Genomic DNA, 55,691 nt, shown 5'->3' on the forward strand with positions numbered 1-55,691 from the left:
GTAGCGCGAGAAGCACGAGTCTCAATGGCTACCGTTTCACGGGTAGTAAATGGGAACCCAAATGTTAAGCCGGAAACTCGGCAAAAGGTTCTGGATGTTATTAAAAAGTTAAACTACCGGCCTAATGCGGTTGCTCGTGGCTTAGCTTCAAAGAAGACAACAACGGTTGGGGTAATCATTCCTAGTGTTACTAACCCATACTTTGCCGAACTGGCCTTAGGAATTGATGATATTGCAACCATGTACAAGTACAATATTATCTTGACTAATTCAGACTTTAATGATGATAAGATTTTGAAGGTTGCTCATGGTTTGCTTGCAAAGCAGGTTGATGGGATTATCTTCATGGGCCACGATATGTCAGCTGAGTTGCAGCAAGAATTTGCGGCCTCCAACACTCCGGTAGTCGTTGCCGGTTCTATTGTTAACGATGATAAGCTTGCCACTGTTCGGATTGATTACCAAAGTGCTGCTAAGGAAGCAACAAACTACCTGTTAGATCATAATGATGATCGGGTTGCCTTTGTTGTTAGTTCTCTTGACTATTCAATTAACTCTAAGTACCGGTTAGCCGGATATAAAGAGGCATTGGCAGAACATGGAATTCCATTTGAATCTAAATACGTAATCGAAACAAACGGTGATTATAATCGTGCTTATCAACAAGTTGACCACTTAATTGAACAGGGAATTAAGGCCGCTTACGTTAGTGATGATGATTTAGCTGCTGGACTTTTAAACGGCTTGACTGATAATGGTGTTAAAGTTCCTGATGACTTTGAAATTGTTACTTCGAACGATACAACATATGCCAAGATCACTCGGCCAACTTTAACTTCGATTACCCAACCGCTTTATGATATTGGTGCAATTTCAATGCGACTATTAACGAAGATGATGGATGGCGAGGTTAGTGATACTGACGATGTAATTCTTGACCACGGAATTATTGAACGGCAATCCACACGACGGGGTTAATAAGATCGTGGAAACGCGAAGTGCAATTCGTCGTAAACAGCAAGAAAAGCTAAGTAGTAGTTCGGAAAAGCCACATCGTCATCCGCTAACGATTGTTTGGGGGACAATTTTAGTTGTCTTGTTAATGCTTTCGTTAATGCTAAACCAAACACTCTTAAATGCGCGGTTTGTTAACCACGAAATCTCTCGTTCAAACTTATCGTCAACGTTAATGGAAACCGTAAATAGTAACCTATCGCAGTATGGAATTTCAACGACAGCCTTATCCGATAAAGAGGCAAATAAACTGGTTACCCAAGCTGTTTATCAGGTTTATTCAGGAAAAGAGATTAACCTTAACTTGCAACCGGTAATAAATAATGTTGGCAACTCAGCCTCACAAACGGCAGCAAGGTATGGAATATCTGCAGAGGTTACTAATTCAATGACCTCTGATGTTAGCGATGAAGTTGCGAGTGCAATTAATAGTCAGTTAAATACTTCACAGGTTAAACAATTTACTAGTATGATCTCAATTGCCAAAACAGTTGATCATGCAGTTGCCTTAATTTCCGCAATTGGCTTAGGAATTATGATCCTGGTTGCGGTTTTGAGGAAGTATTTTATTCGCTCGTTTTCGTGGGTTGGCTTGTGGAGTTCGTTAATTACTTATGTTTTAATCCTTGGTCTGGGAGCACTTATCAACCAGATCGGTAGTAATTATCCAGATTTTAGCTCCTTTACAGCTCAGCTAGGGACGGATTTTCATTCCCAAGCAATCGGTTCTTGGTTAGTTCTCCTAATATTCACGGTTATTTTATTTGGTTGGCGAATAGTTAGGGGAGTCTTAAAAAGACGGTGACCTTGAATTTCAGAAGGAGATCTGCTAAAATCTACCTGTTTATCACATTAATTAAGAAAAGAGGAGTCAGTAATGTCAGGACATTCAAAATGGCATAACATTCAGGGACGGAAAAACGCCCAAGATGCTAAGCGTGGTAAGATTTTCCAAAAGATTTCACGTGATTTATACCAAGCAGCTAAAGCAGGTGACCCTGATCCAGCGAACAACGCTCAATTACGTTTGGTAATTGATAAGGCACACGCTGCTAACATGCCAAAGAAGAACATTGATCGGGCAATTGCTAAGGCTTCTGGTATCGGTGGCGCAAAGTTTGAAGAAGTTACCTATGAAGGATACGCCCCAGGTGGTGTTGCAGTAATGGTATCTGCTTTGACTGATAACAAGAACCGGACTGCTGCAGCGGTTCGTTCAGCATTTACTCATGCGGGTGGCTCACTAGGCGCTAGTGGTTCAGTTTCATATATGTTTGACCGGAAGGGATTAATTGAAGTCCTTCGTGATGGCCTTGATAAGAGTGAAGATGATATGTTAATGGATGCACTTGATGCAGGTGCAGATGACATGAAGGCAACTGACGAAAAGTTCCAAATCTTCACTGATCCAAGTAATATGACTAGTGTTCGTGATGCCTTACAAGAAAAGGGTTACGAATTGGATACCGCTGAAGTAACCATGATTCCACAAAACCGGACTGTAGTTCCAGAAGATAAGGTTAAGCAATATAACCACCTTATTGACGAATTAACTGCTAACGATGATGTTGCGGATATCTATGAAGCTGGTCAGCTACCAGAAGATGCTGAATAGCAGTAATAGAAGCTGAAAATAATAAAGAGATTTGGAGAGCTTTTCCAAATCTCTTTATTATTTTAAATTAATATATGCTGCAGAAAAGAAATTGACGATCAAGATCGAGAATTAAGGGGAGGATGGGAAAAAACTAGGCGTTTTTTCTCATCCCCTTTCCATATTTAGCGCTCTCCGAACCTATAGAGTCTAATCGCGGGAATTAACTGAGGGACTCGAGCCTAACTACGAACGATTCTGATGATTTCATCATCATTCATCGTTCTAGGTTAGTCAACCGTCCCTCCGAGAAAGTTAATTCCCAGCTTCTTTTTATTTTTAAAAAATAGAATTTGAATTAAATTCCGTTCTTTTATATTGGAGGTGACAAAATGGAAAAGTTTCGAAAACTGGTGAATAAGGCGATTGGAAACCGGAGTTCTGACCTATTTATTCTTCCTTACCAGAACCATTACCGGATTCTAGCTTGTGTCCAAGGCAAAAAAAGTGTTGTTGAAGAGTTGAGTGCGGATGAGGGGCAGCAGATGATCGCCTATTTTAAATATCGCGGCAATATGATTATGAGTGAACACCGTCGTCCCCAAATTGGTGCACTTAAATGGCAGATTAACCGTGATGAAGCAATTGATGTGCGTTTATCGACCGTCGGAAATTATCGAGCGCAAGAATCAATGGTTATTCGCTTTATTTATCCATTAAAAGATATTGATTACCGGGTAAATCGACCGGAACAGTGGGAAATGATTACTAAACTAACTCGATCACGCGGTTTAATCCTCTTTGCAGGACCGATGGGATCGGGAAAAACAACGACAATGTATCGGTTAGCCAAAGAACTTGCAAGGGAAGAGCTGGTAATGACAATTGAAGATCCCGTTGAAATTGAAGAAGCAGCATTTCTGCAGTTACAGGTCAATGATAAGGCAGCAATGGGGTACCAAGAGTTATTAAAAGTTGGTTTACGACACCGACCAGATGACTTTATTATTGGTGAAATTCGTGATCCGCAAACGGCAAAACTAGCAATTCAAGCGGCTCTTAGTGGACACCTTGTCTTAGCGACGGTTCATGCAACAAATGCTTACGGAGTAGTTGCTAGAATGCAACAGTTGGGAGTTGAAAAATATTACCTTCACCACGGATTAACGGGGATTTGTTACCAGAGATTGCTTCCTCTTCGTGAAGGAAGTGCCGTTTTATTTGATGTATTAAGTGGAAAAGAATTATCAACGGTAATTGAAGGACAAGGAATGCGGGGGATGAGTAATGCTTGGCAGCAACGGCTTAAAAAATTACGGGAAGAAGAGAAAATTTCAGTGGCAAATTATGAAAAACTTAAAAACGGCTAAATTTAATTATTGTGCTCAAGCAGAATGGTTGTTACTAATTGCTGACTTATTAAGGAGCGGTTTTTCCCTTCGCCATGCGATTGAATTTTCAGGAGCAATTTTAAAAAGACACCAAATTCTTTTTCAGGAAATTAATTTAGCAATGCAAGATGGCAAATCATTTGCCGAGTGTTTAAAACCGCATATAAAGCCAAATTTATATTACCAGTTGCTTTTTGCAGAACAGCACGGGAGCTTAGAAGAATGTTTGCAAGAAATTGGCAAGTTGATGCTTCATCAAGAAAAACAACGCCAAAAATTAATGACATTATTACAGTATCCGTTAATCTTACTGGGGTTATTGGTGAGTTTAATGGTAACGTTAAAAATATTTGTTTTTCCCGAGCTATCTCAATGGGGAACGGGAAATTCACAAAACTGGGCTGATTATTATTTATTAGAAATAATTGCCTATCTTAGTGGAGGAATATTAGTGACAAGCTTACTAGTAGGACTGCGGTGGCTGAAATTAGATCAGTTACAAAGGATCAATGCATTATGTTCCTTACCAGTAATTGGCAAGTGTTACCAACTGTTTTACGGCTACTATGTGGTCACTAATCTTGCAATGATGATTCGCCATGGATTAACGATTAAAGAAATTTGCGCAATTGTTAGTGAAAACTCTGAGCAAAGCTTCTTATCAATGCTAGGGGAAATTACAAGAACTGCGGTTAACCAGGGATACGGATTAACGGAACCGTTTAGGCGTGCACAATTTTTACCGGGAGAACTAAAAATAATTGTGGCGAAAGGGTCGACCTTATCAGATCTAGGTAGTGATTTAACAGCTTTAGCTAATATTTTGTTTACTCGATTAACTAGACGAATTGAGCGATTATTAGCACTTATTCAGCCAATTATTTTTAGCATGATTGCGTTAATCATTATTGGACTTTATTTACGACTGTTGTTGCCAATTTACTATTCAATGCAGGGGGTGGTTTAATGTTACGAAAACGAGAAGCATTTACATTATTAGAAATGTCAATTGTCCTTTTTATTATTAGCTTGTTAATTTTGATTGTTTTACCTAATCTAACGGCTCAGCGGAAAAGTGCTAAAAGAATTCACCGTGATGCAATGGTTTCGGTTGTGCAGACCCAAGTTGATGAATACGCAAATGACGGTGGTAACGAGAATGTCAGCCTAGAAGAGTTGAGAGATGCCAGATACTTGACGGCTGCCCAAGTAAAGAAAGCTCATGAACAACATATTGTAATTGTGGATGGAAAGGTCATTAAGCGGTGAAAAAAGAAGCTTTTACCATGCTTGAAACAATTATTGTCTTGATATTATCTGTTGTAATTATCACCTTTTCCTTTCCTAACCTGATTCGGAGTCGACAGGTGGTAGCAGAACACGAATTTTGGAATGATTTTCGTCAATCATGGCAAGCAGCTCAGGTTCGTTCAAAAACAAAACATATTGAAACAATGGTGACTTTTGATCCTGTAAGTTATCAAATAGAATTTGATTGGCGTGATCAACAAAAGCTGGTTAAGGGTAAATTAGATATACCGGAAACCATCCTTGTTAGAAAATTTGATAACTTTAAAATGCACGAAAATGGCTATACTAAGCCACGAACACAGGAGTTTCAATCGTCAATCAATGGGCGGAGATATTTGATGCGAATTCAGTTGGCCTGGGGAGGGTATCGGATTGAGGAAAAATAAACACCATGCATTTATTTTAGCGGACAGCTTAATTGCATTAACAATCATTTCCTTAGGGATTACGTTTACCTTAATTTGTCATCAGTGTTTAGTACGCCAAACTAAACAACAATATATTAATCTGGCAGCACATCGGATTGCCAAAGAAGCCACTGATGAGTTAGTAGCAACTCAGCGGCCAGTTTATCTAAGACGTGATGAGTTAAATGCAATTGCTTCTGAAAAGAAGGTAGTAGTATCTCTTGATGATCAAATAATTTTAGAGGTCAGAAAATGAGAAGGAAAAAAGGCTTTACCCTATTAGAGTGCTTAATTGCATTAATTATTATGGCACTGATTACTACCCTGGTTTCACTTCAGATTAGGGTTATTAAATCGGCGACTGTTCGGTCGAGCGCCCAGCCACTTGATTGGTATGTTTGCTTAACAGAGTTAGAATCAGCAGATCATCAATTTATACTTGAGCGAGTCGAACAACAAAAATTATGGTTAACAAGCCAGCGTTCCGGATTAACTTATGAATTACACGCAACAGATCGTTTATACCTAAGTCGTGAAAATCATGGAGGCTATATGCTCCTTTTTGATGATATTAAACCAGGATCAGTATTGTTTAGTGAGTTGACTGGTTCGCGAGTTGCGGTAAAGGCAGAACGCAAAAATGGACAACCGATATTAGGAGTAGTGAAGTTCTATGAAAAAACAAACTGTCAGAATGAGGGCGGGCTATGCAATATTAATTAGTCTAATTTTATTGATGCTTTCAACTGGAGTGGTAGTTTTTGAATTTCAGTATCAAAAACAGCAATTAACAGTTAATCGTGAATTAATGTTAAAACTGCAGGATCAGATTAGAGAAAACTTGAATAGAGCAGATAATTGTACAAAGGAAAAAGTTCACAATTTTAGGAACAAATAGGCCTATTTTAACTTAATTCGTTAAATAATGTTCGTTAGTAAAGCGTTACCTTGAATTTAATAGACAGAATCGTTAAACTTAAAGATGATTGTAATGTAATGGAGGTGACCTGCACTGTCACAGCAATCAGTTCAAAAACTATTTGAGTTGTTTGATCAGGGAACGATGCTTTTACAGTCTGCGTTAAATTGTTCTTATTTAGACGCAATGCTAGAGAATGCAGAGAACATTATTGATGACAATACTGTTCGGGTAGAGGATGGTGTTCCTGATAAAGAGACTCAAGAAAAACTGAAGAAGATCTACCAGCAACTTGATCTTAAAAATGTTAAAGCAGAAGCAATTCGTCAATTAATTCAGTTAAGCTTTTTGAAAGTTATTCGAAAAGATGCAATTCAGGCAAATCATCAAATGACGCCAGATACAATTGGTCTTTTGATGGCATTCTTGATTGAAAAGGTAACTCAAAACACAAAGCTTGAAACAATTTTCGATCCCGCGGTGGGGACAGCTAACTTATTAACGACTGTCATTAACCAGCTTGACAAAGATGAACATGATAACATCAAAGGCTTTGGGATTGACAATGATGATTCAATGCTTAGTGTAGCCAGTGTTAATGTTGCATTGCAGTATGCTAATGTGGATTTATTCCATCAAGATGCTGTTGGTGCTTTGGATATTCCACAGTGTGATTTAGCAGTTAGTGATTTACCAATAGGTTATTATCCGCTTGATGATAATACTAAGGATTATCAAACACGGGCAAAAAAAGGACATTCGTATATCCATCACCTGTTAATTGAACAATCGATGAATTATTTAAAGCCAGGTAGTTTTGGCGTTTTTCTTGTTCCAAGTAGTTTATTTCAAACGAAAGAAACAGAGGGATTTGTTAAGTGGATTCATTCAGTTGCCTACCTTCAAGGATTCGTCAATTTGCCAAGTGAATTATTTGCTAACCCAGCTGCGCAAAAGTCAATTTTACTTTTGCAGCGTCATGGAGGAAACGGCAAACAAGCCGCTAAGGTTCTCCTTGGTGAATTTCCGTCATTTAAGGATCAAAAAAACTTTGCTCGTTTTATGCAGGAAATTAATGATTGGGTTGCAACAAATATTAAAAAATAAAGGGGACGTTATCATATGTCAAAGACAATTGCAGTTAATGCCGGAAGTTCAACACTAAAGTTTAAGTTATTTGATATGCCAAGTGAAGAAGTTGTTGCTGAAGGAACAATTGAACGAATTGGCGAAAAGATGGGCCATGCTAAAATTAAGTATGGTGATGGTCAAAAACATGAAGAAGAACGGGCATTTGCCGATCACGGTACCGCCGTTAAGTACCTGCTGGATCAATTAATCAGTCTCAAGATTGTTAAGAGCTATGATGAGATTACTGCTGTTGGTCACCGGGTTGTTGCTGGTGGTGAATACTTCAAGGATTCTGCAGTAATTACTGATGATGTAATTGAGAAAATTGATAGTTTAGCTGAGTATGCTCCATTACATGATCCTGCTGAATTAGTAGGGATTAAAGAATTCCGCAAGGTACTGCCAAATGCATTTGCGGTTGCCGTATTTGATACTTCATTCCACGTAAACATGCCAAAGAAGAATGCTCTTTACAGTGTTCCTTATGAATGGTATGAAAAGTATGGTGCCCGGAAATATGGTGCTCACGGTACTAGTCACCGTTATGTTGCCGGACGGGCTGCTGAAATGCTCGGCAAGCCGCTTGAAGATCTGAAGTTGATCACAATGCATATTGGTGCAGGTGCTTCAATTACTGCCGTTAAGGATGGTAAGTCTTACGATACTTCAATGGGCTTTTCACCATTGGCTGGGATTACAATGGCAACTCGTTCAGGGGATGTAGATCCTTCCTTGGTTGAATTTATGCAAGAAAAGTTAGGCAAGACTGCACCAGAAATGATTGATATTTTGAATCATGAATCTGGAATTAAGGGAATTTCTGGTATTTCCCCAGATATGCGTGATATTCTTGCTGCAGCTGACAAGGGTGATAAGCGTGCCCAATTGACCATTGATATTTATGTAAACCGAATTGTTCGTTATGTTGGTGCCTACATTGCAGAAATGGGCGGAGCAGATGCAATTGTCTTCACTGCCGGTGTTGGTGAAAATAGTGTTCCAATTCGGAAGATGGTTACCGATAAGCTTGCATACTTCGGAATTAAGATTGATCAGGAAAAGAATAATTGCCATGGTGTTGAACGGGATCTTTCAACACCGGATGCTAAGATTAAGACGTTATTAATTCCAACTAACGAAGAATTAATGATTGTTCGTGATATTGAACGCTTGAAGAAGCAAAGCAAGTAATTTATTATAAAAACCGATAGTTGGGAGAGTGTTTTTGTCCCAGCTATCGGTTTATTTTTATTTAAATAAGGGGTGAAGAGAATGCAATTTGTTACGGCTGATACTCACTTCTTAGATGAGCATTTATTAGGAATTGATAATTTCGCGCCACGGCCCTTTCTGACGGTTGATCAAATGGATCAAACGATTATTAAGAATTGGAACGAACGGGTTAGTGAGAATGATACCGTTTATCATCTTGGCGATATTGCAGTTTATTTTGCTAAGCCTCAGGCAAAAGCGTATGAAAAGATTTTTCAAATTCTTGACTCGTTAAATGGTCATTTAGTTTTAATCAAAGGAAATCACGATAGTAGGGGATTGTTTAAATACCTAGCTAAAAATAATTATTCTTTTAGTGGAAAACCAAAGTTTACTTTTCATGATGTTGGCGTATTGCTGAAATACGATCATCGTCAATACTATTTAACCCATTACCCACTAATGTTGGGAATAGCACCGCAAATTATTAACCTTCATGGTCATATTCATCATTATGCAGTTCCGGCGAAGGAAAACATTAATGTCGGAATTGACTCACCTGAATTTGATTATTTATTGCCGGAAAAGGTACCATTTGGTGCACCCCTTAGCTTTGATCAAATTGAAAAAATGATTAATGGTAAGACGGATGACTTTGCAAAGCGACGTTAAGAACGTGGTATTATGGTAATTAGTAATTTTAAATTTAGAATAAAGCGAGGTGAAAAGTTTGAATCGCGCAAAAATTCAAGAGTATATCGATCAACGTGAAGAACAACGGATTGATTTATATCATTATGAGGAGCAATCAGGGAATGATTTTCTCCTTAATGGTCATCAATATAAATTATTAAAGAATTATCGTGAAGGATTCGATGGTAAACAATTAGCCAACCGATTTAGTAATATCCTAAATAAGTATGACTACATTGTTGGCGATTGGGGTTACGATCAGTTACGCTTGAAGGGATTTTATGATCCGGATAATCCACTGTTTCGGCCTGATCAGGGGGTTGAGACGATTGAAGATTACCTATACGAAGATTGTAATTTTGGTTGCCCATATTTTATCGTTCGAAACTGTGATGTTCGTCTGCCTAAACGACGTAATCGCCGACGCCGAAGAGAACATTCTCCAGCAATTAGGGAGCGACGGCGGAAACTCAGCCAGCCAGAGCCACGAAAGCGACGTCACCAATCAGCAAAACGGGTTAAAGTCGGTAATCACCAACAAAAATTTGTTATCCATCAACGGGTAAAGAGGAATCAAAATGAAAAATAATTATCAGGGGTATTTTATCGATCTTGATGGGACAATGTATAAGGGAACTAAGAGGATCCCAGCTGCGGCAAGGTTCATTCGTCGCCTTCAAGATGCAGGTAAGCAGATACTGTTTGTAACAAATAATAGTACAAGGTCACCAGAGTTTGTTGCTGATAACTTAACTACTAATCACGATATTCACGTGAACAGCGATAATGTTTATACGACAGCGCTCGCAACAGCTGATTATTTAGATCAAATCGCCGGGGATAAGCGCCGGGTTTACGTAGTTGGTGAAAGTGGTCTACGAAATGCGCTTATTAGTCGTCATTTTACTATTACAGATATGTCACCAGACTATGTGGTTGTAGGCTTAGACTCAAAAGTAACTTATGACAAGTTGGCAACTGCCGTTTTATTAATTCGGGCAGGAGCAACATTTATCGGAACTAACTCAGATAGTAATTTGCCAAATCAGCGAGGGATGGTTCCTGGGGCAGGTTCTTTAGTGAAATTAGTAGAATATGCTACTCAGAAGCGACCAATCATGATTGGCAAGCCAGAAAAAATTATAATGGCGATGGCACTAAAGAAAAGCGGCCTTAACAAAGAACAAGTTGTGATGGTCGGAGATAACTACAATACGGATATTAAAGCGGCAATTAATTTTGGTATTGATAGTTTATTAGTATATTCAGGCCTATCTACAAAATTAGAAGTCAGTAAGGAAGCCATTCAACCAACTCATCAAGTTGATAGTTTAGATGATTGGCAGGTTGAGTAATGAAAATAGAAATCAAGAGCATCCTGGAAGTATTAGTATACTTTGTAGCAGCGGCTTCTATTGCAGTGATTATTACGACAAACGTCTCGATTATTTTCTTGCATCCATTTGCCGTTGATGGGATAAGCTGGGGAGAAATTATGAGTGATTATCGGCGCTTACTAATTTATCTCCAGTCCCCAATAGCTAATCAGTTAACTTTTCGCTATTTACCAATTAGTAGCAATGCAAGCGAACATTTTTCAATGGTACGGTGCTTCTTGATAATTAATGAAGGGGTATGTCTTACCAGTTGGGGAATAGTTATTAGCAAAATCAAACATGAAAAAAAGCGAAGCCAGCTAATAATGTTGGTTTCGCTTATTGATTATCTATGTCTTGGATTGTTAATAATTAGTGGGTTAACAGCAATTGACTTTGAAAGAACGTTTATTTTGTTCCATTACTTGTTATTTAGTGATAACAAGTGGATTTTTAATTCGCAGACTGACCCAATTATTATGGGGATGCCACCGACGTTCTTTTTGAAACTATTTGGCATTTGGTTAATAATTACAATTGCGATTCTTGGATATTTGCGGTTTTATAATCGGCAAAAATTATTTAGCGGTAAATTTAGATCTTAGGTAGCTGACCACTGCAGGTATTAGTGTAACAACAATGATGGCAATGATAATTACCGAGAAGTGTTCCTGGACGAATGGTAGATTACCAAAGAAATAACCGGCTGCACAGCAAATAGTTACCCATGAAAGACAGCCAATAATGCTGTAACGAATAAATTTCCGGTAAGGGAATCCAGAACCAGCCGCTGCAAATGGAGCAAATGTTCTAATTATTGGCATGTAGCGAGCAAGAATGATTGCTGGAGCTCCGTGCTTTTCAAAGAATTGTTCAGCCTTTGTAAGACTATCTTTATCAATCAACTTTCCGAATAATGAATGATTAGATAGTCCCTTACCGATTCGGTGACCAATATAGAAGTTTATTGAATCACCGAGAAGACAAGCAGCAAGGAAGACAAGGACAAATATCCAAATATTAAGATGATATTGTGCGTTAGCAGCTAAAGCGCTTGCCGCAAATAGTAGTGAGTCACCAGGTAGAAATGGCAGAATCACTGCACCAGTTTCGATAAAGATGATCGCAAAGAGAATAAGGTAAGTAGAATCACCAAAGTTATTTACAATCTGAATAAGGTGAGTATCAATATGTAAAACAAAATCAATTAATGTTGAAATCATTGACTAGCTCCTTTTAAAAATTCACAATACTTAGTAAGTTTATCAACCGTTGTTAACTTTGTGAAGTGCAATTTAAAGGCTTTGTTAAAGCTTAATAATGATTGAGGAAAGATTGCTAAATGTTTTTTAGAATTTCTATTGACATAGTATCAAGAACAAGGTATAGTAATTAACGTTGTCTGCGAGACAATGATTTCTATCAAATGTTGATTGAAATTAGTTGTTGACTTAAGCAAGATGACATGATATATTATAAAAGCTGCTTGTTAAAAAAAGTTGTTAACATCTAGTTAAAATTAGTTGTTGACATCTTACACAGCATTTGATATAATGAATTTGCTAGTCAGCGCTTATTACTGACTAAGGTAGACCTTTGAAAACTGAACAAAGTTTCGACGAATCAAATGTGTAGGGTCTTCAATCATTACGATTTGAAGCAAAACATTTGCGAAGTCAATTCGCTTAATTAATTTGAATTAGAGCTATTCAAGTTCTTATATTTTATATGAGAGTTTGATCCTGGCTCAGGATGAACGCCGGCGGTGTGCCTAATACATGCAAGTCGAGCGCATTGGCCCAACTGATATGACGTGCTTGCACTGAATTGACGTTGGATTACCAGTGAGCGGCGGACGGGTGAGTAACACGTGGGCAACCTGCCCTGAAGCGGGGGATAACATCTGGAAACAGGTGCTAATACCGCATAACAACGAAAACCACATGGTTTTCGTTTCAAAGATGGTTTCGGCTATCACTTCAGGATGGGCCCGCGGTGCATTAGCTAGTTGGTAAGGTAACGGCTTACCAAGGCAATGATGCATAGCCGAGTTGAGAGACTGATCGGCCACAATGGAACTGAGACACGGTCCATACTCCTACGGGAGGCAGCAGTAGGGAATCTTCCACAATGGGCGCAAGCCTGATGGAGCAACACCGCGTGAGTGAAGAAGGGTTTCGGCTCGTAAAGCTCTGTTGTTGGAGAAGAACGTGCGTGAGAGTAACTGTTCACGCAGTGACGGTATCCAACCAGAAAGTCACGGCTAACTACGTGCCAGCAGCCGCGGTAATACGTAGGTGGCAAGCGTTATCCGGATTTATTGGGCGTAAAGCGAGCGCAGGCGGTTGCTTAGGTCTGATGTGAAAGCCTTCGGCTTAACCGAAGAAGGGCATCGGAAACCGTGCGACTTGAGTGCAGAAGAGGACAGTGGAACTCCATGTGTAGCGGTGGAATGCGTAGATATATGGAAGAACACCAGTGGCGAAGGCGGCTGTCTGGTCTGCAACTGACGCTGAGGCTCGAAAGCATGGGTAGCGAACAGGATTAGATACCCTGGTAGTCCATGCCGTAAACGATGAGTGCTAGGTGTTGGAGGGTTTCCGCCCTTCAGTGCCGGAGCTAACGCATTAAGCACTCCGCCTGGGGAGTACGACCGCAAGGTTGAAACTCAAAGGAATTGACGGGGGCCCGCACAAGCGGTGGAGCATGTGGTTTAATTCGAAGCTACGCGAAGAACCTTACCAGGTCTTGACATCTTGCGCTAACCTAAGAGATTAGGCGTTCCCTTCGGGGACGCAATGACAGGTGGTGCATGGTCGTCGTCAGCTCGTGTCGTGAGATGTTGGGTTAAGTCCCGCAACGAGCGCAACCCTTGTTACTAGTTGCCAGCATTCAGTTGGGCACTCTAGTGAGACTGCCGGTGACAAACCGGAGGAAGGTGGGGACGACGTCAGATCATCATGCCCCTTATGACCTGGGCTACACACGTGCTACAATGGACGGTACAACGAGTTGCGAACTCGCGAGAGTAAGCTAATCTCTTAAAGCCGTTCTCAGTTCGGACTGTAGGCTGCAACTCGCCTACACGAAGTCGGAATCGCTAGTAATCGCGGATCAGCATGCCGCGGTGAATACGTTCCCGGGCCTTGTACACACCGCCCGTCACACCATGGAAGTTTGCAATGCCCAAAGTCGGTGGCCTAACCATTTGGAGGGAACCGCCTAAGGCAGGGCAGATGACTGGGGTGAAGTCGTAACAAGGTAGCCGTAGGAGAACCTGCGGCTGGATCACCTCCTTTCTAAGGAATAAAACGGAAACCTACACATCGAAGAAACTTTGTTTAGTTTTGAGAGGTTTACTCTCAGGCTTGCACTTTGAAAACTAAATAATATCAATTTTCTTTATTAATTAACAAAACAAACCGAGAACACCGCGTTATTTTGAGTTATTTAGAAATAATCGCTAACTCAATTAATCGGATAATCACGAAGTGATTATCAAGGTTAAGTTATGAAGGGCGCATGGTGAATGCCTTGGTACTAGGAGCCGATGAAGGACGGGACTAACACCGATATGCTTCGGGGAGCGGTAAGTACGCTTTGATCCGGAGATTTCCGAATGGGGAAACCCAACCAACTTAGTCGTTGGTTGCTTGACTAGTGAATCTATAGCTAGCAAGCGGTAGACGCAGTGAACTGAAACATCTCAGTAGCTGCAGGAAGAGAAAGAAAAATCGATTCCCTCAGTAGCGGCGAGCGAACGGGGAAGAGCCCAAACCAACGAGCTTGCTCGTTGGGGTTGTAGGACTGAACATTTGAGTTACCAAAGAGCGACGTAGTCGAAACAGTTGGGAAGCTGTGCCAGAGATGGTGAAAGCCCAGTAGACGAAACGGCACTCTCTCAGTTCAGGATCCTGAGTACGGCGGGACACGTGAAACCCCGTCGGAAGCAGCGAGGACCATCTCGCAAGGCTAAATACTCCCTAGTGACCGATAGTGAACCAGTACCTTGAGGGAAAGGTGAAAAGCACCCCGGAAGGGGAGTGAAATAGTTCCTGAAACCATGTGCCTACAAGCTGTCGGAGCCCATTAATGGGTGACGGCGTGCCTCTTGCAGAATGAACCGGCGAGTTACGATTGCATGCAAGGTTAAGGTGGAAAAACCGGAGCCGCAGCGAAAGCGAGTCTGAAATGGGCGTATGAAGTATGTAGTTGTAGACCCGAAACCAGGTGACCTACCCATGTCCAGGTTGAAGGTGCGGTAAAGCGCACTGGAGGACCGAACCCGTGTCAGTTGAAAATGGCTGGGATGAGGTGTGGGTAGCGGTGAAATTCCAAACGAACTTGGAGATAGCTGGTTCTCTCCGAAATCTCTTTAGGGGGAGCCTTGGGAATTAGAATCGTGGAGGTAGAGCTACTGTTTGAACAAGGGGCCCGTCATGGGTTACCAACTTCAGATAAACTCCGAATGCCATTGATTTATGCCCAGGAGTCACACGATGAGTGATAAGATCCACCGTGTAAAGGGGAACAGCCCAGATCACCAGTTAAGGTCCCTAAATATATGCTAAGTGGAAAAGGATGTGGAGTTGCATAGACAACTAGGATGTTGGCTCAGAAGCAGCCACCATTTAAAGAGTGCGTAATAGCTCACTAGTCGAGTGATTCTGCGCCGAAAATGTACCGGGGCTAAGCATATTACCGAAACTGTGGATGTGCACTACGTGCACGTGATAGGAGAGCGTTCTAAGGGCGGTGAAGCTAGACCGTGAGGACTGGTGGAGCGCTTAGAAGTGAGAATGCCGGTATGAGTAGCGAAAGACAGGTGAGAATCCTGTCCACCGAATGACTAAGGTTTCCTGGGGAAGGCTCGTCCTCCCAGGGTAAGTCGGGACCTAAGCCGAGGCCGAGAGGCGTAGGCGATGGATAACAGGTTGAGATTCCTGTACCAGTTAACTGCGTTTGACGATGGAGGGACGCAGGAGGCTAAGCAAACCTCACGATTGGAAGAGTGGGGCCAAGCAGTAAGTCAGGATGTGAGTCAAATGCTTACATCCGGGTTGACAAGCTGTGATGGGGAGCGAAATTACAGTAGCGAAGTTGCCGATGTCACACTGCCGAGAAAAGCTTCTAAGGAGCACGTTAACTGCCCGTACCGCAAACCGACACAGGTAGTCGAGGAGAGAATCCTAAGGTGAGCGAGTGAACTCTCGTTAAGGAACTCGGCAAAATGACCCCGTAACTTCGGGAGAAGGGGTGCTGGTCGCAAGACCAGCCGCAGTGAATAGGCCCAGGCGACTGTTTATCAAAAACACAGGTTTCTGCAAAATCGTAAGATGAAGTATAGGGGCTGACGCCTGCCCGGTGCTGGAAGGTTAAAAGGAAGGGTTAGCTTCGGCGAAGCTCTGAATTGAAGCCCCAGTAAACGGCGGCCGTAACTATAACGGTCCTAAGGTAGCGAAATTCCTTGTCGGGTAAGTTCCGACCCGCACGAAAGGCGTAACGATCTGGGCGCTGTCTCAACGAGAGACTCGGTGAAATTGAAATCCCTGTGAAGATGCAGGGTACCCGCGACAGGACGGAAAGACCCCATGGAGCTTTACTGTAGCTTGATATTGAGTGTTTGTACTGCTTGTACAGGATAGGTAGGAGCCATAGAAGTCGGAACGCTAGTTTCGACGGAGGCGTTGGTGGGATACTACCCTTGCATTATGACCACTCTAACCCGCAGCACTGAACGTGCTGGGAGACAGTGTCAGGTGGGCAGTTTGACTGGGGCGGTCGCCTCCCAAAAGGTAACGGAGGCGCCCAAAGGTTCGCTCAGAATGGTTGGAAATCATTCGCAGAGTGTAAAGGCACAAGCGAGCTTGACTGCGAGACAGACAGGTCGAGCAGGGACGAAAGTCGGGCTTAGTGATCCGGTGGTTCCGCATGGAAGGGCCATCGCTCAACGGATAAAAGCTACCCTGGGGATAACAGGCTTATCTCCCCCAAGAGTCCACATCGACGGGGAGGTTTGGCACCTCGATGTCGGCTCATCGCATCCTGGGGCTGTAGTCGGTCCCAAGGGTTGGGCTGTTCGCCCATTAAAGCGGTACGCGAGCTGGGTTCAGAACGTCGTGAGACAGTTCGGTCCCTATCCGTCGCGGGCGGAGGAAATTTGAGAGGACCTGTCCTTAGTACGAGAGGACCGGGATGGACATACCGCTGGTGTACCAGTTGTTCCGCCAGGAGCACCGCTGGGTAGCTATGTATGGACGAGATAAACGCTGAAAGCATCTAAGTGTGAAACTCGCCTCGAGATGAGATTTCCCATTCCTTCGGGAAGTAAGACCCCACAAAGATGATGTGGTAGATAGGATGGAAGTGGAAGTGCCGTGAGGCATGGAGCGGACCATTACTAATCGGTCGAGGACTTAACCAAGTTAAGCGGTAAGGTTTGGAAGAAGAGCGATATTGTTTAGTTTTGAGAGCGCAAGCTCGAACCCGCAAAGGGTAAGTGTGGTGATGATGGCTTGAAGGATACACCTGTTCCCATGCCGAACACAGAAGTTAAGCTTCAACACGCCAAAAGTAGTTGGGGGATCGCTCCCTGCGAGGATAGGACGTTGCCACGCTATTATGGAGGATTAGCTCAGTTGGGAGAGCATCTGCCTTACAAGCAGGAGGTCACAGGTTCGAGCCCTGTATCCTCCATTGAGCATTAAGCTCATGAGCCGTTAGCTCAGTTGGTAGAGCATCTGACTTTTAATCAGAGGGTCGGCGGTTCGAGACCGCCACGGCTCATTGCCAAATAGGTAACGGTTTGGTATAATAAAAAAAGTGTACGCCGACTTAGCTCAGTTGGCAGAGCATCTGTCTTGTAAACAGAGGGTCGGAGGTTCGAATCCTCTAGTCGGCACTTATATATGCGGAAGTAGTTCAGTGGTAGAACATCACCTTGCCATGGTGGGGGTCGCGGGTTCGAATCCCGTCTTCCGCTTTGTCAATTCTATAATGCCGGGGTGGCGGAATTGGCAGACGCACGGGACTTAAAATCCCGCGGTTAGTGATAACCGTACCGGTTCGATCCCGGTCCTCGGCACTTTTTATGCACCCATAGCGCAATTGGATAGAGTGTCTGACTACGAATCAGAAGGTTGAAGGTTCGACTCCTTCTGGGTGCATTTTTCGGGAAATAGCTCAGCTTGGTAGAGCACCTGGTTTGGGACCAGGGGGTCGCAGGTTCGAATCCTGTTTTCCCGATTTAATTCTAATATTTAATCTATTAGGTTTTCGCGGTGTAGCTCAGCTGGCTAGAGCGTCCGGTTCATACCCGGGAGGTCGAGGGTTCGATCCCCCCCGCCGCGATTGACTGGCTGTTTTGGACCTTTAGCTCAGTTGGTTAGAGCAAGCGGCTCATAACCGCCCGGTCGTAGGTTCGAGTCCTACAAGGTCCATCAACTATCTGTGATGGATTGTTATTATTTACATTATGGAGGATTACCCAAGTGGCTGAAGGGGGCGGTCTTGAAAACCGCTAGGCCGTGAGAGCGACGCGAGGGTTCGAATCCCTCATCCTCCTTTTATTATCGCGGGGTAGAGCAGTCTGGTAGCTCGTCGGGCTCATAACCCGGAGGTCGTTGGTTCAAATCCAGCCCCCGCAATTGTTGGTCCGTTGGTCTAGTTGGTTTAGGACGCATCCCTGTCACGGATGAGATCACGAGTTCGAGTCTCGTACGGACCGTTTTTGGCTCGGTAGCTCAGTTGGTAGAGCAACGGATTGAAGCTCCGTGTGTCGGCGGTTCGATTCCGTCCCGCGCCATTTAACTTAATATTATGCGGGTATAGTTCAGTGGTAAAACCACAGCCTTCCAAGCTGTTGTCGCGAGTTCGATTCTCGTTACCCGCTTTTATATGGGCCTATAGCTCAGCTGGTTTAGAGCGCACGCCTGATAAGCGTGAGGTCGATGGTTCAAGTCCATTTAGGCCCATTTGGAGAAGTACTCAAGTGGCTGAAGAGGCGCCCCTGCTAAGGGTGTAGATCGCGAGAGCGGTGCGAGGGTTCGAATCCCTCCTTCTCCGTTTAATGCCAATTTGGTTCTAGTTCTCAATTAAGAAACCTAGTTCCACAAACATTGTTAAATCAGTGTTTGTGGAACTTTTTTATTATGATTGGTTGTACTATGTTATACTAAGTTGACGCTTTAATGGTGCACCTGGTGTGCACTTATGGTGTTAAAAAAGTGCACAAAGTGCACCAAAAAAGGATAAAATTGATACCTTTTTAGTTTTTAACCTAGTATTTAATAATAAGTATTCAATGTATAATATAATTAGTTATGATGTTATGAGGTGAAGAATATGGATCAATTAAGGGCTATAAAACCATGGATGCACTTATTCTGGAAAATATTAGCAGTTTTGGAAACAATAATTATTTTGCTTTTATTAGCATTTTTAGGTGATTTTGGTAGTTTAGTTCAAAATATTTTATCAAGTATTTTAATAACACTTTTTCTATTAGTCTTATCAATAATGATTTCGATTATTTTTTATGAAATAAAGCAACACAAAGGTAAACATGAAGAACAATAAAGATAAGTCAATACAAAAAGTTCTAAAACAAAAGCAACATGTTTTGGATAAATATGGTAATTTAACAATTGATGAACTTAATAATCTCTGTACCTATTTAAACATAAAAACAGATAGTGCTAAAGTTTGGATAGGAGCTGGAGTTGCTCTGTTAATTGCAATATTTTTTAATCATGGTGATACTTTATATAAATTTTTATATAATGTGCTTAAATTTGTTTCAATTAACCATCTTAAGGGAAAAATTTTAGTGGAGTATGCTAAACAAGCAACTCTTTATACCAAATGGGCGGTATCGCTAATATTCATTTTACTTACCTATGTTGCTTATTCACATCAAAAAAATTTGAATTGGCTTTTAGAAATAAAGGAAGAACGGATAAAAACAAAACAGAATCAATTAGAAAAGAAACAACAAAAATTGAGAAACAAAAAGATTCACGACAGAAAGGATTATTTAGTTAAGCTACGTCAACGAAGGAGGCTAAAATAATGACTTACACAGTAAAAAAGTATTTATGGTCAGAGGCAGCCTACCTAGTTGCAGCTATTCCTTATCTGGTTTGGCTTTACTTATCAAATAGGTCACTTAATGAGAAATATAAAAATGAAAGCCTTATTCAAAAAGCTATTAATGTTGTTGAACAAAATAATGATTTAGCAATATCATTATTAAAATGGGGAGCTTTTTTTATCCTTATTGGGATTGTTTTGATTACTATTCACGTATATATAAATAAAAATGACTATTCTGATGAACCATTAAATACACTCTGGTTTTATTTATGCTTGGGTTCTAATATCATAATAATTCTCTTGATCCTTATTTGGCTAGCAAACCCAATTCTAATAGGTTTTGCTATAATTACTTTTGGAGTAAGTGGAATAGTAATGAGTGTAAGTTAGACAAAGAGGCTATTGAGAGTAATATTAAAAGATATATTGATTACGTAAGCCATTTATGTTAGTTTATGTTTGAAGATAAACTAATTTTGGTTAGTACTTATCATTGGATAATTTTAGTTCCATAAACATTGTTAAATCAATGCTTGTGGAATTTTTTATTATGGTAACTATTTGTATCAAACTGCTATTTAATATAAATAGGAATCAAAATGATATATCTGATGAAGGAGGAAACATAGCCATGAAATCAAAAAAACATTTATCTGTTACAGAATTAAATAAGGAAATAATTGATACAAATAATATAAGCAAGAAAAGAAAATTAGGTAAGATATTAAATCAAGAACTTACTCAAAGTCAATTAGCTGTTATTAATCGTAAGGTATTTATTAGATGAGGAAATTATTAATTATTGTCGGTATTAATGGTGCGACAAAGAAAGTAACTAAGAATTAATTTTCCCTTAGATTAGTCCATTAAATGATAATCTTTTTATGGTTGTAGCAAAAAAATCAACACACTTCAGAGGGTATAATGAACATATACAGAAAGGAGTTGTTACTATATGGAGAAGATTAATGAAGTAGATATTCCATATGAGTTTGATGTAGATGGTGGCTTTGACTTTGAGATTGATGGAAAAACCGAATCAATTGAATGGCATCATGAAGATGACAACCAATACTCTGATATTAATATTGAATATGACGGGTTTGTGAAGGGTTCAATTTTAAATGCATTCAACCTAAATTCTGTTGCTGGTAAGAAGGCAAAGGAAGAGGTAGTTGATGATGTACGAAAACAATTAGCTACAGCAATCAATAAAAAAGCACTAGCACTCTAATTAGACATATCAATTAAAAATATCCATCTTTTATGACACTGACTTTGTTCAGTGTTTTTTTTATTTGCTGAATATTAGAGTTGGGCGATGACAGTTTTCAGTCAGCGTCTTTTTTATAATTCTCTATATGCAAAATGTATTAAATAATATAAAATACATTGACAAAGCAAAATGAGATGTTAGAATATAATTGTAAATTAAATTAATTAATATAATCTATATACAAAGGAGCGGTTGTGATGATTCAATCAATACTTAATACTTTCATTGACTTCATTTTTTACGTTTTTCTATATACTTTTATCACTGGTATTTCTTTGTCATTGGTGTTACTTGTGCTAAATATTTATTGAAAGTACTAGAAAGAGGGTATTTTAATGTATTCGGATGAGCTTGATTTTAATAAGATTTATCTTAATAAAGAAAGAAAAGAAATCTTTAATGCAGTGATGAATTTTGATGATAATACTAAAACAAAGTTTCTTTTTTTCACCAGATCCTCATTGTATGACTATCTTTCTAACCTTCAGAAGAAATCATATCTTGACCATAATATTGGTTTTCTTATTCCTTGGTCAGATATTGCCAAGAGAATTTATATTAATCAGAAAAATTTAAATCATTATATTAAGGAGCTGTCTGCTGGGGATCATACCGTAATTAGCTTTTTGCTTAAGACCCTTGTAAATGCTTTGAATAGAAAATATTCAAACATGGATTTTCATATGTCTGATGACGGAAAGGGCATTTATTTGGATTTCAAATAGTTAAAGAACATAACTGCTAATATTTAATTTGATAAAGAAGAGGTAATTATAATGACAGAGAATTATAGCACTAATGAAATTTTACATTTTTCAAATGATGCGGGAAATGACAGTATGAAGGCTTATCTTGATGATGAATTCTTCAAGATGCCATCTGTTATTGCTTTTAAGGGGCCACAGGATTCTACTGCTCCAATCTCATTTGAGAATGAAGAAGATAAAGAAAGCTATATGAATGACTTTCTTAACCATATGGATGTTTCAATTTCAAGTAATGCAGTTAGTGAAAATAGTGAAAATCGACGTTTCATTGTAGGAAATAGTGCTGCTGCAAGTGGTCTTCCCCTAACTTCATTTGATTTAAACGACTTATCAGGGAAGTCTGATGTTGATTTGACGGCTTTATTGACTCTAAGTCTAATTGCTGGTAACCGGGTAAAAAAAGCTTATAAGAAAGGTGAAGGATTAAACGATCCATTAAAAGTTAATGTCAATATGACTACTGCTTTACCGATTTTGGAAGGAAAACAACCAGGCAAAATTGATAAGTACCGTGATCGGTATCTGAATGCTACTCACGTGGTTACTTTCCACAACTTCAAAGATCCTATTGTTGTGCAAATTAAATTTAATCACGTATATGTTGGACTAGAAGGTGAGATGGCCCAATTAATGATTAGCAATAATATCAATAAGCAATTAGGTCAATTCATTATTAATCAACTTAAAAAGCGCTATCCAAAGGTAGCTAACTCATTAACCCCAGAGATTCTTGAAAAGTTGATTCAGAACGTACTTGGAATTGATATTGGTGGAGGAACTACTGAATGGACAGCTATTGTTAATGGAACCACTAACCTGAACGTTTCTACCTCACTGATGCAAGGATTTGATAATGTTTTAGAGAAGGCAAGATTATATCTACAAACGAAAAGCCTTAACTTTGAAAATATTTCTCAAATCCAAGAGTATTTAAGCTCTGATACAGATGACTTTTTTAGTAATAATAAAGAGATTGTTAAGCAAGCAATCACGGATAATGCTATTCCATTTAATGAACAGATTGTTAAACAGACCTCTTCAGTTATTCGACAAATTGGTTCGCAATTAAATCTAGTATTTGTCTATGGGGGCGGTTCAATTTCGCTTGCTGACACAGCATTATTAAATGACTTAAGCAACAAACTAAAATTATTTAAGGGTGGTGCTGAAGTACCAGTTATTTGGATTCCAAAGCCCTATGCTCAGGTAATGAATCTTGGCGGACTTTCTATCGTTCAGAAAGCCTTAAACTAGCTTAATATATAAGAACAATAGGTTATCTGCTACAATAATAGAGATAACCTATTGTTGTTAGGAGTAATAAAAATGGCAAAGAAAAGAAAAAACATAAAAACTAGATCAAGATCACTCTACTTACCTAAAAATAAAGTCATAGATGAATGGTTTAACAATCAGGATAATGCTGGAGTATCCATTAATAATGGGATTATCTTAAAAATTGAAGAATACGGAATTAAGGATTATCCATTAGCTATCGCTGAAAGTTATGCCACTACAGATAAAGAATTAAAAGACAAAGCTAATATTGGTACTCAGGAAAGCTATTCAAAGGTTCAGACAACAGAAAAGCAACAACGATCAAGCTCACTCTACAATGAAGGCCCGGTCTTAGAGTGGATTGAAGCCCAGGATAATCTAAGCAGCTCAATTGGTTTATTAATCACTGACTTAATAGCTCAATTTGGCACTAGCGATTTACCTCTAAGATTAGCCTGGTTAAGTGGTAGAAGAAATAAGTATTTAAATGAACTTTCAATCGTTGATAATTCAGAAAAAAAAGATAACGATATTCCTTCTAGTAATGAACACTTAGAAGGGCAATCTAAAGCAATGCAAGAAAATAGCGATTTTGACTCTGAGCCATTAGATATTGATCTTAGTAAGCTCAGCGATCCGGATCTTGATAGTGAAGATAGTAATAAGAAATCATTAGAATCTGAAAAAAGCAACTCAGAAAAATCAGACAACGATGAAGACAAGATCGACTTATCAATTCTTCACGATAAAAGCTTTTTTAATCATAATTAAATTAAATAATATATGTTAGCAATAATTTATTTAATTCAAATTATATTAAATAAATTAAAACAAATGTATATATACGTATACTATATTATATAATTTATTTTAAATGCCAGATAAATGCGTAAATACTTTATATAATATAAGATAAATATAATCACTTCACTTATTACTAACGATTTATGTTATATAAATTAAATAGTAATGCATTGCTAAATTATATTATTTAATATAAATCCACTACTAAGCTAAAAATAATCGGTCACTAAATTATTCAAGGTGTTTTTGTTATGGAAAAAGAAGATTTACTTTTAGAAAATGCAAAAAGTATCATTACCAAAGTTCCACTTGAAGTGATTAAGCAAAAAGTTAATGTTTCTAAAGAAAAATCTGATGCTGAATTTTGGAAAAATATTTATTATCTAGCAAAGAAGTATAGAACAAAGTAAAAAGGAGATTTATATGGATTCTAGTAAGATTAATGTTGCTTATGCGTTACAGTTGGAAAGAGATTCCAAAACCTCATCAGCTCTTTATGATTGGTCACAGGTGCAATTTTCTTATAATAGTAACCATATGGAAGGTTCAACGATCACAGAAGCTCAGACCGATCAAATTTACCATGAAAATGCCTTTTTAGCTGAAAAGGATCAAATTATTCGTAAAGATGATCAAATTGAAACGGAGAATCACTTTAAGCTATTTAACTATATGTTGAATACGGTTGATGAGCCATTGACTTTAGACTATATAGCTAAATTGCAGGGAATCTTAAAAAAGGGCACCTCTGATGAAGATAACCCATTAAAGGTTGTTGGTGGATTCAAGAAGATTAACAACATTATTCGTAATGACCGAGTTGGTGATACAGAGACCTCAACTGCAGATAATGTTAAACAGGATCTTCAAAAACTGATTGATACTTGGGAATCCTCAAAACATTTAAAAATGGAAGATTATGCTAAATTTCATTATCAGTTTGAAACAATTCACCCTTTCAGCGATGGAAACGGTCGTGTAGGGAGAATCTTATTATTCAAAGAGCGATGTCGTAATCGACTCATGCCCTTTATTATCCGTGATGAAAATAGATTGTTTTATATTAGAGGACTTAACGAATATAAGCGGCAACCAGGGTACCTGATTGGTACTTTTGGTCAGTCTATGGATGAATATACAAGTGCTGTGCAACAAGTTTATGGATCTAATTTTGAACGGCTACCTAAACCAAAGAGGCAGGTAAAAGGACAGGAACTTCCTGATAATTTCTTAAACCATGGTTTCGGAAAGTCTCATTAATAAACAGAGCAAGGAGGTAAGCCGATGGACAATACCAAATTAGCCCACTTAGTTTCATCTATTGGGAGTCTTAATGGGTACGGTAGTTCTATCGCTCAAACAAAAAAAGCCTTAGATACAGGTAACGTCCAATATCTAAAACAAGGTACTGAGGATAGTAATATATTTAAGGATGTAGTTGCTGGAATAGTTGCAATTAAAGAAATTGGCTTTAATGAAGATGGAGTTATTGCTGTAAACAAAGTATTTATTAATAGTGAGGAAGTATTTCAAAATAAAGGACGGAAGTATTAAAAAAGCAGCTAACCTAATTATGGTTGCTGCTCTGTTATTACTTATAAAGGAGTTAAAAGAATATGACTTATATTATTTCGCTTTTTGCACAATTAATCTTAATGCTAATTTCATTAATATCGTATATCATTGGGATTAAATATAAAAAATTGGGATTAAAATGTTTGAGCATGATTTCTAACTTACTTGTAATTTCAATTTGCTTAGACCTTATGATTCAGTTTAATCATGTTAATATCTATCAGTTTATAATAATCGTAATGACAACATATTCTGTTGTGGTTCAAATGAAAACTAATTAAAGTTCTTAGTTATCTACTAAAATTAATTATGTTAATTAACATAAAATAGGCGTATTCAATTTACAGAATACATTAATTAACATAAATTTCTTACAATAATATTAATCACTATACTAGTTAAATATGTTAAATAATGTAATATAAAATTATAACAATTATAGAATGGTTTATTTAATATAATTAAATGCTAAACTCATTTCATATAAAGTCAAATTACATTAAATAACATAAATAAAGATTAATAAAATGTGAAATAAGTTATATAACATAATATTAAATCAATTGATACTTCTGAATTACATTATATAAAATAATATGAATGTGTTTTCCAGAATGCCAATTAATTTATCATCTTATAATATGTTATATAATGTATAGCTTATGTCAAAACATATTATGTTGCATAACATAATATGTTTTTTTAGTAATTGCGAATTACATTAAATAATTCTAACCTAGCAATTTAGAACTATGGATAATACAAAAAAACAGGGAACATCAGTGATGATCCCTGTCAATCAATACTTAACACGTAATTATAATATCATACAAATATGTGATTTACAATTGTTGGTTGTTGTGCATTAGTTAGTAGTTCTTATTAATTACAACATCATCTCTAATGATGAAGCTGCCAAACTTGTCTCGCAAGCTATTAATTAGCTTTTTGGGAAAATCATGAAAAAGAATTGGCATATGTGGCCATGACTGGTGAAGTTGGTTAATAACCTTTAAAAACTCTTCGGGATCTAGTTCATTAGTATCTCTGGATAAAATTTCAAAAGAAGTAATTGCACCACCAAAATCATGAACAAGTTCTACACAGATAACATAGTGCGGATCAATTACAGACTTGGTAACCCATAAGTTAATGGAAGAAGAATAGTGTTCATAATAGTGTTTAATTTTAGTGTTAGTTTCATTAATTAGTCGATTTAACTGAATGTTATTCATAGGTTGCTCCTTATTTAGATTCTGAATCAACGTTATTTAGGATTTTTTCAATTTCATCATCGGAACGAACTCGATACTCGTCGATTAAGTATGAGTAGACCTTACTAGTGGTTGTTATATCAGCGTGACCGAGCCGTTTAGCAATAATATATAGATCGATATGATGGGCGAGCAAGAATGCTACATGAGTATGGCGTAAGCTGTGAAAGTGAAATCCCTTTTTCTCAATATTTAATTCTTTTAATACCTTGCGTAAGACTTTATTAACTGCTGATGATGAGGGAATGGTATTAAATTGTTGGAGGAATACTTGATCTTCGGGTTGAGTATTCTCTTTTTTTAGTTGACTTAAAATTCTTAAAAGCTTTTCATTAACCCGGATGATTCGTTTTGAGGATTCATTTTTAGTTGATTTGAAAATATTCTTTGTTTCTAACCAGGCACGATTGATCGTGATGGTATGGTGAGCAAAATCTATATCTTTCCATTTCAAGCCTTGAATTTCTCCAAGACGAGCACCGGTAAATAATGCAGTTATAATCATGTACTTAGACGTATAACGTGGATTCAATGAATTCTCCAAGTAATCAGTTAAGTGTTGCATTTCTTTAATATTTAGATACTCGATGTGCTTTGTACGTGATGCGTCATAAACAATATCAGTATTTCTGATAAAATCTCTTTTGACGTCACCATCATAGATTGCATCTTTAATACAAGCATGATACAGGGTATTGTATTTTCTAACTGTCGATTTAGCATGAGACTTACCAAAATCCGCAATAAATTTACGGTATAAACGACGATCCATCTGGGCTATTGGGACACCATCTAAGTATTTCTTTAGGTTGTGATAAGCATTTAAATATGTATTATAAGTACGATCAGCAACATTGGCTTCTTTATAGGTTTCAAACCATTTCCAAAAGTAATCAGGGAATGGTTCATTTCCCCGGGTTGATAACATATTCTTAGATTTATCAATTTGCATTTGCGCTTCATATTGTAAGGCTTCCGTCTTGAGACGGAATGACTTACGTTTGAAGTGCCTTTTTTTTGAGCTGTCATACCAAGTAACTGTTACTTGCCATTTGCCAGATTTTAATTGTTTAATTGACATTTAATTGCCTCCTTAATAAACATACGTTCGGTTAGAAACTCAAAGAAAAACGGCCGTCATTAAAGAGCTTGGTCGAGTTAGGTAACAGGTTTATTTGTGCTTGATGTTTTACCACCAAGTCTAGGTCATGGAGCATGTAATCAGGAATAGCAAATGCTTCGGCCAGTTGCATTTCCGTTTCAAAACGTAAATCATGAAGATTAATATACTTTAGTATTAACTGAATAGCAATTACATCGGCAGCATCTTCAATCTTAAGATTAAATGCTTCAGCGTTAAGTTGATTATAATCCGGTGATTTAGTAATTACATGGCCCATTTCATGAGCAAGTGATATTGGTAATTCATAACGTGGATTCCAGTTAGGATTGTAATAAATAAGTCTAAGACTAGCAAGGGAACGAGAAGGCCAATTGTTAAGCCATGAAGGGGATAACATAACTTTTATATTAAGATTCTTACATAGTTCAAGTAACCAATCAACTACGTCATTCATTTGAGCGTTATACATAGAATCACCGCCTTATTGATTAATTGTCCATGCCTTTCAAGATACCTTTTATAGATGCTTTTAAGGCAGCTTTTTGGGCTTCTGAAATTTCTTTTCCCCCAAATGATCGCATACCTGCAACAATCTCATCAATTTTTTCTTCATCAACATTACCATTTGCTTTAGTATTATCGCTAGTAGTATTTGAATTTACTTTACTGTCACTAAGCCCCATTAACCAAGCTTCATTAACGTCTAATGCTTTAGCCAAACGGTAAATATTTTCTTGCTTGGCTTCATATTTTCCCTTTAGATAATCAGAGATAATTTGTCTTCTAATCCCAGCTTTCCTAGCGACGGCAGCTTGGGAGAGACCAGACTTATCAATAGCTAATCTAAGTCTGTCCTTGAATTGTGCTACCTTTTCTACCAATTTTATTACTCCTTAAACATGTGATCTTAACAGTATATTACCATATAAATTGTTTTATTTACATAAATAGTAAGGAAAACTTTACAAAAACTGTTGATTTAAATATCAAATGATTTATCATTAGCAGTAAGGAAAACACGACAAATAATTGGAGGTATTTATTTATGACAAGAATTCTGTTTGACTATTCAAAATTATTTAACCGAATGAAAGATTACCGTTATAGTCAAACTCAGTTGGCAAGCGATACTAATATAGAGCGTGTAACGCTTAATGCCAAGCTAATTCATCGCTCTTCTTTTAAGCAAGAAGAAATTTTAGCAATCGCTAATGCATTAGATATTACTACTGGCGAAATAGGCGATTATTTTTTTACTCCAGAAGTAAGGAAAACAGGACAAAAATAAGAACGGTTAATTTTGGAGGTGACCTAAATGCAAGAAATGCAATTACCTAATGGAATTAAAGTTCAATTTCCTGAAGACGTTATTTTGATTTCTAAAGCTACTTTACGTGATTTGGAAGATCAGGCGTTGATGGGGAAAATGTGGTCGATTAAAGATGTTCAAGAAAAGCTTGGTGTTAATCGTCAATGGATTCTGGATAATATCCTTGCTAATCCTCGATATAGCAACGAAATTGAGCGATTAAAGCAAGAAGGTATCGTTCAAAAAGGACCCGCTAAAAACAGTCCTTGGCATTTTAAGGCTAGGGAGTTCTGTGAATGGCTGGATCATCATGAAACAGCATTCGATTTTACGAAGCGACGATAAAAACCAGTAATTCTAAAGAGAAAGGAATGATTTCTATGACTGCAGAGAAATTAACCTTAGAGCAAGCCAGCGGTATTTTGAAAAGCTACCAAGACAATGGTTGGCTGATTGAACTAGACGCTAATCCTAGTCGAATCGACTGCTTATATTGGGCTTATGTCTACCCTGCCGGTAAATGGCATGAAGAATACATTAAAAGCTTATGCAAGTCGTTCTTCTCAACCAACGAACTGATTGTTTGGTTAGCAAGTCATTTAGTTGCTAACTATCCACTGAAAGAAATTAAGTCAAAAATTTAAGGGAGTATTTGTATGGATAACAACATTTCACGAGAAAACGAAAACACTGTGAAACGGGTTCGAAATGAATTAGACTATTCTGATTTTCAAGCCTATTTCTTAGTAGCTCACGCTGAAGGCGGTAAGAATTATGTACTTTCTAAAGGGTATGTTGATGCAGAAATTTTGATGTCTGCAATATTAAAAAATGCTGAAGCCGGGAATGAGGCTAACAGTCTAGTTATTGCTCGTGATCAAAATCAAAATAAGCTTTCATTAGAAGAACTTTTAATCTTGACAGCAATTACTGCTACAAATTTAAGCCCTCGTTACTTGAAAAAGGTTCTACTGGGTATCGCTAATAGTCTTTAGGATGAGGAGTGATAATGTGCCAAGAATTATAAAAATCAAGCATAAATCAGTTAGTACGAATCGTACACGAATTCCCAATCGAGTATTTGAAGAAGGACTAACTCTTGATGCAATTGGTTTATATAACTTTTTACTTTGTCGAAAACAAACGGAATTTAGTGTAGAAGATGTTAATAACAGGTCGAGTGATACCCCTGAGCATAACTTAAAAGTACTTAGTGAATTAGAACAACACCATCTAATTACTAACTCTCAAGCTAATTCTGCTTGGAAATTATGTCCAATAAAGTAGGTGCAACTTATGGCAAGGATTAAGCATCGAAAACATCAAGGTTACTCAACTGTGAGTAATGTTCCATATGATGATCGAAGATTGGAATTGGAAGCCATGGGAACTTTTCAACTTTTATGGCACTTACCTGATGATTGGTCATTTAATGAGATTGATATTGTTGGACGGTCGGCTTCTGGAAGAACCAAGCTGCGAAAAGCATTAAATCAGCTTGAAAAATATGGCTATCTAAAACGAAGCCGAGTACGTAATGAAAAAGGACAGTTAACATCGGGTGACTGGATATTAGATGATACCGGAACCCTTGGTGATAATTCAGTTAAAGCAAAAAGGCAAAGAAAATCAGCTAAGAAAAGTCAAGTTAATAATTACTGGTTATGGGTTCAAAAACCTATGTTTGATTTTGTGACATTGGCTTATTTTGAGCCAAAAACCTATGTCACGTTTTCAAACATAGGTGCAATTTATCAAAAACCTATGTCACGTTTTCCAATGTTGGTAAACGTCCCACTACTAATTACTCATAGCACTAATTACTCAGTAAGTAGTAGTAAGCATGCTAGCAAAGCATTGCCCTCCGATGAAAAAGTTCTTGCAAAGAATCAGTCGGAACATTCTCTTGATGACCCCGAAGGCGTCTCTAAAGCATATAATCTCTGGAACGATATCTGGGGTAAACCTTCTGAGTTCGTTGAAAAGCAAATAAGCCAGTGGGTATTTGAATTTGGTCTTGATGTTGTTCTACATGCTTTTAATTACGCTAAATGGAAAGTGAAGCAAGCAAGCAGTGCTGGCTCCTACCTAGCAAAGGTATTTAGCAATTATCGGCAAAATAACGTGAAGACTGCCACACAAGCGGATACTGCAGACAAAGACAATCTTAATCAGTCCTCGCAAAGAACTGGTAAAAATAAGTCAACAGTGCCAACTGTTGCTGAACCGTCTAGCAAAGATGGTTTAGGAGTGTCTAATGTCGGTACCAAGAACTCATCTAGCAAAGATGAGCTTGATCCGCTAACCCAGGCTTGTTACGCCAAAGCGGTTGAAGTCGGCATAAAACTAACCCCTGCAGACCGGGCGCAATTAGCTTTTTACGTTCACAAATTAGGCAAAGAGGTTGTTTTATACGCAATTAGCGTTGCTAAACGGGAGACCCGATACGATCACCCATCGTGGGGATTCTTAAATTCGATTTTGAATCGTTGCTTAACTCAAGGTGTAACTAAACCAGAAACGAGAAAAAAAGCAACACCTACTTACAAGAAGCGAAAGGTGATTGAACACACTCCAGATTGGCTTTATAAGGACCCGACTCCGGCTGAGCTAAAAAAATCGAGTCCTCAGTCCTTAGCAGCGCTTCACAAACGACTAGCAGAATATAAAGCAAAAAAACTAGCAGGAGGAAGTACCACATGAAAGAGTTTTGTTTAGATCAGGCTAATAGCAGACTTATTGCTGTTGCAAAAAGATTAGCTAAGGAGAATCACTTTGATATTAAACGTGATAATTTCACGCTTATTCAACCGCTAACTGATCATCAAGCAATTATTTTGAGTGTTAATGGGCAAGGCGAGCATCGGGAAATCAAAATTTACGGCAATGACTGCACGTTTATTTTGCCAGCTAAAGATGAATGGCTGGATATTTTTGAGAAGGAGAGTGAATAAAAATGATGTGGCTAGGCTTATATGCAATCATCTCTTTATCATTTTTGGGCGGATATATCTGTTGTGGGCTTTTTTCAGTAAGACACAAGATTGAAAGAAATGAGAAACAACATAATGACAACCAACGAACTAGTTAAAGCGCTCAAGAAAAATGATAAGTTAATTGTTTCAGCTGATGATCAATATATCTACATTGGCCGGTTATCTTTTAACTACGGGAAACCATTTTTGTTTGTTCCGGTTAAAGCAAGCAAATTAGCGCAATGTGAGTTTGATGGTGGGTTACCAGAAGTCGACTTACAGAAATTCATCTGGTCTAAGTTAGATGCTTTCTTTACAACAAATAGAAGCCAAGGAGCGTAATAAAGATGGTACCAGTAGTTAAATTCTATTTTGTTCACGCTAAATATGTAAATCAGAAGCCGTATTACTTGATCATTCCGTCAGCAAGCACCTTTCAGCGAATGGCTCCAGGATCAACTTGGAAGTACGAAGGACAGACGCTATACGGTCCAAGGTGGCAGTCGATCGTGATTGTTGAACGATTTAACTATGACTGGGTACCGCGGTTTAATAAAGCTCCTGATAGTCAGTTACGACCTAAGAAACTTAGTCGACGAGGGAACAAAGCTTGGCAGAAATTTATGCAGAAACACTGTTTGACTTATTTGGACGATACGAGGGGGGATCGAAATGAAGAAGAATCAAGTACCAGTTAATAACGCTGAACATAAAGAGCTTTCAGAACCACTTGATAATTTTTACAACCGCTTATCTGCTCAGGATCGCAATGATTTCCTGAAGATTGAAGCACAATGGGGAGACTATGAACGTGATTTTGTAATTAAGTTTGGGGCGTTATTGCGTCAGGTTCGTGACTTAGTTAAACGACCAGGAGTCCGTGATGGAATCACTTTTGAAAAATGGGTCAATGCTCATAATTTATCTCGTTCAGCGGCTTACCGAGCTATTAATGTGGCCAATGGTTACTTCAGAATTAAAGCGAAGAACGCACCTGATGAAGAAGTTATGCTAGAGAATTTCATGAGTTTGCCGCAAAAGGTCCAAGAAAAAATTGGAACAGGTAATCTTGAACCAGAAAAAGAAGAAATTTTGCTACACACCAGTGAAGAAGTTCGAGAGAGTCCAATCTGGCAAAAAATGCTGAACGATATCTCCAAGAACCGCAAGACACAGCAAGATCAAGACGAAAAAATTAAGTCACTACAAGCCGAAAACCAGCGATTAAGCAATCAATTAGCTAATTCTGAAGGGCAACGAGCCGATTTAGCTACTCAATTAGACGATGCTAATAGTCAACGGCATCACCTGGAATTGAAGCTGGAGGAAGAGCATAAAAGCCAGCCTGAGGCAGTAATTGTTCCACCTGATGACTATGACGAATTAGCTGATGAAGTGCAGCAAAGCCGGAGTAAATTAGTCGCTAAGGAAAAGCAGATTGAGGAGCTAGAGTCTGCAATTAGTCAAGCGCCTAATAAAGATGATATTGCTGAATATGAGCGGCAAATCAAGAAACTAGAAAAGCAGAATGAAGCGTTAGTTAAGCAGATTAACTCAATGAGTCAGCAAATGGCTTCCAAGAAGGATCAACATGAAACTCATCGAAAGTCATACCAGAAGGTAGTTTCTATCACTTCACAGTGGAAACAGGCAATTAACCGCCAATTAGATGTGCAGGAGTTATCTTCTGATGTTCAGCTCTTATCTCACGAAGAACTAAGCCAAGCTGGACTATTAGATGTGGCAGACTTGCTAGAAAACAAATCAAAGCAGCTTCGTGCTGAAGTAGGAAAGAAAGTGAAAGCTGGCTCAGGAAACGTTGTTAAGGGCAACTTTAATGATGAGCTGAGGAAAAGAGGGTAAGAATGTTTGTCAAAGGTAAATTTGTGAATGCAGATGGCTTGGAAGAACATGATTTATTCTTCTTCCTCGAAAAGAGTAAGCAACCAGATTTCTATCAAGCAATGGAGATAACCAAGCGAGCGAAAAGCAAGCAAGATCGACAAAGCTTTTTAGCGGTCTGCAGTGATCCAAAAGGTTTAATTCGCGTGGTTAGTGTAGAACCAAGGATCTACCATCATTTGGCTGGTATTTCAGAAGAAAGTATGGGGACTTATTTTAATTCCCTTCGTCAGGACAATGGTATGCCGTTAAAGATGATTGATTTTGTTAAGCGACTTCCTGGACGAGTGACTGATGCCGAAATTATTAAATTAGCTGAGCTTCACTTAGCAGAAAACAATGGTAGTGTCATTGGTCACCGTAAAGCTTAGGAGGGCAAACCAATGATTATTCATTCACGACCAAGTAGGGAAGTTCAACGACACAGAGACTTAGAAAAGCAAATTAAAGGAAACTGGGGTAGTGAAGAAAACTCGGTTGATGATGAACGCAAGAATATCTTGGGTTACCAAGTAGTTAAGTTCTTGATTATCTTAGTTGGTATTCTTACGTTTGTTGTCATGATAATTGGCTTTTGTCAGCCACTAACTACTCCTTAATAAAAATAAATGAGAGGGATTTAATTTGAAAGTTATTAAATTTAGAAAATTTGATCAGTTACAGACAGATTTTTCTTATTCTCATCGGGTAGATGGTGATACTTCAACGGTCTTTGACTTTGAACCATCTGACGATACTGAAAATTGGGTAGGAGCTCGCAAGAATCATGAACTGATGCAATATACCGGAGTTCATGATTGCGTTGGTAAGCCAATCTATGAAGGCGATATTGTGCAGATTAAAGAGTTAAGCAGTGACGAGAGAACGGTTTACTTTGATCACGGGAAGTTCGTTCCGGTTTATCAGTATCCGGCTAAAGACCTAAAGATAATCGGCAATGTATTTCACTAAATGGAGGAAAAAATGAAAATTAATGAAGCAATTGATGAGATAGACAGAACGAAATATTGGAAGGCACTACTGACAGTTGAAGATCACAGTGGTAGCAATCCTCATTTAACAGTTATTGAGAAAGTAAGTAACTTTATCGTTCTCAACTTTGATTGTAGTTACCACAATGGGCATGCCATAACCTTGTTTACCATGCCGTTTGAAGAGGGCAATCAAATTGGTAAGACAGCATGGCAGGAGTTACAGCAAGTACTTGTAATTATTGGAAAACTAGTTAATACCCCAGCAGAGGAAAGAATTTAAGGAGCTAATGAGGATGAATTATAGAGAATATAAGCAATACGTGGAGCAGTTCGTTATTTGTGATTTTATGTCATTTAAGGTGCGTAAGCATTGGACGTCAAAAATATCGGTTGATTTGTTTGAATCCAGTGGTGGTTATTTTGGAACTCTTGTTGATTTTGATAAGAAAAGTAATATGGACGAAGCTCATTTTGGTGATTTTAATAAACTATTTGGTTCTTGGTATATAAATGCTGAAGATGCTCAAACACTATTCAAGATTTTGACAGCTACCAGTTCATTCTTGAATACGCCTTATGAGATGCGTTTTAAGAAAGAAGCAAACGTCTCAGGCAATCCTGTTAATAATAGTGAAACTACTAAGCTTTTTGTTTCTAATGATGATTCTCAAAAATACTTTTTGAAAGATAGATACGTTAGAGACGGATATCTAAAAGCAGTAGACAATAATGTTGAGGCTTCTATTGCTAGGTATATTAATAGTGATGGGAAAGTTGGTCCTTTTGTTACTACAACCACAAAAGAGAGAGCTAGCGTTTTCACTGTAAAGGATTTACAAGCCATATATACGTTCTTGATTGAGCAGAAAATTGAAGCAATTAAGGATTATGAAATAGTCAAGGCATCACCTGAAAAATATGTAGTTCTGGTTGGTATGCCTGAAAATGCGAGTGATTTCATTGGTCAATATACGTTAGACGAGATTGAAAAAATGCAAAAGGATCCACAGGTTGCTATTGACTGGGATAAAGCTGTTATTGAGACAGTTAAAGATTTCGAGGCTAAACATTGAATTATGTATGCAAAAAGAGAAGCAGTTTTAGAAGCTTATCATTCCATTGGTAATTTAGATAAACCACTATATTTGGCAATTGAAAAGATAAAAGGCTGGAATAAGTAAAGGGGAAGTAAGGTATGTGGATTCTTAGTCTTATATTGATAGCAATTGCTGAAGCAGGGTATGTGGATTCTTTTAGTAAACTACTTAGATTATTAAAACGACACAAGCAACTACTCAATAAGCAAATCATTATAGTCTTAGACTTAATTAATAATATAAACCTCTTAGCTGGTATCAGTGCTGCAATTGTTGTACTCATCATTCCAAGTAAATATATACCTCTAATTATGCTGTCCTCAACGATCCTTATTGCCGTTTCGTGGCAGATAGTTTGGAAAATACTAGCCAAAGTAAAGATAAAAAGTCAATAAACAAATAGTAATGAAGGATAGTAAATAGAGGAAGTAAATATGTGGATTGTTGGTTTTATATTAATGGTCATTGCAGAAACGAGATACATAAATTCTCTCGGTGTAATAGATAAAGAGATACGAGCAGCTAAAGATAATAAGCAATTTATTAGTAAATCCATTCTGAGGTGGAGAAGAGTAATTGGTATTTTCTTTTGGTTAGGAACGATTTCTTTTTGCTTTTTAGTAATGGTAGTACCTGCAGTTTACCAGTCATTATTACTCTTTTGTATAGCTCTATTTATGAGTATATTATGGCAGGCTACTTGGAAATTAGTACAGAGTCAAAAAGACAATTGAATAAGAAGGAGAAAATAGAAAAATGTTTAATAAAAATTCTAAAGCAGAAAAAGAATCCATAGTCCAAAGTCAGGACGAGTTATTAGCTAATCTTGATGACTTAACAAATCATCTTTATAGTTTACAAGCTCAATTAAATAATTTGACTGGAAAGGAAAATGAACCTGGTCTAGTAGAACACATGAATCCTGATAGATTTACTGATTTAGATTTTTATAGAATGAAAAAAATAAACTTTGGTCATGGACCAGTTGATGAGAAAGAAATTAATCAAGTCATTGTTAGATTCTTAAAGACTTATTCAGAATGGATAGGCCAAATGGATATGGAATTACATCGTTATATAAAGGATCTTGAAGATCCATCTTCAACATTGTTACCAATGAAAGTATTTCTTGAAAAAACGGTGATATTGCTAAATGAGTTACCAGAAACTAAAGATTCATTATCGTTAGGAGTTGTTCAAGATGGCTTTAAGTATTTTATCGTGATTAATGCATTTAATAGGTCATTGACGACTATAGATAATTGTGTTCTTGCTATTAAAGAAGATTCAAATGACTTTTGTGATATTCAATTAGGGAAAAGTGCGGTGCTATTAAAGGCGACTACATTGAAACGATTATTGGAATCTATCAAGTTTTATTTAAATGCTAAGGAGGAACAAAATTAATGAATAATTCAAAGTATGATCCAGAGCGTATTCATCAAAGGAAACTAATTATTAATAGCTCAATTGCCATTCTCGTGCTCGTATTAGTTCTTTGGGGTTGGATTCATGTAACACACCTGCATAGGACTTCGACAAGTCAGCAGCAAGCTATGATGGCTTCTAATGAACCGGTGGTGGTAATGTTTTATTCTAAGACCTGTCCTGATTGCCATAAGGTAGCTTTTACAGCTAATAAAAGTTCCAAGCAAGGAGAATTAGACGCAATGTTAAAGAACGTTGCTGGTGACTCCTCAAAGCAACATAAGGTAATGTTTGTGGAATATCAGAACAAAGATGATCAGAAATTATTTGATAAATATAAGGTTACGCAAACACCAACTTTTATGATTCTAAAAAATGGACAACCTCAAGTTATTAAGAATGAAAATGGGGTACCATCTTATCAATATGCTGGAAATAATAAGACGCAAGTTAAAGCAATTTATCGTAATTTACAAGCTATTCCTTTTGTTAAATAGACCAAGGAGATCGTCAAATGAACCTATTAATACAATTCATTAAATGGCTATGGAAATACCTTTCGCTTTTGTTTAATTGGATTCGTTATCACATTGTTAAACCATTTAGTTCTTGGCATCAAGAAAACTTATTAAAGTCAAAGTTGCTCATTGTGGCAGCCTTTCTTTTTGTTATGACATTTATTTTTGTTGATGCTCGAATATCTGCTCCAATGCATTCAAAGTTTGAGAGTACTAGATTAAATGAACCACAAACTTTAGGACAAAATAGTCAAGCAGCAATGGCAATTACTTCTCGTGAATATAACTCTAAAAAGGATTTCATGGTTGTAAAAATGCACGCAAGCAGTACTGACTCAAAGCCATTGGATCCTGATAATGTAAAATTTAAGGCTCAGGCTTATGGAAAAAAGAAAATTCCAGTTCAAAAAATTGCTTTGACTAATAATGATTACGTCCTGCTTCTGAATGATTTAAAGCCTGGTTATCGTGCTATTCAACTTAGAGTAATTAACACTCAGGCTAGTACAAAAGCTTCATCAATTGATACTGGTGACGATACTGATGATGAAGATTCAATGAGTACAGCAAGTAGTAAATCATCTTCAGCTAAGGCTAATGGTGCTGGTCCAAATTATTTCAATTTTATTATCAATGAAGACGAAAAATTTGTTAATAATAAGCTAGCAAAACGGAGCCAAGCTGATTACATGATTGAAGATATTGAGACACAGATTGCTCGATTAAAGAAGAAAATTAAACAAAATAATTCAAGTATTGATTCTGATATTAAGCAGGCCAAGGCCGATCAAGTTGCTATCGATCAGATCAACAAACAAAGTCAATATTCTACTAACAAGGAAACTGATAGTAGCAAGATTCAAGATTATCAAAGTGATTTCCAAGAACAAGAAAATGAGATCACTCGACTGAATAAGGATAACGAAAAGAAGCAAGAACAAATTAAACTTTATCAAAAACAAATTCATGATATTCGGAATGGTCACTATCAATTTGATAATGACTAAAGGAGAAAATTAGTTTTGATAATCAGACAGGAAAATTTTAGAGAATTGGAGAAAAAGAAAGAGAGAAAGAAGCAAATACCTGTAATTCTTTTTGAAGATTTATTTATAGTGATTGGTTCGGGTTTAATTCTTTTCTTTCTTTTTTGTTTATGTTTCATGATAAAAACGATTATTCATTAATGGGTATGAGGTGAGATATAAATGGATGGTAAATCGCAAATTGATATAAGAGAACTTCCCTTTAGAGATCGGGCCTTATATGAATTAAAAGTTGCAAAAGCAACAGGGAAACGTACCTATTATTGGGTACAAGTTAGGTTAGCAAATGGTAAAAAGAAGTGGTTTCAATTACCAAAGGACTTGCAAAAAGCAATGCATACTTCAACATTTGAATTGAATGAAAAACGACTTGTTTGGCGCATTAATAAATGTTCCTGTTTCAAAGTACAAGAAGAACGGAAAAGTAAAAATTGATTGTGGCATTATTTGCAAATTACGTTTAAGAAATTATCATGCTAAGAAGCCAAACAAAATTACCAGAAGCCAATTTAAGCTACCAAATCGTCGATTTGGTTTTGCCAATACTTCCGAATTATTTGGTTACTTGAAACATGATTATGACCAAGAAAATCAACAAAGAATTCGTCAGTCTATTCATGAATTAACGGTCCCTGGTTTTGTTAGTTTTGTTACTGAATTTCTTGTACCTCTTTGTGCAATCTTCTTTGTCTTTTATTTGTTTATTATGTTTCAACAATTGATTACCTTTTTCCATAAATACATTACTAATTTGAATTTGTTACGTAATCAAACTGGAATGTAGGCACTGATACAAACGTAAACATTTGTATACAAACGTAAACATAATATGTAAACAAATGTATACAGCAGTAAACAAATAGGCGACAGCCGATAAAATTTAGGGCCTTTGGGAAACCCCGCCGTTGGCGGGTCGTCGGCTTGCCGATGACAGTTTCCCCTTATGCTCATTCATCAATATTAAGTAGAGAGTAGGTTATTATACCTTGTTCAATTTTTCTTGTTATTAAATCATTAAATATATTGGCAGTGAATGTCGATAAATTATAAGTAAAAATGAGGGAATTATCTTGGTAAATAAAAGTAAAAAAGTTTCAACACACATTGAGTTAGATGAGACTGATAGTCTTGATTTACAACATATGGCGAAGTCAGAAAAAATTTCAAAAAAAGAACTTATCCAAAACATTATTCAATCATATTTACATGAGCAAAGAGTATCAGAGTTATTACCAAATATGATTGATCAAAATCGTCGGCTTGCTGAATTTTTAAACGACGTTAAAGAACTCTTAGTGGCTAATTCTTTGTCGCTTAATCAAATAAAATCTTTGCTTTATGAACAGGCAGGATTGGATGATGATTTTAACAAAGAAGCTGAGGAAATTTTAAAAGCAAAGGAGAATACCAATGACTCAAAACTCAATGATTAGATTAAATGCTACTAATGCTGAAAAAGTGAATCAATTGTTTGCTTTTTTAAAAAGCAATACGTACTTAATGGATGAAAATATCAGGACAAAATCGGGACTAGCTAATCAACTTTTAGGGGACTATCTATCAATTTTGATTCAAAAATGGAGTGATGATCCTAAGCTGATGTACTCTGATTTTAAGAAACAGTTAATTAATAAAAAAGTTGCTGATCGGAATAAAGAAGTAATTAAATTGGAACATGGTAATCGAGACTTACTTAATATGATTTTCTACTTGTTAATGGATACTAACCAAAGTATAGTTCGTCGTGATATGCGAAGCTACGAGAAGTTAGATTCAATGTATCATGCTGGGAATGCTCAAAATGAAATTTATGCTGCACTAGCTAATTTGGTTAAACAAGATAATCAAGAGTTGTTCAAAAAGTTGTCTAAAAAAGGGAAGGGGCTTTTATGAAAAATCTAAAAAAGATCGATGGCTTTTATGAGGCTCTGCATGAACTTTATAAAACTGATCCGTTATGGTATCAACATGTTGGCGATGAAACTTCACCAGGAAATTATGTTGATGATGGTTCTTTAGAAGTATCAGGTCGGTTAATCTTTAAGGAACGAAAACAACTTGCCAAGATAAGAGAAATGCTTGGGATTACTAAAAAAACTTACCGGAGTTTATCACAACGAGATGCGGTTAGACTGGTCGTAACTTATTACAAGAACTTTGGTTTAAATAACAACCAAATATCTGGGCTATTGGATTTCTCTGAGAGTACTCTACGGCACGATTATCCACCGCTAAAACCAGACGATAAATTACATCCTGCATTTGTCTTAAAGCTTCGAGATCGTCACGGAAGAGTAATTCTAAAGTAGGTGAAGAATTTTGATTTTAAATTCAAAAAAAGATTCAAAATTGAAGATAATCTGGAAGCAAAAATGGATTAGGATTACTACTTATATTCTTCTATCATTAGTTGCAAACTTCTTAGTTTTTAATAAGCCAATCACTAATTATCTTGTTCGTTCTTACCAGCCAATTATTAATCGTTCTACTATTCAAAATGCAAATAAAAACAATGGTAAGAATGATTATGCTTCGGTAAAAAGATTAACTCTTGCTCAGATTGCAAGAGCAAGGGTTAATGCTAAAAATATTCCGATTGTTGGTCAAATATGTGTTCCTGATGATGGTATTAATTTACCAATTGCTAAGGGGATTAATAATACTAATTTGGCATTTGCAGCAGGAACCTTTAGAAATAATATGGAGATGGGGAAGGGTAACTATGCATTAGCTGGTCATAACATGAGTAATCTAGGCCCTAAGGTTTTATTTAGCCCTTTATACTATCGAGCAAAAGTTGGTCAGAAGATTTATTTAACCGATATGAAGAATGTTTATACTTATAAGATTACTTCCAAGAAATTTGTTTCCAAGTATCGAGTTGATTTAGTCAAGAACACTAATAAAAAACAAGTCACTTTAATTACTTGTGATGCAACTGGAGCTAATCGGTTAGCTGTTCAGGGCACATATATAAACTCAAGAAAATACCAAAAAACTCCTCAGAACGTGAGAGAAGCTTTGAGTCAAAAGTTTAATCAATAAGGAATATCTAAAAAGTACTAATTGGAGGGAAAATATGGAAGAATTTGTTTATGTAGTTGTGCATATAAAAGGAGAATATGATTCAGAAGTATCAACTACAATTGGAATTACTTGTGATTTGACTTTAGCAAAGAATTTTGCTGCCAAAGCAGCAGAAGGAATTAATGCTAAGAAGGATTATGATTTTGACCAAGATGAAATTTTGTTACGTCAATATAAGTTTAATTGTTATTTAGCTGAGGGTGATTCCAAATGGGATAGTTCTAAATTGGAAAGCAATGCACTAAAAGAAAAGACTTTATATCACTTGAAATATGATGTTGATGATTATGACTGTCTTACTTCGGGTATATTAAAGTTCTTAGAAGAAAATCAAAAACTAGTAAAGAAAGGATGAGATGATAAAAATGTCAAATACAAGTTTAGAAGGATTACTAGGTGTTATACTACTTTTTGTTATGCTCATAATTATTATTGGAGCAGTTATCTTTGCTGATAAGTATGGTGATGAATCTTCACCAATCAAGATCATGGGTGGAGTATTTCTGATGGCGCTCGGTTCACTTTCGTTAGTAGATGGATTTAATAAGTTGTTAAATACAAATGATATAGGAACTGCATTTGCAAAATGGGGCCTTTTTATTATCATGATTATTGGGCTTGGCATTGTTTTAAATGGTGTATATGAGGCTTACAGTGGCTTTAGAAATAACAAGCGGTCCCTCAAAAAGTAGAAGTTTGTCTCCAAGTATCGAGATGGACTTTTTTATTAATAAGTAAATAAAGGATGATCGTTTTTGCGGTCATCTTTTTATTTTGGCAAATGTTGAATTTGCTGAAGTAAATGTAATAGTTACGGTAAGAAAGAAGGGGTAGTTATGGGTAAGATAATTTCACATACAGGATATCAGACGAGCATTGAACATTTTAATAATAACAAGCACTTAACAGAAAACCAGCGTCAAAAAATATTTAATCAATTAACGCCTGAACAAAAGAAAGTACTGGAAGAATTTAAAAAATATCAAGTAAACTCAAAGCTATTAACGAAAATCAATGAAGAAGGCGGTGATTTTGAATTTGTTGGCTATGATGAGTTCACAGATTTTGATAAGCACAATCCTAGTGCTTCACCACTAAAATGCGAGTGTGGGAAACATGTTAAGTATTTATATTACTGTGTTTCAAAAGATAATCACAAAAAGTATAAATTTGGCATTAATCATCTGAAGCAAGAAGCAGGAATATCACCTGAAGTAATTAACGAGATTAAGAATGGTTATCATAAAATTGACCTCGGAATTGATGAGATATTACAGAATATAGAATACGGTGAATTATTTCCAACAGGTGCTTATGAATTATGTGTCCAAAAGAATTTATTAAAAGATATTTTTAGCAAACCTCAAATTCGGTATATTCAGAGTTTTTACCAGGTTAAGCTTCCACTTTATGATAGAGATCGTGAAAAGCTTCTGAAAATTACTGAATGGTATCTTAATGACCAGGCATGGAAGATTAAAGAAGAACAGAAGAAACGAGTACAGGAAGTGCAATTAGCTAAACAGAGAAGAGAAAAAATAATTATTCAGGCAAAAATTAATAATCGTAATAATAACTATAAAGATTGGTTTAGCAATCTCGGTAATCAAGACAAACTTGCATGGCGACATAAAGAAGTAACTTACGAACGTGTGTTACGTTATTTTCCAAAGCTAACTGCCAAAGGAATTTTGGATCCAAAAAGTATCATACAAACTTTAATTGTGTCTACTGTTTTCGATGATGGCCGCCTAGAAATGGGATCTGAGATAGATAGCAAGTCAGTAACAATGCAAAAGGTACAACCGATGATCCAGAAGTACCAGTTGCCAAGTAACACGAAAAAGATTAATAACTGCTATGATCAGTTAATTCAACTATTAATACGGAATTGGGTCATTGTTTATGTGAATAATCATTATGTATCAAACATTCGGTTTCCAGAATAGAGGTGAAATTTAATGGAGCACCAGTTTGAAGACCGACTAGCATTAGCACCATATGTGGGAAGCGATATTAAACTAATTGGTGTGGTTATCAGGATAAATTCGATTCTTTATGATCGTTATAAAGACTATAAACAAGTGGTTGTAGCTTCTGTTTATGATATAGAGCATGATATTCAGCTTGATCATATTAATTTGATGTTAAGAGTTAGCCAAGCAAATAAACTTTACTTGTATGAACCAATTAGTTTCTGCGGTAAGGTCACTAAATATCTAGCTAGGCATTACTTATCAGAATTAGGTAATATGGTGGTTTATAAAAAGACCTATGGAATGGCCCGCTGCAAGGCAATTCAAAAGATTTCCAATATTCCAGTCGATAAACTATCAAAATGGAGTGAAAGTCGGATACTAAATTCAGACTTGGATATTAATAAATATCGTGAATTACCTAATGATGGGACAAGAGAGTATCAAATTATTTCTGATATTAGAAAAACTAAAATTAAGGAGTTACTTCAATAAGGAGTAGCTCTTTTTTGGCGAATCTTGTGTAAAACACATAACTCTTTTAATTAAGTAATAAAGACTTAATTAGGAGAAAAAATAAATGGGACTATTTACTAAGACTGGTGAAGATTCTCCAGATATTATCTATACGCAAGAATTTCGGGTTGCTAACGGGGTTCGTTATCTTGGGTATATGGAACGGGAAAATGCGGTTTCTCCAGAACAAGAGAACGATTTACAAAGAGAAAGAAATGTTCAAAATGATCCGGACGTTGGTAAAAACTTTAAGGGGTACTTAGGTTACACAGATCGTAAAGCAGCTACTAAGATGGAAGATGACCTGACAAACGAAGAAAAAGGTGATTATCCAACCTTTGCTCAGGGAAGTTATGAGTTAAGTGAAAAGCAACATCAAGAGTTAATCAACAACTTAAAGCAAGCGCAAAAGAACAAATCATTACTTTGGGCGGGCGTTATTAGTTTTAGTCCTGAGTTTATTGAAAAATCTGGATTAATGAATGCTGATGGCTCCGTTAACCAGAAAGCAATCAAAACGGCCGTTATGAATGCTATGCCCGATTATCTTAAGGCAGAAGGACTAGATAATCCTCAGACCTTTTGGTGGGGCGATATTCACTTAAACACTAATCACGTCCATGTTCACTTGGCAATTAGCCAAAAGAAAAATACCCGACCGTTAAAGGAGAATGGGGAACCTAAGGGAATGTTCCACACCAAATCTATTCGTAAATTAAAATCAATTCTGCATCATGAACTGGCTAACGAGGAGAGCCGGACCAGAACGATTGCCCTGGAGAAATCATTAGATTATCACAAGGGCGTAATGAAGAACTTGGAAAGTCGGTTAATAAAGCAAGATCAACATTTAGAGAAGCTATTAGTCAATCTTCAACAAACGTTGCCTGATTACAAGGATAAACGGAAATGGCGAGCTTCCAATCATAGTGTTGATTTTAAAGAATCAAGAGAATTAGCTTATGATTTAGTTGATTATCTACTTGATCATCAATTAAGCAATTCCTATGCGTTCTATACGAATAGTTCACAGCAATTAGATGAGGTAGCTAAAGTAAGTTACGGTAATAACATTAAGGATACTGTTCAGCCGCGAGACGATAAGCTCAGAGATCAATTGGTAAACTTATTATTTGCTAATCTTAGGGACTATGAGTCAAAGAGAAAACTATACAAAAAAGACCGGTTGCAGATTCTGAAAGAACAAGGGCCGGAATTAAATAAAAGAATTATGAAGGCCGAAGAAACGGCATTAAAGGGTATGGATGGCTCTTCTGATGTTGCTAGGGAGATCAGAATGCGCCTAGGGCTTCGACGGTATTACTTGAAGATCTACAACCTGGATCAACAAGTAGACGATCTAACTAAAAAGATCGATGGTTTATATAGCCTAGGTGAATTAACCAAGTTATCACCATTCATTCGTTACTATCAAGAGCGACAGGTATTGTTAAAGATTGAGAAGAAACCGCAGAAGGGACTAACTCAACAGGAAAAGAAGCTGCAAAGCGTTCTAAGAGGCAAATATCAAGATGTTAAGAGACTATCAATAGAGAAAGCTACTCCCGATAGAATTAGCAAACGATTGGACCAGCTAAAAAAAGAGCAACAGCTGCTAAAAAGTAATCGGAAGGATCCAGGAATTAAATATATTACTTCTGATTTAAAACAGCTATTAAATCAGTATCAAGATGAAATAAAGGTGCTGCAGCTCAAAGGGCAAATTCATGAGAATAATAACTTACCGCTGGATGAAAGAAAAAGAGTGAATGGTCCGCTATTTCAGGAATTAAAGAAGATTTACTTAAGAATTGAAGATCCGGCAAATCATCCAAATAGACCAATCATTGATTACCTGGATAAACACTTATTTGATAAAGAGTTACCGAGTAAAAAATCAACCAAACGAGAACCGCCAAAGAAATCAGCTGTCTTGGCACAAGGAATTACTCGTAGTCTAAGTAATTTAATTGAATCTTCAAAATCAAGTTCTAAATATCGTTCCAAACGAGCATTACGTGAACGTCTGGATAAAGATGATGATCTTGAACGTGAAGATGAGAAGGAACGGCGGAGAGAAGAAAGATAAAAAGAGCCTACAGAAAAAGCAGGCTCTTTTTTTATGGCAAAGATTGCATAGAAAAATAAATTAGGTATCTTGAACTTGAAAATCAATATATAAAGTGAAGAAAGAGGGAAAACAATTACATGGTTAGAAAATATAGTCGGAGACGAGCTGCCAAGTATATTAATAAAAAACAGCTTCTTCCCAATCACTACACGGCAAAAAGCTTAAAGCAATTAGAAGAAGCAGTTAGATTGGTACCCAAATATTCATGGCATCGGTACAGTAAGAAACAGTTAGATAACTTTATCGAAGAAGTGAAGCCGAGGTAGTAAAGATGAGTGACCAAGAAGTAATGACATTAGTAAATAGACTGCATGATTATGGTTATTATAATCTAATTCTTATAGGATTGATTTTTCTTTTTTTGATTACTGCTATAGGTTTAGCTTTTTTACTCATGATTTTGCAACAGGAGCAGCAGGAAAATTCAAAAGCTGAAAATATAGCAGTTAGTACATCTATTCTTAGTGTAATGCTTTTTGTTGCGTGCATGTTATCACAAAATCATCTTGAAAAAAGTATTGATCATCAACAAAAAGTATTAGTTCAAGAAGTAATTACTAAAAAGAGTGAAACTTGGATGGACTGGAAACAGGATGAAAAGGGTAACTATCATTTTGATAACAGTGATCATGATATTCAAACTGTAAGTCAATCAAAGACTGTCAAGCGAACGATCAAACTTGAGCTACCTGGTGAAACAGACAAACCAGTAGTACAACAGGTTACCTTTACTCGTCACGGTATTAAGGATTTAGTTACTGGTAAGACTACTTGGGGTAGTTGGGATCATAATGGTAAATATCAATTCGATAGCTATACACCTCAAACTATTGCTGGGTATGAAGCAACATCTGATAAGGTGGATTCTTTGTTGGTTACTCCTGAATCAAAAGATAGCGAGGTTACGATTAGCTATCATAAGTTAGCAACCAAACCAACAGTTAACCCACAAACTTCTCAGGAACCAGCTGCATATACTCCAAAAGTTCAAATATCACAAGTTTCTCAACCAGTTGTGGCAACTCAGCCAAAAATTGAACCGCAACAAGAGCTACCACATACCGGTAATGATAACGAAACAGCATTAGCAACTGGATTTATGGGCTTGTTGTTAGCAATTGGCTCACTTAGTTTTGGTAAAAAATACAGAATTTAATTATGGCAAATGTTGCATAAAAAAATAAACTAATTAAATTTCCTCTTGTAAACATAATTACAGGAGGATTTTTTCTGTAAAAATCATTAACCGCCTCGATCAGTACCTTAGAAAGTCAATCAATTGCTGTTAGTGACTCTACAAGTTCTAGTGGTTCTTTTAATAGTAATTCGCTGTCTCAATCAACAGTCTTATCTAGTTCAGTTGTTCAGTCCATGAAGGCTAATTCTGGATTGAATACTGATAACCTGCAGGAACGGCTTTTTGGAAATGACAACTACACAGTTCAAGAACTACCACAAACTGGTAATAATCAAAAAACTGGATTAATACTTTCATTTGCAGGCTTGCTAATGATTATTGGTGCTATCGGATTTTGTAAGAAAAAACATTAATTAGAAGAAAAGACTGCCAAAATGCAGTCTTTTTTATTATGGCGAAAGTTGCCCCACGTACTCTTTTAATATATTTTGCCTAAGAAACCACTTGAAAGGAGTGCACAAAGTGTAAATGGAGGGTAAAAACAGACAGTTTGATCTGGGAATCATTACCAAGATTAGCAGTGGGGTTGCTGAAGGGGTGGTCCTCACGAGCAAAAATCGAGAAAAATTCAAAATTAAGTTTAGAAGTGAAGTAGGTACGTCACTGCGAAAGTACATGGTATTAGGGATTACCAAAGATCATCAAAACTTTCTCTATGAGAAGGGTAAAAAAGAAAGTGAAGGGTAGGCTAGAGTAATGAGCGAGGTTCAAAATCCTTTAACGACTTTAATGAAAAAGAAATTTGGCATAACTCGTCAAAGTTCGCTGACAATTACAGAAAATGATACACCATTTACTACCTTTAGAAAGGTTGCTAATTACATCTACAAAAATGGTGACTGGTCAGAAAATGATATTACTGATTCAATCAAAAACTATTTAGAATTATCACACTTAGAAAATGAAGTCCTTACGGTTAAACGAACGACCCTCGGTGAAAGTAAGATTGGTAGTAGTGCCAAAGGAAAGGATATCTTTGAACTTCAAGTCAAAGATGAACAAGGCAAGACCAGAACCAAATATATGGCTTTGGATATGGATAATAAGTCTTGGAGTACTCAAGGTGATCAATGGAAGCATAGGAATAATGATGGTGTGAGTTGGTATACTGGTAATCTAAATTACACCGTTGGTTATGCTAAATTATTGAAGGATATGTATCAGAATTGGCAATTTGACACAATGGCAAAGGCTGAATTTGATGAGCCTCGAGGCATATTTATCTCGCAAATGCAAAAATTTGTTAAGCATACTTATAGTGGCAAAAAGTGGGAATTTCTTTTTAAACCGGATTTAATCGGTACATTAAATCATGATGAATTTCTTAAAGCCACTAAACCAGGAGATGACAACTTTAGGAAGTTAGCTAATGAATTTCTTAAGAATCATCCAGAATTCGTTGCTGAATATGGCCTTGACCGTAAATTCAGTGAACGTTCTTACGGAATTCACAGGAGAGATACTTATGTACTAAATTTTGTTAATAAATACCTACAGAATACCTATAATATTGTTCGTCAACAGCGTTATGAACACGAGTTAGGTAAAGAGGTTCATGCTAAATCATGGGAAACCAAGAAAAATATTAATAAGGCAACCCAACAAATTATGGATAAGACAGTCCTACATCAGTATTTTAATAAGATTGAATTAGATAATGATGTTGATTTGGCCCTGTTTAAAAAATTTGAAGATGAAGCGATGCGGCTGATGGCTAAAATGCCAGAAAACAAGGAACAGCCAGTATTACGATTACGCAAGTTAGGTAATCACAAAGCGGCTGGAATGTATGTACCAATGCTTAACACCATTATTGTTGACTTCCGGAAGCCTAGTGAAATTTATGCTGATCGCCAGGAAAATAAGAAAGAAGAAGCTAGTTTTTCTTCATTTATCCATGAGTATGGTCACTATTTAGATCATCAATTGGGATCAAGGAAAAATTTAAGCCTCGATTATCGGAAACCACAAAATTTTGTTGAAGCTCCTACTTTATCTTTACAACCAGATTTTGCTAATATCTTGCAGAAATATACTGATAATCTAAAAGCAATGGGAGTTAATAGTAAAGAATTGGAATACTTCAGTACCCCTTCTGAGGCTTTTGCTCGGGCGTTTGAAGTATATACTTACGAACAGTGCGGTCTAAGAGGTAATTTGAATCATAACCAGGACGACTATAAGACTGTTCAATTTACCGCTTTTAATCCAAAACTAAGAAAACAGCTAACGGAATATTTTGATCATATTCCAGCAATTAACCACTTGCGAAAGGCTCTTAATGTTGATACTTCAATTAGTCAAAAACGCCATATTAGCGATGAACGACAAAACCAAGAAATCCTTAAAGATCGAACCCAATTAGCTAATTTCTCAATTGATTTATTACGAAAGTGGACCCAAGATGCTCGTCAAGTAGAAAATCTTATTAGCACTACTGGTAAACAATTAAGTGTATCTAATCCGACAAGAGTAATTGCTTATGATAAATGGGGAGATAACTTACCTGAGTTGATAAGTCTTCATGCTTTACATACTAAAGGCATTGCAATTAAGAAGTATCGAGAGGTAGATCATATTCAAGCCTACTCACGGCAAAATGGTCATTGGTACCCGGACAAAGTATATAGCGTACCTGATCTAAAAGAAGCCATGATTAATAATAATCATGACTTAGATTCACTTCATGAGCTGCAGAAAGCTAAAGAGTTTGCTAAAGCTGATGATAAAAAACTAGAAGAAGTGGTATCAAAGCAATTAGAACAGGAACACCCGGAAAATTCAGAGGATCAAATTCAAAATAAGATTGCAAAGTATATTCTGGTAAGTGCTCACTCGTTAAAAAAAGAACAACCGCCGTTCAAGTTTACGGATGAGGAACGAAAGGTAGTTAACGGGTTAGAAGAGCATTCACGATCTAACCTATATGCACAATCGTTTAAATTAGCGCAAAAGTATGAACCAAAATTACAACAAGAAATTAAATTTGGTATTAATCATGTTGCTAGTAAGAGCTTAGAAGTAGGTAAGCAATTAAGTTTAAGCTTTAATAAACCAAAGGAGCTTTAATATGACAGGAATAGTTGAAGATAAGGATTTAGCATTAGTCGAGTTTATCTTATATGGTGTTGCTCAAGTAAAACTTTTTCCTTCTAATGAACGAACCAAGGTTATTCTTCCTCCCAAAAATAATGTAAAAGTTGGGGAAATCTATAGTATTAGTAATGACCATTCACAATTAATTTTGAACTAGGCGAGAAGATAAATGAGATTTGTAAAAAGAGTTGGTGGCTTCCTAGCAATTATTTTAGGAATTGGATTATGGGGAGCTTATTATAAACAGTCAAAGGCAGACTTACATTACTATACAAAACGGATTGAACGAAACTATCATCAACAGCCCCAAGCTCAAAGCTTCCCTACAAAAGGGCAAGCTGATAGCGTTCTGAGTGATAATGTCAGAAAACAAGTTGGCAATCAGATCGTATGGAATGGTTACGGTGCATATGTTGTTAATAACAACCAGACTAATCTAAACACTAATATTAACAGTGCTCCTTACGCGGTTAATCATTTAGATAGTCGTGGCCGAGCTTGGCAAGGTGATAGCTGGTTAAATAAAACTACCCGCCAGTACCAAAATCGGAACCAAACGGGTAATGGTGTTACTAATTGGAAGCCAGCCGGATTTAAACAGGTTTATCATTTAACCAATGGTTATTCACATGCATATGACCGTGGCCACTTGTTGGGATATGCACTAGTTGGTGGCATTAAAGGCTTTAATGCATCTGAATCTAATCCAGCAAATATTGCTACGCAAACCGCTTGGGCGAATGAAGCAAATAATCCTAAGTCAACTGGTCAGAATTACTATGAAGGATTAGTACGGCAAGCACTAGATGAAGGTAAACAAGTACGTTATCGGGTAACTGATGTGTATGATAGTAATAATATTGTCCCCTCAGGTGCTCATATCGAAGCAAAATCAAAAGATGGCAGTTTAGAATTTAATGTTTTCGTGCCTAACGTGCAGAATAATATTTTGATTAATTATGCTACTGGGAATGTAAAACCAATTGGATAATTTTAAGGTTCTCGTTGACTCTTAGAGAGTTGGCGAGAATTTTTTGATAGAGACTAGTTGTTTTATTTTATAATGAATATACATAATTATGTGTTGCGTAAGGAGAAATAACTAACTATGGATAAAAATAATTAGAATGCCATTAAAGAAACCTTGCTTTTGTTGAATCAAGGAATTGACAAACAAATCAAAGAACGGGTGAACTACTCGGTCATTTATGGCCGAGTAGTTCACGAACATGAATGACCATCAATCAGAATTGCGCTGGTCACTTCAACGCTTAATCTTCGAAGCTCAAATTCAGATGGGGGGGGAGACAAAACACCTTCCTAATGCACTTTCGGCACAACCATGTTATAATTTATTTGAAAGAAAGATATTTGCCATGGTGCAAAAAAGCCACCCAACTACGCCCATAGTTGAGTGGCTATTATTTTGCGCTCCATGCCGTCAGAAATTATTTCCGCCGACGAAGCCAATCAGCGAAAAGTGCAGTTATCAAAGAGCCCAGAAGGCTCAAAACTGCTGAAAGAAAGACGCTTGTCACGGTACCACCTCCTTTACTTAATTTGTTAGGCAGAAAGCCCGTGACTTTATTCATGGGATGAATGCCAGCTAATGATATAATTTTTCTAAGAAAAGAGGTGAGCAGTTAATGAGTAAAGTTATTAAAGGAATTAAGCTACGCTTGTATCCAAACCAAGCTCAACAAGCACAACTATGGCAAATGTTTGGCAATGACCGTTTCGTTTGGAATCAAATGTTGGCAATGGTGAGAAGCCGTTATCAAAACAATCCAAGTAGTCATTTTGTAAATGGCTATCAAATGGATGTTTTGTTAAAAACTTTGAAGCAAGAATATCCATTTTTAAAAGAAAGCGATTCAACAAGCCTACAAGTAGTTAATCATAATTTAGATCAGGCATTTCAGATGCTGTTCCAACATAAGGGAGGACAGCCACGTTTCAAAAGCCGGCGGAATTCTCATCAGTCGTATACCGGAAAATCAAAACTCTTTGTTGCGGCTAAACGGTATCTAAAATTACCCAAACTTGGTTATATCAAAACTAGTAAAACTAGTCAGCTTCAGAACGTTAAAATTAAACGTTATACGGTCAGCCATGACCCAACGGGTCGTTATTACCTATCACTGCAAGTTGAAGCTGAAGCTGATCAATTGCCAAAGACTGGAAAAACGGTTGGCTTAGACGTTGGCGTTGCTGATTTAGCCATCAGCTCTGATGGAATCAAGTATGGGGCCTTCAATGCTAGATGGTTAGAAAAGCAAGCTACTGAGTGGCAAAGTCGCTACGCTAAGCGCCGTCACCGAGCTAATGCGGCTGTTCGACAGTGGAATCATAATCATAAAACCGTGAAGCTGGAACTTGATGATTACCAGAATTGGCAACGGGCTAGAGTAATGAAGGCTCGTCATCAACAACGGATTGCTAATCAACGTAGAGACTACTTGCATAAGCTAACGACGGATTTAGTTAAGCAATATGATGTGATTGTCATTGAGGATTTGAAAACCAAGAATCTCCAAAAGAATCACCACTTAGCTAAGGCAATTGCCAATGCCAGTTGGTACCAGTTTAGAACGATGTTGCAATATAAATGCGAGTGGTATGGCAAACAATTAGTCGTGGTGAAACCAAACTACACCAGTCAAATCTGTTCGCATTGTGGATTCCGTAGTGGCAAGAAACCTCTCGCAATCAGGGAATGGACATGCCCGAGGTGCGGTATTCATCACGACCGGGATATTAATGCAGCAGTTAATATCCTGCATAAAGGATTAAAAGCTATTGGCTAGGGACTAGCCTTGGTAAGATAGCGAAGTTCTGTAAGTTAGGTATCTGGAATACCAGACGAACAATCCTAAATACTACTTCGCGTTCCCAGAAACCACCGACTTTAGTCGGTGTGTAGTTCATGTAGGAGTTGCACGGACGGCTCTATTATGCTAACAAAAAATTGTCTAACATTTTCTAAATCGGACACAGAATACACGAAAATCAACTAGAATTTAGTGTATTCTAGTGTATTCTTGTGTAAATTAAAAAAAATGATGAGGAAGAGGATTTTACTCAGATATGGGAAAGTCTATAGGAAATCATCTATGAATATAGATATTTGTACACAATTATGTACAAATATTAGAAGAGCTGATATACTAAAGTTGAGGTGATACTATGATCCAAGCAGTTACTACCAAAGATTTTAGAAAATCATTCAAGAAATATGCCGATGATGTGGCAGAGTACGGTGAAGCAATTATCGTTGCCCGACCAGAAAAGAAAAACGTAGTCATGATTTCAGAGAAAGAATACAACTCTTGGCAAGAAACTAATTATTTATTAGGAACCAAGGCCAATCAGAAAGCATTATCGCATTCAATTAATCAGTTGGGTGATCCTGAAAAAAATCATTTATTGACTCCTGAGGAGTTTGAAAGGATTGCTAACACTAATGACTAGGCTTAATGTTAATTTTACGCAGGATGCTTGGCAGGAATATTTAGCTTGGAAAAAAGATGATAGAAAAATGGTAAAGCGAATAGATAAGATTATTAGCGACACGATTCGTCATCCATTTACTGGTATTGGTAAGCCAGAACCTTTACAACATAATTTGTCTGGTTTTTGGTCTCGTAAGCTAAATAGTGAGCACCGTATGGTATATGGTGTAACAAGTACAGAAATACAAATAGTGCAACTTAAATATCACTATGATAAATAATCATAAGAAGTAAAAGGGTTATTAGTAAGTAGCCCTTTTTTTATTTATTGTTCTAACTTTTGGGGTGGCAGAAGTTGATCTTTTCTTTTCGGTAGAAATAATACAAACAGACTACTAGAAAAGGAAGGTACTAAATCTATGGAAAGAAGTAAGTCAAAGTTCAAATATTTATTATCAACAGCAGCCTTAGCTGGTATGCTATTGGCTCAAAGCGGTAATGCATTAGTTGCACATGCTGATCAGGTTCAACTGAAACCAGGCGACACTTTATCTGCTCTAGCACCACGCTTCAAAACAACTGTTAATGACTTGGCTTCTCGGAATCATATTGCTAATCCAAACAAGATCATTGCTGGTCAAACGATTGATACCGGCAATCAAGCACAAAATACTGATTCAGCTACTAAGATTGTTGTGGTTAAAGCAGGTGATACAGTTAGTTCTTTAGCTAAGCAGTACAATACGAC

At 37.1% G+C, this 55,691-nt stretch carries 72 protein-coding genes, 16 tRNA genes and 3 rRNA genes (2 of these 91 only partly in view); 86 read left to right on the forward strand and 5 right to left on the reverse strand.

All coding sequences use genetic code 11. The features are described 5' to 3' along the window. The 15 genes from ccpA to N4627_RS02725 form a co-directional block, all read left to right on the forward strand. On the forward strand, positions 1–978 hold the 3' portion of the coding sequence (ccpA, locus tag N4627_RS02655; RefSeq protein ID WP_040531685.1) for a catabolite control protein A. Its footprint begins 30 nt before the window's first position; the window shows 978 of its 1,008 coding nt (coding positions 31–1,008); its start codon lies off the left edge, out of view; its stop codon occupies positions 976–978. Positions 979–985: 7 nt separating this feature from the next. Next, a complete protein-coding gene (locus N4627_RS02660; RefSeq protein ID WP_098044711.1) occupies positions 986–1,819 on the forward strand; it encodes a hypothetical protein in 834 nt (277 codons plus the stop codon). 72 nt (positions 1,820–1,891) lie between these two features. Continuing rightward, on the forward strand, positions 1,892–2,629 hold the full coding sequence (locus tag N4627_RS02665; RefSeq protein ID WP_003717749.1) for a YebC/PmpR family DNA-binding transcriptional regulator: 738 nt from the start codon (positions 1,892–1,894) through the stop codon (positions 2,627–2,629). Between the two features lie 371 nt (positions 2,630–3,000). Next, entirely contained in the window at positions 3,001–3,978 is a 978-nt protein-coding gene (gene comGA, locus N4627_RS02670) for a competence type IV pilus ATPase ComGA (protein ID WP_003717750.1), read from the forward strand. Further along, positions 3,956–4,966 (forward strand): competence type IV pilus assembly protein ComGB, encoded by a 1,011-nt coding sequence (gene comGB, locus N4627_RS02675; RefSeq protein WP_003717751.1) that lies wholly within the window; start codon positions 3,956–3,958, stop codon positions 4,964–4,966. Before comGA ends, comGB begins: the two co-directional genes overlap by 23 nt. After that, positions 4,966–5,268, forward strand: coding sequence for a competence type IV pilus major pilin ComGC (gene comGC / locus N4627_RS02680; RefSeq protein WP_003717752.1), 303 nt, complete (start codon positions 4,966–4,968; stop codon positions 5,266–5,268). The genes comGB and comGC overlap by 1 nt, the downstream gene beginning before the upstream one ends. Continuing rightward, positions 5,265–5,696: a type II secretion system protein gene (locus N4627_RS02685; protein ID WP_260964919.1), complete on the forward strand. Its 432-nt coding sequence runs from the start codon at positions 5,265–5,267 to the stop codon at positions 5,694–5,696. Before comGC ends, N4627_RS02685 begins: the two co-directional genes overlap by 4 nt. Then, a complete protein-coding gene (locus N4627_RS02690) occupies positions 5,683–5,973 on the forward strand; it encodes a hypothetical protein (protein WP_003717754.1) in 291 nt (96 codons plus the stop codon). The genes N4627_RS02685 and N4627_RS02690 overlap by 14 nt, the downstream gene beginning before the upstream one ends. Next, positions 5,970–6,440, forward strand: a complete 471-nt coding sequence (locus N4627_RS02695; RefSeq protein WP_003717755.1) for a type II secretion system protein — start codon at positions 5,970–5,972, stop codon at positions 6,438–6,440. Before N4627_RS02690 ends, N4627_RS02695 begins: the two co-directional genes overlap by 4 nt. A 322-nt stretch (positions 6,441–6,762) precedes the next feature. Then, complete coding sequence (locus N4627_RS02700; RefSeq protein WP_329958942.1) at positions 6,763–7,743, forward strand: class I SAM-dependent methyltransferase; 981 nt, start codon at positions 6,763–6,765, stop codon at positions 7,741–7,743. A 15-nt stretch (positions 7,744–7,758) separates the two neighbouring features. Continuing rightward, the gene (locus N4627_RS02705; protein ID WP_003717758.1) at positions 7,759–8,958 is read left to right on the forward strand and encodes an acetate/propionate family kinase; all 1,200 of its coding nucleotides are present in this window, start codon (positions 7,759–7,761) and stop codon (positions 8,956–8,958) included. A gap of 81 nt (positions 8,959–9,039) precedes the next feature. Next, positions 9,040–9,651, forward strand: a complete 612-nt coding sequence (locus N4627_RS02710; protein ID WP_003717759.1) for a metallophosphoesterase — start codon at positions 9,040–9,042, stop codon at positions 9,649–9,651. Positions 9,652–9,709: 58 nt separating this feature from the next. Continuing rightward, on the forward strand, positions 9,710–10,261 hold the full coding sequence (locus tag N4627_RS02715; RefSeq protein ID WP_040531696.1) for a YutD family protein: 552 nt from the start codon (positions 9,710–9,712) through the stop codon (positions 10,259–10,261). After that, entirely contained in the window at positions 10,251–11,027 is a 777-nt protein-coding gene (locus N4627_RS02720; protein WP_003717761.1) for a TIGR01457 family HAD-type hydrolase, read from the forward strand. The genes N4627_RS02715 and N4627_RS02720 overlap by 11 nt, the downstream gene beginning before the upstream one ends. Continuing rightward, entirely contained in the window at positions 11,027–11,653 is a 627-nt protein-coding gene (locus N4627_RS02725; protein WP_003717762.1) for a TIGR01906 family membrane protein, read from the forward strand. Before N4627_RS02720 ends, N4627_RS02725 begins: the two co-directional genes overlap by 1 nt. Here N4627_RS02725 and N4627_RS02730 read toward each other — a convergent pair. Further along, positions 11,627–12,268 (reverse strand): VTT domain-containing protein, encoded by a 642-nt coding sequence (locus N4627_RS02730; protein ID WP_098044721.1) that lies wholly within the window; start codon positions 12,266–12,268, stop codon positions 11,627–11,629. The two genes, N4627_RS02725 and N4627_RS02730, sit on opposite strands and share 27 nt — an antisense overlap. A 504-nt stretch (positions 12,269–12,772) precedes the next feature. On the opposite strand from N4627_RS02730, the gene N4627_RS02735 reads away from it, so the two are divergent. The 30 genes from N4627_RS02735 (at position 12,773) to N4627_RS02880 (ending at position 25,820) form a co-directional block, all read left to right on the forward strand. Beyond that, positions 12,773–14,347: ribosomal RNA gene (locus N4627_RS02735) — 16S ribosomal RNA — on the forward strand. A 203-nt stretch (positions 14,348–14,550) separates the two neighbouring features. Further along, positions 14,551–17,472: ribosomal RNA gene (locus N4627_RS02740) — 23S ribosomal RNA — on the forward strand. A gap of 76 nt (positions 17,473–17,548) precedes the next feature. Further along, positions 17,549–17,665: ribosomal RNA gene (rrf, locus tag N4627_RS02745) — 5S ribosomal RNA — on the forward strand. The 16S, 23S and 5S rRNA genes sit together here with 16 tRNA genes alongside, the layout of an rRNA operon. Before the next feature lie 6 nt (positions 17,666–17,671). Continuing rightward, positions 17,672–17,744, forward strand: a tRNA-Val gene (locus N4627_RS02750). Positions 17,745–17,761: 17 nt separating this feature from the next. Next, positions 17,762–17,834: transfer RNA gene (locus N4627_RS02755), tRNA-Lys, on the forward strand. Between the two features lie 42 nt (positions 17,835–17,876). Then, positions 17,877–17,949 (forward strand) — tRNA-Thr (locus N4627_RS02760). A 9-nt stretch (positions 17,950–17,958) separates the two neighbouring features. Further along, positions 17,959–18,030 (forward strand) — tRNA-Gly (locus tag N4627_RS02765). Positions 18,031–18,046: 16 nt separating this feature from the next. Next, a tRNA-Leu gene (locus N4627_RS02770) sits at positions 18,047–18,132 on the forward strand. An 8-nt stretch (positions 18,133–18,140) separates the two neighbouring features. After that, a tRNA-Arg gene (locus N4627_RS02775) sits at positions 18,141–18,214 on the forward strand. Positions 18,215–18,219: 5 nt separating this feature from the next. Continuing rightward, a tRNA-Pro gene (locus N4627_RS02780) sits at positions 18,220–18,293 on the forward strand. A 31-nt stretch (positions 18,294–18,324) separates the two neighbouring features. Beyond that, positions 18,325–18,398: transfer RNA gene (locus N4627_RS02785), tRNA-Met, on the forward strand. A gap of 15 nt (positions 18,399–18,413) precedes the next feature. Next, positions 18,414–18,487 (forward strand) — tRNA-Ile (locus tag N4627_RS02790). A gap of 37 nt (positions 18,488–18,524) precedes the next feature. Further along, a tRNA-Ser gene (locus tag N4627_RS02795) sits at positions 18,525–18,612 on the forward strand. 8 nt (positions 18,613–18,620) lie between these two features. Continuing rightward, positions 18,621–18,694, forward strand: a tRNA-Met gene (locus N4627_RS02800). 5 nt (positions 18,695–18,699) lie between these two features. Further along, positions 18,700–18,774 (forward strand) — tRNA-Asp (locus N4627_RS02805). 5 nt (positions 18,775–18,779) lie between these two features. After that, a tRNA-Phe gene (locus N4627_RS02810) sits at positions 18,780–18,852 on the forward strand. 16 nt (positions 18,853–18,868) lie between these two features. Next, positions 18,869–18,939, forward strand: a tRNA-Gly gene (locus N4627_RS02815). A gap of 7 nt (positions 18,940–18,946) precedes the next feature. Then, a tRNA-Ile gene (locus N4627_RS02820) sits at positions 18,947–19,021 on the forward strand. Between the two features lie 3 nt (positions 19,022–19,024). Continuing rightward, positions 19,025–19,112: transfer RNA gene (locus tag N4627_RS02825), tRNA-Ser, on the forward strand. A gap of 279 nt (positions 19,113–19,391) precedes the next feature. After that, positions 19,392–19,625, forward strand: coding sequence for a hypothetical protein (locus N4627_RS02830; protein WP_260964920.1), 234 nt, complete (start codon positions 19,392–19,394; stop codon positions 19,623–19,625). Continuing rightward, positions 19,612–20,118, forward strand: a complete 507-nt coding sequence (locus tag N4627_RS02835) for a hypothetical protein (protein ID WP_260964921.1) — start codon at positions 19,612–19,614, stop codon at positions 20,116–20,118. The genes N4627_RS02830 and N4627_RS02835 overlap by 14 nt, the downstream gene beginning before the upstream one ends. Then, entirely contained in the window at positions 20,118–20,531 is a 414-nt protein-coding gene (locus tag N4627_RS02840) for a hypothetical protein (RefSeq protein WP_260964922.1), read from the forward strand. Before N4627_RS02835 ends, N4627_RS02840 begins: the two co-directional genes overlap by 1 nt. Before the next feature lie 241 nt (positions 20,532–20,772). Further along, positions 20,773–20,928: a hypothetical protein gene (locus N4627_RS02845; protein ID WP_260964923.1), complete on the forward strand. Its 156-nt coding sequence runs from the start codon at positions 20,773–20,775 to the stop codon at positions 20,926–20,928. 168 nt (positions 20,929–21,096) lie between these two features. After that, positions 21,097–21,375, forward strand: a complete 279-nt coding sequence (locus N4627_RS02850; RefSeq protein WP_260964924.1) for a hypothetical protein — start codon at positions 21,097–21,099, stop codon at positions 21,373–21,375. A 377-nt stretch (positions 21,376–21,752) separates the two neighbouring features. After that, positions 21,753–22,142: a hypothetical protein gene (locus N4627_RS02855; RefSeq protein WP_260964925.1), complete on the forward strand. Its 390-nt coding sequence runs from the start codon at positions 21,753–21,755 to the stop codon at positions 22,140–22,142. A gap of 51 nt (positions 22,143–22,193) precedes the next feature. Continuing rightward, positions 22,194–23,438, forward strand: coding sequence for an acetate and sugar kinases/Hsc70/actin family protein (locus N4627_RS02860; protein WP_260964926.1), 1,245 nt, complete (start codon positions 22,194–22,196; stop codon positions 23,436–23,438). A 72-nt stretch (positions 23,439–23,510) separates the two neighbouring features. Next, positions 23,511–24,233: a hypothetical protein gene (locus N4627_RS02865; protein WP_260964928.1), complete on the forward strand. Its 723-nt coding sequence runs from the start codon at positions 23,511–23,513 to the stop codon at positions 24,231–24,233. A 284-nt stretch (positions 24,234–24,517) separates the two neighbouring features. Continuing rightward, positions 24,518–24,676, forward strand: coding sequence for a hypothetical protein (locus tag N4627_RS02870; protein ID WP_260964929.1), 159 nt, complete (start codon positions 24,518–24,520; stop codon positions 24,674–24,676). A gap of 13 nt (positions 24,677–24,689) precedes the next feature. Continuing rightward, positions 24,690–25,526, forward strand: coding sequence for a Fic family protein (locus tag N4627_RS02875; RefSeq protein ID WP_260964930.1), 837 nt, complete (start codon positions 24,690–24,692; stop codon positions 25,524–25,526). Positions 25,527–25,550: 24 nt separating this feature from the next. Further along, positions 25,551–25,820 carry a hypothetical protein gene (locus tag N4627_RS02880; protein WP_260964931.1) on the forward strand — a complete coding sequence of 90 codons (270 nt, stop codon included), beginning with the start codon at positions 25,551–25,553 and terminating at the stop codon, positions 25,818–25,820. 890 nt (positions 25,821–26,710) lie between these two features. On the opposite strand, the gene N4627_RS02885 is transcribed toward N4627_RS02880, so the two are convergent. From N4627_RS02885 to N4627_RS02900, 4 genes are read right to left on the reverse strand one after another with little or no spacing between them, the layout of a single operon-like run. Further along, positions 26,711–27,076, reverse strand: coding sequence for a PX domain-containing protein (locus N4627_RS02885; protein ID WP_260964932.1), 366 nt, complete (start codon positions 27,074–27,076; stop codon positions 26,711–26,713). A gap of 10 nt (positions 27,077–27,086) precedes the next feature. Then, positions 27,087–28,196, reverse strand: a complete 1,110-nt coding sequence (locus N4627_RS02890) for a site-specific integrase (protein ID WP_260964933.1) — start codon at positions 28,194–28,196, stop codon at positions 27,087–27,089. A gap of 31 nt (positions 28,197–28,227) precedes the next feature. Then, a complete protein-coding gene (locus tag N4627_RS02895) occupies positions 28,228–28,707 on the reverse strand; it encodes an ImmA/IrrE family metallo-endopeptidase (RefSeq protein ID WP_260964934.1) in 480 nt (159 codons plus the stop codon). 19 nt (positions 28,708–28,726) lie between these two features. Continuing rightward, a complete protein-coding gene (locus N4627_RS02900; RefSeq protein WP_260964935.1) occupies positions 28,727–29,119 on the reverse strand; it encodes a helix-turn-helix domain-containing protein in 393 nt (130 codons plus the stop codon). 164 nt (positions 29,120–29,283) lie between these two features. Between N4627_RS02900 and N4627_RS02905 the strand changes: the two genes are divergently transcribed. The 41 genes from N4627_RS02905 to apf all read left to right on the forward strand — a co-directional run. Then, the gene (locus N4627_RS02905; RefSeq protein ID WP_260964936.1) at positions 29,284–29,526 is read left to right on the forward strand and encodes a helix-turn-helix domain-containing protein; all 243 of its coding nucleotides are present in this window, start codon (positions 29,284–29,286) and stop codon (positions 29,524–29,526) included. Between the two features lie 27 nt (positions 29,527–29,553). Then, positions 29,554–29,892 (forward strand): DUF771 domain-containing protein, encoded by a 339-nt coding sequence (locus N4627_RS02910; protein ID WP_260964937.1) that lies wholly within the window; start codon positions 29,554–29,556, stop codon positions 29,890–29,892. Between the two features lie 35 nt (positions 29,893–29,927). Further along, positions 29,928–30,191: a hypothetical protein gene (locus tag N4627_RS02915; protein WP_260964938.1), complete on the forward strand. Its 264-nt coding sequence runs from the start codon at positions 29,928–29,930 to the stop codon at positions 30,189–30,191. Positions 30,192–30,203: 12 nt separating this feature from the next. Beyond that, on the forward strand, positions 30,204–30,542 hold the full coding sequence (locus N4627_RS02920; RefSeq protein WP_260964939.1) for a hypothetical protein: 339 nt from the start codon (positions 30,204–30,206) through the stop codon (positions 30,540–30,542). Positions 30,543–30,558: 16 nt separating this feature from the next. Next, complete coding sequence (locus N4627_RS02925; RefSeq protein ID WP_260964940.1) at positions 30,559–30,834, forward strand: hypothetical protein; 276 nt, start codon at positions 30,559–30,561, stop codon at positions 30,832–30,834. A 9-nt stretch (positions 30,835–30,843) separates the two neighbouring features. Continuing rightward, the gene (locus N4627_RS02930; RefSeq protein ID WP_260964941.1) at positions 30,844–32,250 is read left to right on the forward strand and encodes a DnaD domain protein; all 1,407 of its coding nucleotides are present in this window, start codon (positions 30,844–30,846) and stop codon (positions 32,248–32,250) included. Next, positions 32,247–32,501, forward strand: coding sequence for a hypothetical protein (locus N4627_RS02935; RefSeq protein WP_260964942.1), 255 nt, complete (start codon positions 32,247–32,249; stop codon positions 32,499–32,501). The genes N4627_RS02930 and N4627_RS02935 overlap by 4 nt, the downstream gene beginning before the upstream one ends. 114 nt (positions 32,502–32,615) lie before the next feature. After that, a complete protein-coding gene (locus N4627_RS02940) occupies positions 32,616–32,864 on the forward strand; it encodes a hypothetical protein (RefSeq protein ID WP_260964943.1) in 249 nt (82 codons plus the stop codon). Between the two features lie 5 nt (positions 32,865–32,869). Next, a complete protein-coding gene (locus N4627_RS02945; protein WP_260964944.1) occupies positions 32,870–33,220 on the forward strand; it encodes a hypothetical protein in 351 nt (116 codons plus the stop codon). Beyond that, positions 33,195–34,385: a hypothetical protein gene (locus tag N4627_RS02950; protein WP_260964945.1), complete on the forward strand. Its 1,191-nt coding sequence runs from the start codon at positions 33,195–33,197 to the stop codon at positions 34,383–34,385. The genes N4627_RS02945 and N4627_RS02950 overlap by 26 nt, the downstream gene beginning before the upstream one ends. A gap of 2 nt (positions 34,386–34,387) precedes the next feature. Next, the gene (locus tag N4627_RS02955) at positions 34,388–34,795 is read left to right on the forward strand and encodes a hypothetical protein (protein WP_260964946.1); all 408 of its coding nucleotides are present in this window, start codon (positions 34,388–34,390) and stop codon (positions 34,793–34,795) included. A 12-nt stretch (positions 34,796–34,807) separates the two neighbouring features. Further along, positions 34,808–35,023 (forward strand): hypothetical protein, encoded by a 216-nt coding sequence (locus N4627_RS02960; RefSeq protein ID WP_260964947.1) that lies wholly within the window; start codon positions 34,808–34,810, stop codon positions 35,021–35,023. A gap of 25 nt (positions 35,024–35,048) precedes the next feature. Next, positions 35,049–35,375, forward strand: coding sequence for a YopX family protein (locus N4627_RS02965; protein WP_260964948.1), 327 nt, complete (start codon positions 35,049–35,051; stop codon positions 35,373–35,375). 12 nt (positions 35,376–35,387) lie between these two features. Beyond that, positions 35,388–35,678 (forward strand): hypothetical protein, encoded by a 291-nt coding sequence (locus N4627_RS02970; RefSeq protein WP_260964949.1) that lies wholly within the window; start codon positions 35,388–35,390, stop codon positions 35,676–35,678. A 13-nt stretch (positions 35,679–35,691) separates the two neighbouring features. Further along, complete coding sequence (locus N4627_RS02975) at positions 35,692–36,471, forward strand: hypothetical protein (RefSeq protein ID WP_260964950.1); 780 nt, start codon at positions 35,692–35,694, stop codon at positions 36,469–36,471. A 458-nt stretch (positions 36,472–36,929) separates the two neighbouring features. Next, positions 36,930–37,229, forward strand: coding sequence for a hypothetical protein (locus N4627_RS02980; RefSeq protein WP_260964951.1), 300 nt, complete (start codon positions 36,930–36,932; stop codon positions 37,227–37,229). 22 nt (positions 37,230–37,251) lie between these two features. After that, a complete protein-coding gene (locus tag N4627_RS02985; RefSeq protein ID WP_260964952.1) occupies positions 37,252–37,902 on the forward strand; it encodes a hypothetical protein in 651 nt (216 codons plus the stop codon). Continuing rightward, positions 37,902–38,420, forward strand: coding sequence for a thioredoxin family protein (locus N4627_RS02990; protein WP_260964953.1), 519 nt, complete (start codon positions 37,902–37,904; stop codon positions 38,418–38,420). The genes N4627_RS02985 and N4627_RS02990 overlap by 1 nt, the downstream gene beginning before the upstream one ends. A gap of 17 nt (positions 38,421–38,437) precedes the next feature. Further along, entirely contained in the window at positions 38,438–39,448 is a 1,011-nt protein-coding gene (locus N4627_RS02995; RefSeq protein WP_260964954.1) for a hypothetical protein, read from the forward strand. 201 nt (positions 39,449–39,649) lie between these two features. Next, complete coding sequence (locus tag N4627_RS03000) at positions 39,650–39,922, forward strand: DUF7679 family protein (RefSeq protein ID WP_260964955.1); 273 nt, start codon at positions 39,650–39,652, stop codon at positions 39,920–39,922. Beyond that, positions 39,846–40,271, forward strand: coding sequence for a DUF7679 family protein (locus tag N4627_RS03005; protein ID WP_260964956.1), 426 nt, complete (start codon positions 39,846–39,848; stop codon positions 40,269–40,271). The genes N4627_RS03000 and N4627_RS03005 overlap by 77 nt, the downstream gene beginning before the upstream one ends. Positions 40,272–40,557: 286 nt before the next feature. Then, positions 40,558–40,920, forward strand: coding sequence for a hypothetical protein (locus N4627_RS03010; protein ID WP_260964957.1), 363 nt, complete (start codon positions 40,558–40,560; stop codon positions 40,918–40,920). Continuing rightward, complete coding sequence (locus N4627_RS03015) at positions 40,898–41,380, forward strand: hypothetical protein (protein WP_260964958.1); 483 nt, start codon at positions 40,898–40,900, stop codon at positions 41,378–41,380. The genes N4627_RS03010 and N4627_RS03015 overlap by 23 nt, the downstream gene beginning before the upstream one ends. After that, entirely contained in the window at positions 41,377–41,796 is a 420-nt protein-coding gene (locus N4627_RS03020; protein ID WP_260964959.1) for a hypothetical protein, read from the forward strand. Before N4627_RS03015 ends, N4627_RS03020 begins: the two co-directional genes overlap by 4 nt. 40 nt (positions 41,797–41,836) lie before the next feature. Then, positions 41,837–42,532, forward strand: a complete 696-nt coding sequence (locus N4627_RS03025) for a class A sortase (RefSeq protein WP_260964960.1) — start codon at positions 41,837–41,839, stop codon at positions 42,530–42,532. A gap of 34 nt (positions 42,533–42,566) precedes the next feature. Continuing rightward, entirely contained in the window at positions 42,567–42,929 is a 363-nt protein-coding gene (locus N4627_RS03030) for a hypothetical protein (RefSeq protein ID WP_191912884.1), read from the forward strand. A gap of 10 nt (positions 42,930–42,939) precedes the next feature. Continuing rightward, entirely contained in the window at positions 42,940–43,266 is a 327-nt protein-coding gene (locus tag N4627_RS03035; RefSeq protein WP_191912883.1) for a hypothetical protein, read from the forward strand. Between the two features lie 144 nt (positions 43,267–43,410). Further along, on the forward strand, positions 43,411–44,523 hold the full coding sequence (locus N4627_RS03040) for a hypothetical protein (RefSeq protein WP_260964961.1): 1,113 nt from the start codon (positions 43,411–43,413) through the stop codon (positions 44,521–44,523). 12 nt (positions 44,524–44,535) lie between these two features. Then, positions 44,536–45,045 carry a hypothetical protein gene (locus N4627_RS03045; protein ID WP_260964962.1) on the forward strand — a complete coding sequence of 170 codons (510 nt, stop codon included), beginning with the start codon at positions 44,536–44,538 and terminating at the stop codon, positions 45,043–45,045. 85 nt (positions 45,046–45,130) lie between these two features. Continuing rightward, the gene (gene mobL / locus N4627_RS03050; protein ID WP_260964963.1) at positions 45,131–47,155 is read left to right on the forward strand and encodes a relaxase MobL; all 2,025 of its coding nucleotides are present in this window, start codon (positions 45,131–45,133) and stop codon (positions 47,153–47,155) included. A 119-nt stretch (positions 47,156–47,274) separates the two neighbouring features. Continuing rightward, positions 47,275–47,463 (forward strand): hypothetical protein, encoded by a 189-nt coding sequence (locus tag N4627_RS03055; RefSeq protein WP_260964964.1) that lies wholly within the window; start codon positions 47,275–47,277, stop codon positions 47,461–47,463. 128 nt (positions 47,464–47,591) lie between these two features. After that, entirely contained in the window at positions 47,592–48,353 is a 762-nt protein-coding gene (locus N4627_RS03060) for a mucin-binding protein (RefSeq protein WP_260964965.1), read from the forward strand. Between the two features lie 215 nt (positions 48,354–48,568). After that, positions 48,569–48,748: an LPXTG cell wall anchor domain-containing protein gene (locus N4627_RS03065; RefSeq protein WP_260964966.1), complete on the forward strand. Its 180-nt coding sequence runs from the start codon at positions 48,569–48,571 to the stop codon at positions 48,746–48,748. A 115-nt stretch (positions 48,749–48,863) separates the two neighbouring features. After that, on the forward strand, positions 48,864–49,082 hold the full coding sequence (locus N4627_RS03070) for a hypothetical protein (RefSeq protein ID WP_260964967.1): 219 nt from the start codon (positions 48,864–48,866) through the stop codon (positions 49,080–49,082). A gap of 42 nt (positions 49,083–49,124) precedes the next feature. Beyond that, positions 49,125–51,464, forward strand: coding sequence for a hypothetical protein (locus tag N4627_RS03075; RefSeq protein WP_260964968.1), 2,340 nt, complete (start codon positions 49,125–49,127; stop codon positions 51,462–51,464). A 1-nt stretch (position 51,465) separates the two neighbouring features. Then, the gene (locus tag N4627_RS03080) at positions 51,466–51,648 is read left to right on the forward strand and encodes a hypothetical protein (RefSeq protein ID WP_191912870.1); all 183 of its coding nucleotides are present in this window, start codon (positions 51,466–51,468) and stop codon (positions 51,646–51,648) included. 12 nt (positions 51,649–51,660) lie between these two features. Further along, on the forward strand, positions 51,661–52,482 hold the full coding sequence (locus tag N4627_RS03085; protein ID WP_260964969.1) for a DNA/RNA non-specific endonuclease: 822 nt from the start codon (positions 51,661–51,663) through the stop codon (positions 52,480–52,482). A 655-nt stretch (positions 52,483–53,137) separates the two neighbouring features. Continuing rightward, on the forward strand, positions 53,138–54,298 hold the full coding sequence (locus N4627_RS03090) for a transposase (protein WP_260964970.1): 1,161 nt from the start codon (positions 53,138–53,140) through the stop codon (positions 54,296–54,298). Positions 54,299–54,677: 379 nt separating this feature from the next. Next, positions 54,678–54,962, forward strand: coding sequence for a type II toxin-antitoxin system Phd/YefM family antitoxin (locus N4627_RS03095; RefSeq protein WP_260964971.1), 285 nt, complete (start codon positions 54,678–54,680; stop codon positions 54,960–54,962). Then, on the forward strand, positions 54,955–55,224 hold the full coding sequence (locus tag N4627_RS03100; protein WP_182580279.1) for a Txe/YoeB family addiction module toxin: 270 nt from the start codon (positions 54,955–54,957) through the stop codon (positions 55,222–55,224). Before N4627_RS03095 ends, N4627_RS03100 begins: the two co-directional genes overlap by 8 nt. Before the next feature lie 138 nt (positions 55,225–55,362). After that, a protein-coding gene (gene apf / locus N4627_RS03105) for an aggregation-promoting factor (RefSeq protein ID WP_260964972.1) crosses the window boundary here: on the forward strand, positions 55,363–55,691 show its 5' portion. It continues 469 nt past the right edge of the window; 329 of the gene's 798 nt are visible here — the first part of the coding sequence; the start codon lies at positions 55,363–55,365; its stop codon lies beyond the right edge, outside the window.

The sequence above is a fragment of the Limosilactobacillus vaginalis genome, from assembly GCF_025311515.1.
GTDB lineage: Bacteria > Bacillota > Bacilli > Lactobacillales > Lactobacillaceae > Limosilactobacillus > Limosilactobacillus vaginalis.

Coding starts and splice junctions, on each gene's coding strand:
- N4627_RS02990 (WP_260964953.1), top strand. CDS start 37,902: ATGAATAATTCAAAGTATGATCCAGAGCGTATTCATCAAAGGAAACTA.
- N4627_RS02725 (WP_003717762.1), top strand. CDS start 11,027: ATGAAAATAGAAATCAAGAGCATCCTGGAAGTATTAGTATACTTTGTA.
- N4627_RS03040 (WP_260964961.1), top strand. CDS start 43,411: ATGGGTAAGATAATTTCACATACAGGATATCAGACGAGCATTGAACAT.
- N4627_RS03015 (WP_260964958.1), top strand. CDS start 40,898: ATGACTCAAAACTCAATGATTAGATTAAATGCTACTAATGCTGAAAAA.
- N4627_RS02710 (WP_003717759.1), top strand. CDS start 9,040: ATGCAATTTGTTACGGCTGATACTCACTTCTTAGATGAGCATTTATTA.
- N4627_RS02960 (WP_260964947.1), top strand. CDS start 34,808: ATGATTATTCATTCACGACCAAGTAGGGAAGTTCAACGACACAGAGAC.
- N4627_RS02950 (WP_260964945.1), top strand. CDS start 33,195: ATGAAGAAGAATCAAGTACCAGTTAATAACGCTGAACATAAAGAGCTT.
- N4627_RS03030 (WP_191912884.1), top strand. CDS start 42,567: ATGGAAGAATTTGTTTATGTAGTTGTGCATATAAAAGGAGAATATGAT.
- N4627_RS03100 (WP_182580279.1), top strand. CDS start 54,955: ATGACTAGGCTTAATGTTAATTTTACGCAGGATGCTTGGCAGGAATAT.
- N4627_RS02870 (WP_260964929.1), top strand. CDS start 24,518: ATGGAAAAAGAAGATTTACTTTTAGAAAATGCAAAAAGTATCATTACC.
- N4627_RS02995 (WP_260964954.1), top strand. CDS start 38,438: ATGAACCTATTAATACAATTCATTAAATGGCTATGGAAATACCTTTCG.
- N4627_RS03090 (WP_260964970.1), top strand. CDS start 53,138: ATGAGTAAAGTTATTAAAGGAATTAAGCTACGCTTGTATCCAAACCAA.
- N4627_RS02875 (WP_260964930.1), top strand. CDS start 24,690: ATGGATTCTAGTAAGATTAATGTTGCTTATGCGTTACAGTTGGAAAGA.
- N4627_RS02930 (WP_260964941.1), top strand. CDS start 30,844: ATGGCAAGGATTAAGCATCGAAAACATCAAGGTTACTCAACTGTGAGT.
- N4627_RS02880 (WP_260964931.1), top strand. CDS start 25,551: ATGGACAATACCAAATTAGCCCACTTAGTTTCATCTATTGGGAGTCTT.
- N4627_RS02920 (WP_260964939.1), top strand. CDS start 30,204: ATGGATAACAACATTTCACGAGAAAACGAAAACACTGTGAAACGGGTT.
- N4627_RS02695 (WP_003717755.1), top strand. CDS start 5,970: ATGAGAAGGAAAAAAGGCTTTACCCTATTAGAGTGCTTAATTGCATTA.
- N4627_RS03095 (WP_260964971.1), top strand. CDS start 54,678: ATGATCCAAGCAGTTACTACCAAAGATTTTAGAAAATCATTCAAGAAA.
- N4627_RS02865 (WP_260964928.1), top strand. CDS start 23,511: ATGGCAAAGAAAAGAAAAAACATAAAAACTAGATCAAGATCACTCTAC.
- N4627_RS02840 (WP_260964922.1), top strand. CDS start 20,118: ATGACTTACACAGTAAAAAAGTATTTATGGTCAGAGGCAGCCTACCTA.
- N4627_RS03000 (WP_260964955.1), top strand. CDS start 39,650: ATGGATGGTAAATCGCAAATTGATATAAGAGAACTTCCCTTTAGAGAT.
- N4627_RS02975 (WP_260964950.1), top strand. CDS start 35,692: ATGAATTATAGAGAATATAAGCAATACGTGGAGCAGTTCGTTATTTGT.
- N4627_RS03075 (WP_260964968.1), top strand. CDS start 49,125: ATGAAAAAGAAATTTGGCATAACTCGTCAAAGTTCGCTGACAATTACA.
- N4627_RS02945 (WP_260964944.1), top strand. CDS start 32,870: ATGGTACCAGTAGTTAAATTCTATTTTGTTCACGCTAAATATGTAAAT.
- comGA (WP_003717750.1), top strand. CDS start 3,001: ATGGAAAAGTTTCGAAAACTGGTGAATAAGGCGATTGGAAACCGGAGT.
- N4627_RS02830 (WP_260964920.1), top strand. CDS start 19,392: ATGGATCAATTAAGGGCTATAAAACCATGGATGCACTTATTCTGGAAA.
- N4627_RS03065 (WP_260964966.1), top strand. CDS start 48,569: ATGAAGGCTAATTCTGGATTGAATACTGATAACCTGCAGGAACGGCTT.
- N4627_RS02860 (WP_260964926.1), top strand. CDS start 22,194: ATGACAGAGAATTATAGCACTAATGAAATTTTACATTTTTCAAATGAT.
- N4627_RS03070 (WP_260964967.1), top strand. CDS start 48,864: ATGGAGGGTAAAAACAGACAGTTTGATCTGGGAATCATTACCAAGATT.
- N4627_RS02940 (WP_260964943.1), top strand. CDS start 32,616: ATGACAACCAACGAACTAGTTAAAGCGCTCAAGAAAAATGATAAGTTA.
- N4627_RS03060 (WP_260964965.1), top strand. CDS start 47,592: ATGATTTTGCAACAGGAGCAGCAGGAAAATTCAAAAGCTGAAAATATA.
- N4627_RS03020 (WP_260964959.1), top strand. CDS start 41,377: ATGAAAAATCTAAAAAAGATCGATGGCTTTTATGAGGCTCTGCATGAA.
- comGC (WP_003717752.1), top strand. CDS start 4,966: ATGTTACGAAAACGAGAAGCATTTACATTATTAGAAATGTCAATTGTC.
- comGB (WP_003717751.1), top strand. CDS start 3,956: ATGAAAAACTTAAAAACGGCTAAATTTAATTATTGTGCTCAAGCAGAA.
- N4627_RS02720 (WP_003717761.1), top strand. CDS start 10,251: ATGAAAAATAATTATCAGGGGTATTTTATCGATCTTGATGGGACAATG.
- N4627_RS02915 (WP_260964938.1), top strand. CDS start 29,928: ATGACTGCAGAGAAATTAACCTTAGAGCAAGCCAGCGGTATTTTGAAA.
- N4627_RS03035 (WP_191912883.1), top strand. CDS start 42,940: ATGTCAAATACAAGTTTAGAAGGATTACTAGGTGTTATACTACTTTTT.
- N4627_RS02855 (WP_260964925.1), top strand. CDS start 21,753: ATGTATTCGGATGAGCTTGATTTTAATAAGATTTATCTTAATAAAGAA.
- mobL (WP_260964963.1), top strand. CDS start 45,131: ATGGGACTATTTACTAAGACTGGTGAAGATTCTCCAGATATTATCTAT.
- N4627_RS02845 (WP_260964923.1), top strand. CDS start 20,773: ATGAAATCAAAAAAACATTTATCTGTTACAGAATTAAATAAGGAAATA.
- N4627_RS02885 (WP_260964932.1), bottom strand. CDS start 27,076: ATGAATAACATTCAGTTAAATCGACTAATTAATGAAACTAACACTAAA.
- N4627_RS02985 (WP_260964952.1), top strand. CDS start 37,252: ATGTTTAATAAAAATTCTAAAGCAGAAAAAGAATCCATAGTCCAAAGT.
- N4627_RS02895 (WP_260964934.1), bottom strand. CDS start 28,707: ATGTATAACGCTCAAATGAATGACGTAGTTGATTGGTTACTTGAACTA.
- N4627_RS03045 (WP_260964962.1), top strand. CDS start 44,536: ATGGAGCACCAGTTTGAAGACCGACTAGCATTAGCACCATATGTGGGA.
- N4627_RS02935 (WP_260964942.1), top strand. CDS start 32,247: ATGAAAGAGTTTTGTTTAGATCAGGCTAATAGCAGACTTATTGCTGTT.
- N4627_RS02980 (WP_260964951.1), top strand. CDS start 36,930: ATGTGGATTGTTGGTTTTATATTAATGGTCATTGCAGAAACGAGATAC.
- N4627_RS02665 (WP_003717749.1), top strand. CDS start 1,892: ATGTCAGGACATTCAAAATGGCATAACATTCAGGGACGGAAAAACGCC.
- N4627_RS02910 (WP_260964937.1), top strand. CDS start 29,554: ATGCAAGAAATGCAATTACCTAATGGAATTAAAGTTCAATTTCCTGAA.
- N4627_RS02835 (WP_260964921.1), top strand. CDS start 19,612: ATGAAGAACAATAAAGATAAGTCAATACAAAAAGTTCTAAAACAAAAG.
- N4627_RS02850 (WP_260964924.1), top strand. CDS start 21,097: ATGGAGAAGATTAATGAAGTAGATATTCCATATGAGTTTGATGTAGAT.
- N4627_RS02890 (WP_260964933.1), bottom strand. CDS start 28,196: ATGTCAATTAAACAATTAAAATCTGGCAAATGGCAAGTAACAGTTACT.
- N4627_RS03005 (WP_260964956.1), top strand. CDS start 39,846: ATGAAAAACGACTTGTTTGGCGCATTAATAAATGTTCCTGTTTCAAAG.
- N4627_RS02970 (WP_260964949.1), top strand. CDS start 35,388: ATGAAAATTAATGAAGCAATTGATGAGATAGACAGAACGAAATATTGG.
- N4627_RS03055 (WP_260964964.1), top strand. CDS start 47,275: ATGGTTAGAAAATATAGTCGGAGACGAGCTGCCAAGTATATTAATAAA.
- N4627_RS02905 (WP_260964936.1), top strand. CDS start 29,284: ATGACAAGAATTCTGTTTGACTATTCAAAATTATTTAACCGAATGAAA.
- N4627_RS03080 (WP_191912870.1), top strand. CDS start 51,466: ATGACAGGAATAGTTGAAGATAAGGATTTAGCATTAGTCGAGTTTATC.
- N4627_RS02955 (WP_260964946.1), top strand. CDS start 34,388: ATGTTTGTCAAAGGTAAATTTGTGAATGCAGATGGCTTGGAAGAACAT.
- N4627_RS02705 (WP_003717758.1), top strand. CDS start 7,759: ATGTCAAAGACAATTGCAGTTAATGCCGGAAGTTCAACACTAAAGTTT.
- N4627_RS03085 (WP_260964969.1), top strand. CDS start 51,661: ATGAGATTTGTAAAAAGAGTTGGTGGCTTCCTAGCAATTATTTTAGGA.